51 protein-coding genes, 1 tRNA gene and 1 pseudogene (1 of these 53 cut by a window edge) are annotated in these 52,087 nt (G+C 61.6%); 20 read left to right on the top strand and 33 right to left on the bottom strand.

All coding sequences use genetic code 11. The features are described 5' to 3' along the window. Window positions 1-150: 150 nt before the first annotated feature. From AC25ND_RS13950 to AC25ND_RS13885, 14 genes are all read right to left on the bottom strand, one after another. Window positions 151-1,269, bottom strand: a complete 1,119-nt coding sequence (locus AC25ND_RS13950; protein ID WP_186597611.1) for a glycosyltransferase family 4 protein — start codon at window positions 1,267-1,269, stop codon at window positions 151-153. Window positions 1,270-1,281: 12 nt separating this feature from the next. Then, a complete protein-coding gene (locus tag AC25ND_RS13945; RefSeq protein WP_186597609.1) occupies window positions 1,282-2,025 on the bottom strand; it encodes a glycosyltransferase family 2 protein in 744 nt (247 codons plus the stop codon). Continuing rightward, window positions 2,026-2,961, bottom strand: a complete 936-nt coding sequence (locus AC25ND_RS13940; RefSeq protein WP_186597607.1) for a GDP-L-fucose synthase family protein — start codon at window positions 2,959-2,961, stop codon at window positions 2,026-2,028. It abuts the gene before it with no gap. 677 nt (window positions 2,962-3,638) lie between these two features. Next, the gene (locus AC25ND_RS13935) at window positions 3,639-6,080 is read right to left on the bottom strand and encodes a hypothetical protein (RefSeq protein WP_186597605.1); all 2,442 of its coding nucleotides are present in this window, start codon (window positions 6,078-6,080) and stop codon (window positions 3,639-3,641) included. 114 nt (window positions 6,081-6,194) lie between these two features. Further along, complete coding sequence (locus tag AC25ND_RS13930) at window positions 6,195-7,205, bottom strand: FkbM family methyltransferase (RefSeq protein WP_186597603.1); 1,011 nt, start codon at window positions 7,203-7,205, stop codon at window positions 6,195-6,197. Beyond that, window positions 7,198-8,541, bottom strand: a complete 1,344-nt coding sequence (locus tag AC25ND_RS13925; protein WP_186597600.1) for an ABC transporter ATP-binding protein — start codon at window positions 8,539-8,541, stop codon at window positions 7,198-7,200. Before AC25ND_RS13925 ends, AC25ND_RS13930 begins: the two co-directional genes overlap by 8 nt. Then, entirely contained in the window at window positions 8,531-9,361 is an 831-nt protein-coding gene (locus AC25ND_RS13920) for an ABC transporter permease (protein WP_186597598.1), read from the bottom strand. Before AC25ND_RS13920 ends, AC25ND_RS13925 begins: the two co-directional genes overlap by 11 nt. Beyond that, window positions 9,358-11,361 (bottom strand): glycosyltransferase, encoded by a 2,004-nt coding sequence (locus AC25ND_RS13915; protein ID WP_238348169.1) that lies wholly within the window; start codon window positions 11,359-11,361, stop codon window positions 9,358-9,360. Before AC25ND_RS13915 ends, AC25ND_RS13920 begins: the two co-directional genes overlap by 4 nt. Beyond that, window positions 11,361-12,362 (bottom strand): GDP-L-fucose synthase family protein, encoded by a 1,002-nt coding sequence (locus AC25ND_RS13910; protein ID WP_186597596.1) that lies wholly within the window; start codon window positions 12,360-12,362, stop codon window positions 11,361-11,363. The genes AC25ND_RS13915 and AC25ND_RS13910 overlap by 1 nt, the downstream gene beginning before the upstream one ends. A 425-nt stretch (window positions 12,363-12,787) precedes the next feature. Continuing rightward, window positions 12,788-13,177: a GtrA family protein gene (locus tag AC25ND_RS13905; RefSeq protein WP_186597594.1), complete on the bottom strand. Its 390-nt coding sequence runs from the start codon at window positions 13,175-13,177 to the stop codon at window positions 12,788-12,790. After that, window positions 13,178-14,119 carry an aldo/keto reductase gene (locus tag AC25ND_RS13900; protein ID WP_186597592.1) on the bottom strand — a complete coding sequence of 314 codons (942 nt, stop codon included), beginning with the start codon at window positions 14,117-14,119 and terminating at the stop codon, window positions 13,178-13,180. It lies immediately after the preceding gene. After that, window positions 14,116-14,859, bottom strand: coding sequence for a glycosyltransferase (locus AC25ND_RS13895; protein WP_186597590.1), 744 nt, complete (start codon window positions 14,857-14,859; stop codon window positions 14,116-14,118). The genes AC25ND_RS13900 and AC25ND_RS13895 overlap by 4 nt, the downstream gene beginning before the upstream one ends. Window positions 14,860-14,866: 7 nt before the next feature. Beyond that, window positions 14,867-16,012 carry an FAD-dependent oxidoreductase gene (locus AC25ND_RS13890; protein WP_186597588.1) on the bottom strand — a complete coding sequence of 382 codons (1,146 nt, stop codon included), beginning with the start codon at window positions 16,010-16,012 and terminating at the stop codon, window positions 14,867-14,869. Continuing rightward, window positions 16,012-17,025 carry a glycosyltransferase gene (locus AC25ND_RS13885; protein WP_186597586.1) on the bottom strand — a complete coding sequence of 338 codons (1,014 nt, stop codon included), beginning with the start codon at window positions 17,023-17,025 and terminating at the stop codon, window positions 16,012-16,014. The genes AC25ND_RS13890 and AC25ND_RS13885 overlap by 1 nt, the downstream gene beginning before the upstream one ends. A gap of 658 nt (window positions 17,026-17,683) precedes the next feature. Here AC25ND_RS13885 and gmd point away from each other — a divergent pair. Continuing rightward, on the top strand, window positions 17,684-18,769 hold the full coding sequence (gmd, locus tag AC25ND_RS13880) for a GDP-mannose 4,6-dehydratase (RefSeq protein WP_186597584.1): 1,086 nt from the start codon (window positions 17,684-17,686) through the stop codon (window positions 18,767-18,769). Between the two features lie 307 nt (window positions 18,770-19,076). Then, the gene (locus AC25ND_RS13875) at window positions 19,077-19,415 is read left to right on the top strand and encodes a ComEA family DNA-binding protein (RefSeq protein ID WP_186597582.1); all 339 of its coding nucleotides are present in this window, start codon (window positions 19,077-19,079) and stop codon (window positions 19,413-19,415) included. Between the two features lie 55 nt (window positions 19,416-19,470). Here the strand turns inward: AC25ND_RS13875 and AC25ND_RS13870 are convergent, their stop codons facing one another. Next, window positions 19,471-19,638: a DUF2897 family protein gene (locus AC25ND_RS13870; RefSeq protein WP_096048406.1), complete on the bottom strand. Its 168-nt coding sequence runs from the start codon at window positions 19,636-19,638 to the stop codon at window positions 19,471-19,473. A gap of 182 nt (window positions 19,639-19,820) precedes the next feature. Here AC25ND_RS13870 and pyrF point away from each other — a divergent pair, with 182 nt between their 5' ends. Continuing rightward, complete coding sequence (pyrF, locus tag AC25ND_RS13865; protein ID WP_028691781.1) at window positions 19,821-20,522, top strand: orotidine-5'-phosphate decarboxylase; 702 nt, start codon at window positions 19,821-19,823, stop codon at window positions 20,520-20,522. A gap of 57 nt (window positions 20,523-20,579) precedes the next feature. On the opposite strand, the gene AC25ND_RS13860 is transcribed toward pyrF, so the two are convergent. Beyond that, window positions 20,580-21,581, bottom strand: coding sequence for an NADP-dependent oxidoreductase (locus AC25ND_RS13860; protein ID WP_182322967.1), 1,002 nt, complete (start codon window positions 21,579-21,581; stop codon window positions 20,580-20,582). A 176-nt stretch (window positions 21,582-21,757) separates the two neighbouring features. On the opposite strand from AC25ND_RS13860, the gene AC25ND_RS13855 reads away from it, so the two are divergent. Then, complete coding sequence (locus AC25ND_RS13855; RefSeq protein WP_028691779.1) at window positions 21,758-22,519, top strand: SDR family oxidoreductase; 762 nt, start codon at window positions 21,758-21,760, stop codon at window positions 22,517-22,519. On the opposite strand, the gene AC25ND_RS13850 is transcribed toward AC25ND_RS13855, so the two are convergent. Continuing rightward, entirely contained in the window at window positions 22,470-23,651 is a 1,182-nt protein-coding gene (locus tag AC25ND_RS13850; protein WP_186597580.1) for an MFS transporter, read from the bottom strand. The genes AC25ND_RS13855 and AC25ND_RS13850 overlap by 50 nt on opposite strands. 123 nt (window positions 23,652-23,774) lie before the next feature. On the opposite strand from AC25ND_RS13850, the gene AC25ND_RS13845 reads away from it, so the two are divergent. The 3 genes and pseudogenes from AC25ND_RS13845 to AC25ND_RS13835 all read left to right on the top strand — a co-directional run bounded on the left by AC25ND_RS13845 (window position 23,775) and on the right by AC25ND_RS13835 (window position 27,227). Continuing rightward, complete coding sequence (locus AC25ND_RS13845; RefSeq protein ID WP_062361558.1) at window positions 23,775-25,172, top strand: aminotransferase-like domain-containing protein; 1,398 nt, start codon at window positions 23,775-23,777, stop codon at window positions 25,170-25,172. A gap of 21 nt (window positions 25,173-25,193) precedes the next feature. Next, window positions 25,194-26,369, top strand: a pseudogene (locus tag AC25ND_RS13840) (HAMP domain-containing protein); the annotation flags it as partial. Next, window positions 26,355-27,227, top strand: a complete 873-nt coding sequence (locus AC25ND_RS13835; protein WP_375547232.1) for a methyl-accepting chemotaxis protein — start codon at window positions 26,355-26,357, stop codon at window positions 27,225-27,227. The pseudogene AC25ND_RS13840 and the gene AC25ND_RS13835, both read left to right, overlap by 15 nt. A 97-nt stretch (window positions 27,228-27,324) precedes the next feature. Here the strand turns inward: AC25ND_RS13835 and AC25ND_RS13830 are convergent, their stop codons facing one another. Beyond that, window positions 27,325-28,515 (bottom strand): benzoate/H(+) symporter BenE family transporter, encoded by a 1,191-nt coding sequence (locus AC25ND_RS13830; protein WP_050704631.1) that lies wholly within the window; start codon window positions 28,513-28,515, stop codon window positions 27,325-27,327. 145 nt (window positions 28,516-28,660) lie between these two features. On the opposite strand from AC25ND_RS13830, the gene AC25ND_RS13825 reads away from it, so the two are divergent. Next, window positions 28,661-29,263, top strand: a complete 603-nt coding sequence (locus AC25ND_RS13825; protein WP_069017490.1) for a glutathione S-transferase family protein — start codon at window positions 28,661-28,663, stop codon at window positions 29,261-29,263. 30 nt (window positions 29,264-29,293) lie between these two features. Here the strand turns inward: AC25ND_RS13825 and AC25ND_RS13820 are convergent, their stop codons facing one another. From AC25ND_RS13820 to AC25ND_RS13800, 5 genes are all read right to left on the bottom strand, one after another. Beyond that, on the bottom strand, window positions 29,294-29,665 hold the full coding sequence (locus AC25ND_RS13820) for a glutaredoxin family protein (RefSeq protein WP_028691774.1): 372 nt from the start codon (window positions 29,663-29,665) through the stop codon (window positions 29,294-29,296). 58 nt (window positions 29,666-29,723) lie between these two features. Continuing rightward, window positions 29,724-30,269: a GTP cyclohydrolase I FolE gene (gene folE, locus AC25ND_RS13815; protein ID WP_028691773.1), complete on the bottom strand. Its 546-nt coding sequence runs from the start codon at window positions 30,267-30,269 to the stop codon at window positions 29,724-29,726. 69 nt (window positions 30,270-30,338) lie between these two features. After that, window positions 30,339-30,899, bottom strand: a complete 561-nt coding sequence (locus AC25ND_RS13810; protein WP_062361568.1) for a Smr/MutS family protein — start codon at window positions 30,897-30,899, stop codon at window positions 30,339-30,341. A 116-nt stretch (window positions 30,900-31,015) separates the two neighbouring features. Further along, entirely contained in the window at window positions 31,016-31,336 is a 321-nt protein-coding gene (locus AC25ND_RS13805; RefSeq protein WP_028691771.1) for a hypothetical protein, read from the bottom strand. 88 nt (window positions 31,337-31,424) lie between these two features. Next, complete coding sequence (locus tag AC25ND_RS13800; protein ID WP_062361569.1) at window positions 31,425-32,015, bottom strand: cysteine hydrolase family protein; 591 nt, start codon at window positions 32,013-32,015, stop codon at window positions 31,425-31,427. Window positions 32,016-32,194: 179 nt separating this feature from the next. On the opposite strand from AC25ND_RS13800, the gene prmB reads away from it, so the two are divergent. Then, a complete protein-coding gene (prmB, locus tag AC25ND_RS13795; RefSeq protein ID WP_028691769.1) occupies window positions 32,195-33,103 on the top strand; it encodes a 50S ribosomal protein L3 N(5)-glutamine methyltransferase in 909 nt (302 codons plus the stop codon). Between the two features lie 145 nt (window positions 33,104-33,248). Here the strand turns inward: prmB and AC25ND_RS13790 are convergent, their stop codons facing one another. Then, window positions 33,249-34,031, bottom strand: a complete 783-nt coding sequence (locus AC25ND_RS13790; protein ID WP_062361571.1) for a hypothetical protein — start codon at window positions 34,029-34,031, stop codon at window positions 33,249-33,251. 151 nt (window positions 34,032-34,182) lie between these two features. Continuing rightward, a complete protein-coding gene (locus AC25ND_RS13785; protein WP_062361573.1) occupies window positions 34,183-35,142 on the bottom strand; it encodes an alpha/beta hydrolase in 960 nt (319 codons plus the stop codon). A 152-nt stretch (window positions 35,143-35,294) separates the two neighbouring features. Between AC25ND_RS13785 and aroC the strand changes: the two genes are divergently transcribed. From aroC to AC25ND_RS13770, 3 genes are all read left to right on the top strand, one after another. After that, window positions 35,295-36,380: a chorismate synthase gene (aroC, locus tag AC25ND_RS13780; RefSeq protein ID WP_028691766.1), complete on the top strand. Its 1,086-nt coding sequence runs from the start codon at window positions 35,295-35,297 to the stop codon at window positions 36,378-36,380. Between the two features lie 128 nt (window positions 36,381-36,508). Next, entirely contained in the window at window positions 36,509-37,663 is a 1,155-nt protein-coding gene (locus AC25ND_RS13775; protein ID WP_186597575.1) for an MFS transporter, read from the top strand. After that, window positions 37,663-38,199, top strand: coding sequence for an oxidase (locus AC25ND_RS13770; protein ID WP_069017493.1), 537 nt, complete (start codon window positions 37,663-37,665; stop codon window positions 38,197-38,199). Before AC25ND_RS13775 ends, AC25ND_RS13770 begins: the two co-directional genes overlap by 1 nt. 80 nt (window positions 38,200-38,279) lie before the next feature. Here the strand turns inward: AC25ND_RS13770 and AC25ND_RS13765 are convergent, their stop codons facing one another. Then, the gene (locus AC25ND_RS13765) at window positions 38,280-38,552 is read right to left on the bottom strand and encodes a DUF3509 domain-containing protein (RefSeq protein ID WP_028691763.1); all 273 of its coding nucleotides are present in this window, start codon (window positions 38,550-38,552) and stop codon (window positions 38,280-38,282) included. 285 nt (window positions 38,553-38,837) lie between these two features. Here AC25ND_RS13765 and AC25ND_RS13760 point away from each other — a divergent pair, with 285 nt between their 5' ends. Together AC25ND_RS13760 and AC25ND_RS13755 are read left to right on the top strand one after the other, a co-directional pair. Then, complete coding sequence (locus AC25ND_RS13760) at window positions 38,838-39,359, top strand: ankyrin repeat domain-containing protein (RefSeq protein WP_088851854.1); 522 nt, start codon at window positions 38,838-38,840, stop codon at window positions 39,357-39,359. A 60-nt stretch (window positions 39,360-39,419) separates the two neighbouring features. Next, window positions 39,420-39,950 (top strand): hypothetical protein, encoded by a 531-nt coding sequence (locus AC25ND_RS13755; protein ID WP_062361581.1) that lies wholly within the window; start codon window positions 39,420-39,422, stop codon window positions 39,948-39,950. 169 nt (window positions 39,951-40,119) lie between these two features. Here the strand turns inward: AC25ND_RS13755 and AC25ND_RS13750 are convergent, their stop codons facing one another. After that, window positions 40,120-41,058 carry a ZIP family metal transporter gene (locus AC25ND_RS13750; protein ID WP_028691760.1) on the bottom strand — a complete coding sequence of 313 codons (939 nt, stop codon included), beginning with the start codon at window positions 41,056-41,058 and terminating at the stop codon, window positions 40,120-40,122. 126 nt (window positions 41,059-41,184) lie between these two features. Between AC25ND_RS13750 and AC25ND_RS13745 the strand changes: the two genes are divergently transcribed. The 4 genes from AC25ND_RS13745 to AC25ND_RS13730 all read left to right on the top strand — a co-directional run bounded on the left by AC25ND_RS13745 (window position 41,185) and on the right by AC25ND_RS13730 (window position 44,537). Then, window positions 41,185-41,376 carry a PLDc N-terminal domain-containing protein gene (locus AC25ND_RS13745; protein WP_186597666.1) on the top strand — a complete coding sequence of 64 codons (192 nt, stop codon included), beginning with the start codon at window positions 41,185-41,187 and terminating at the stop codon, window positions 41,374-41,376. A 186-nt stretch (window positions 41,377-41,562) separates the two neighbouring features. After that, complete coding sequence (locus tag AC25ND_RS13740) at window positions 41,563-43,638, top strand: LTA synthase family protein (protein WP_186597664.1); 2,076 nt, start codon at window positions 41,563-41,565, stop codon at window positions 43,636-43,638. Between the two features lie 144 nt (window positions 43,639-43,782). Continuing rightward, a complete protein-coding gene (locus AC25ND_RS13735; RefSeq protein WP_028691758.1) occupies window positions 43,783-44,019 on the top strand; it encodes a hypothetical protein in 237 nt (78 codons plus the stop codon). Between the two features lie 185 nt (window positions 44,020-44,204). Further along, the gene (locus AC25ND_RS13730; protein ID WP_028691757.1) at window positions 44,205-44,537 is read left to right on the top strand and encodes a ribonuclease E inhibitor RraB; all 333 of its coding nucleotides are present in this window, start codon (window positions 44,205-44,207) and stop codon (window positions 44,535-44,537) included. Window positions 44,538-44,551: 14 nt separating this feature from the next. Here the strand turns inward: AC25ND_RS13730 and AC25ND_RS13725 are convergent, their stop codons facing one another. After that, complete coding sequence (locus tag AC25ND_RS13725; protein WP_186597662.1) at window positions 44,552-45,355, bottom strand: c-type cytochrome; 804 nt, start codon at window positions 45,353-45,355, stop codon at window positions 44,552-44,554. 528 nt (window positions 45,356-45,883) lie between these two features. Here AC25ND_RS13725 and AC25ND_RS13720 point away from each other — a divergent pair. After that, on the top strand, window positions 45,884-46,609 hold the full coding sequence (locus tag AC25ND_RS13720) for an amidotransferase (protein WP_062361585.1): 726 nt from the start codon (window positions 45,884-45,886) through the stop codon (window positions 46,607-46,609). Between the two features lie 42 nt (window positions 46,610-46,651). On the opposite strand, the gene AC25ND_RS13715 is transcribed toward AC25ND_RS13720, so the two are convergent. The 3 genes from AC25ND_RS13715 to AC25ND_RS13705 all read right to left on the bottom strand — a co-directional run bounded on the left by AC25ND_RS13715 (window position 46,652) and on the right by AC25ND_RS13705 (window position 49,297). After that, on the bottom strand, window positions 46,652-47,623 hold the full coding sequence (locus AC25ND_RS13715; RefSeq protein ID WP_062361587.1) for a magnesium and cobalt transport protein CorA: 972 nt from the start codon (window positions 47,621-47,623) through the stop codon (window positions 46,652-46,654). 75 nt (window positions 47,624-47,698) lie between these two features. Next, window positions 47,699-48,418, bottom strand: a complete 720-nt coding sequence (locus AC25ND_RS13710) for a lysophospholipid acyltransferase family protein (protein WP_028691753.1) — start codon at window positions 48,416-48,418, stop codon at window positions 47,699-47,701. A gap of 189 nt (window positions 48,419-48,607) precedes the next feature. Then, window positions 48,608-49,297, bottom strand: a complete 690-nt coding sequence (locus tag AC25ND_RS13705) for a crotonase/enoyl-CoA hydratase family protein (RefSeq protein WP_062361592.1) — start codon at window positions 49,295-49,297, stop codon at window positions 48,608-48,610. 290 nt (window positions 49,298-49,587) lie between these two features. Between AC25ND_RS13705 and AC25ND_RS13700 the strand changes: the two genes are divergently transcribed. Next, window positions 49,588-49,677, top strand: a tRNA-Ser gene (locus tag AC25ND_RS13700). Window positions 49,678-49,788: 111 nt separating this feature from the next. On the opposite strand, the gene AC25ND_RS13695 is transcribed toward AC25ND_RS13700, so the two are convergent. Together AC25ND_RS13695 and AC25ND_RS13690 are read right to left on the bottom strand one after the other, a co-directional pair. After that, on the bottom strand, window positions 49,789-50,814 hold the full coding sequence (locus tag AC25ND_RS13695; RefSeq protein ID WP_062361594.1) for a hypothetical protein: 1,026 nt from the start codon (window positions 50,812-50,814) through the stop codon (window positions 49,789-49,791). Window positions 50,815-51,012: 198 nt separating this feature from the next. Then, a protein-coding gene (locus AC25ND_RS13690) for a TonB-dependent siderophore receptor (protein WP_186597660.1) crosses the window boundary here: on the bottom strand, window positions 51,013-52,087 show its 3' portion. Its footprint extends 1,073 nt past the window's final position; the window shows 1,075 of its 2,148 coding nt (coding positions 1,074-2,148); its start codon lies off the right edge, out of view; it ends in the stop codon at window positions 51,013-51,015.

Genomic DNA, 52,087 nt, shown 5'->3' with positions numbered 1-52,087 from the left:
GCAGACTATGAAGCGCTACTGCCGTGGAACTGCTCGCCGGAGATGCCACGATAACTGCGACTTCCTATTCTCGGTAGGTGGGGTTCATGGATCGCTTACTCTCACACAGTGTGCTAGAGGCGTTGAAATAACGCCTCATCAAATACGGTATTACTGTCTTTCAGTAAGTATTTCTTTATAAAGGTCGGTGTATGCTTTGACCATGAGTTCGCCGGAAAATAGTCTGAGATAGCGCTGGTGCGCGTTTCGCCCCATGTTTTCGGCCTCTTCCGGGTCATCCCATAGGTATTTCATAGCATGGCGCAATGCGATAGGGTCTTCCGGGGGGACGACAAGGCCTGTTTCATTGGCAATGTTTATATAAGTCGTTCCGGTGCCTATTTCGCAGGAAATCAAGGGTTTCCCGTACATGGCCCCCTCTACCAGCGTTATCCCAAACGCTTCCGAACGTAGATGGGAAGGAAACACAACGGCTGTCGCCAGCTGTGTTAAGGCTACTTTGTCCTCATCGTCCAGCCGTCCCAGAAAATACACATTGTTCAGGCCGAGCTCGTTCGCTTGGGCGAGCAATTCGTTTTTCTTTGGCCCATCCCCGACGATGACCAGGGGGTAATCGGTTCCTTTCAGGGCCTCGAGTAATACGTGAAGGCCTTTGTAATAGCGAAGCACACCTACGAAAAGGAAAAACCGCCCGCCAATTTTTTCGGCCCAGTGTGCTTTCACTTCCGGTGCCGGCACCGGGTAGCTAGGCTTGTCAACGCCGATGGGAATGATACGGATCTTGTCGCGAAAGGGCGGCAAGACCTCGCTGGATTCCAGGTAATTGGGTGAAGCAACGACGATGCGGTCTGCGCTGCGCAGAAACTTGTTCTGCAATGGGCGATACAGCTTCAGCAGTTGTTTCTGATTCACAATGTCCGAGTGGTATGAAACAATGCAGGGTTTGTCTGTGCGGCTGGCAAAGTGAATCACATCCATGAACGGCCATGGGAAGTGATAGTGGATCAGGTCTGCATCTTTCGAGAGGGCCTTAAACTTTGCATAGGCTTCCACCGAAAAACCAGTAGAGGCAATGTTGAACGTTTCCTTGACCCGGTGCACACGATATCCATTCATCTCGACGACGGCAGGGTGTGGGTTTCGAGAAAGTGCCAAAACTTCACAAGTTGTCCCAAAGTTCGACGAGTGCTGGCAAATTTGATGAATTACCTGCTCGATTCCGCCCACGGTATCTGGCTGCGCGGTCTTGAAAAAGTGCAAAATTCGCATAGTGGGTTCCGGCTACGGGAAGATGGATTTGAACCAGACGGAATAGGGCTGATACAGCCACCATTTCAAAGGCACGCTGCCGTGATATTTGCGTACTACCGCCATGGCCTCGGCATAGTGGCGCCTGCGCAAGGTCTTGGTCTTGGTTTCTTCATGCTCGCGGTTGGCTGCGACGTAGGCATCGATATGTTTGAGCGGGCCTGCCGACTTGAACAAGCGCCACCAGAGATCGTAGTCCATCGCCATATGCAGGGTGCCGTCCACACCTTCGATCGCCTCCCATGCCGACCTGCGTATCAATGTGGCGGGCTGTGAAATGATGCAGCGCAGCGAAAGGCGCCGCTCACTGAAGGGCTCTACCCATACAGCGTGTCGCTTGCCGGTCTTCTCGATGACATTCCAGCACTTTCCGTAGACCGCCGGTGCTTCACTGGCTGCGTCAAGCGCGTCGACCAGGTGCTGCAATCCGCCAGGCATGAACCAGTCGTCACTGTTCAGCCAGCACACATAAGGTGCCTGCCCTTGCAGAATACCTTCATTGATGGCTGCTGCTTGCCCTGCGTCCTTGTGACTGCGCCACCCTGCGAGCCGCGGCGCCCACTTCTGAATGACCTCCAGGGAGTTGTCGGTCGAACCACCGTCGAGTACGAACACTTCCACGGGAAGGTTCTGTTCGAAGATGGATTTCAATGCGTCATCAAGAAAGCGTCCCTGGTTGTAGGAAGGTACGGCAATGGTGACCAAAGGAGCGGGCATTTAGCGGTGATTCCTACGGCTGAGAAAGTCCTTGTAAGTCAGGGCTATGCCTTCTCGCAATTGCGTTTTAGCAGACCAACCGAGGCTTTTCAGGCGTTCGATGTTAAGGAGTTTGCGGGGCGTGCCGTCGGGTTGGTTACGGTCGTAGACGATTTTTCCGTCGTATCCAACAACTTCCATGACCAACTCTGCCAGCTCGCTGATCGGAAGGTCATCGCCCATGCCGACGTTGTACAGTCCACTGGAAACGTCGGAATTCATCAAGTGCAGGCAAGCATCGGCCATGTCCTCGACGAACAGAAATTCCCGACGGGGCTTACCTGAGCCCCAAACGATCAGTTCTGAGGCGCCCTTGGCCTTGGCCTCGTGGGCCTTGCAGATTAGCGCCGGCAGAACGTGGCAGTTCTCCAGGTCATAGTTGTCGTTTGGGCCATAGAGATTGGAGGGCATGACCGAGATGAAACGTGCCCCATACTGGCGGTGGTAGTTCTCGCACAGTTTTACGCCCATGATCTTGGCTAGGGCGTACGGCTCGTTCGTTTGTTCCAGCGGGCCGGTCAGCAGGTAGTCCTCATGGATGGGCTGCGGGCAATCGCGTGGGTAGATGCAGCTGGAGCCGAGAAACAGGAGGCGTTGTACGCCATGCTTCCAGGCGCTGTGAATCACGTTCGCCTCGATCATGAGGTTCTGGTAGATGAAGTCCGCCCTGAAGTTGCTGTTGGCCTTGATGCCTCCGACTTTGCCGGCTGCCAAAAAGACGATCTCAGGTTGCGCTGAAGCAAAAAAAGCATCCACCGCTGCTTGCTGGGTCAGGTCGAGCTCTGCATGGGTACGAGTGACGACATTGTCGTAACCGGCAGCTGTCAGCCGCCGCAGGAGCGCAGAGCCTGCCATGCCAGCATGGCCTGCGATGTAGATTTTAGCGCGTTTATCCACCTGGCATTCTCGTGGTAATTGTAAACGGGGTCGCCATGATTTTTACCAATTCTTCATGGTTCGCAGCGATAGGGATACTGACCATTACGGTGGTGGTCGATCCCACATGGCTGATTTTAGTTGTCCAACCCGCTTTCTGCTTTGCGGGCGGTCTCAGAACTACTTGTACGCCGGGTGGGCAGACGCAACCTGTTGGCGTTGCTTCCTTGCTGGTCGCGTATGCCATATGCGCTGGCAACGCGTGTGTCCACGATGGTGCAAATGTGTTTTCAGTGACAAATGACCAGCAGGGTCCGTAGTAGCTGTACCTGCGTGCAACACGGCGTGGTCCCGGTGCTCCAGATGCAGTCTGGCCACGATGCAGTGCACTGCGCCGTTGGCGGAGCAGTGGGGTGCGAGGAAAGTAGCGGTGGCAAGGTTTGACCATCGATGGCGGCAGTAGGTAAGCACTGTATTCCGTCGCGTTGCGTATGGGTGCAACTTTCCTGGCCCACTTCATTGTGTATGTAGGTTCACAACCCGTTTGCTGGAGTGGTGGAGGGTTCTTCGGCCCCTTCGCACTTCCCGGCGGCTTAATCACGAAATGACCATCTTGCATCAGTAAAACCTGTATCTCAACGCGAACAATCTAGCGTGTCGGCCGATTGTTCGCACGAAGCGCGAAGTGGGAATAATCGTTACAAGGAGGATGAGCAACTCACGCTGGAGAACCAGGCGTTACCATCCTGCACCATTTCAAACTGTACTGTATTACTACCCTGCGCTCTGAATTTTGCGCCTGGGCTGAAGTCATCGGGATTGAATACAAAGCGCCTTGTCTCTCCCGGCTTGACGGTGACGACGGGGGCGATGCGGTAGCCTGCGTCCCACAGTAGCATGGCATCGTCTGGCCCTTTGATGTGGACACCCAATGCAATCGGGAACGGGCCCTGACCGAAGGTAACGCTATAGGAGTTGTTATTGGTGAAGTCCAGGGCGATACGCTTCTGCTCATCGGGCACATTGCAATGCAGGGTAGCCTTGAAGTCTGCAATCGGCGTGATGGCAAAGTCACCACTACCCTTACGCAGCAAGGTCAAGTCCTGGAAGATTTCCGGATGCTGCTGGCGCTCGATGCGCAGCGGATAGACAGGGGAGGACGTTGCCAGCAGGACGCGAAGTTGCTCGCTATTGACCAATTCAGGGTAGCGGGTCTCTTCCTTGGCTGGCGGCTCGTGCAACGTGAGGCTGTCCAGGCTTTTGTAGTCCGGTGCATAGGTGATCGCCATGTTGCTCGGAGGCAGCAGTGCATACGCGAGTTGTTGAGTCGGTTCTTCTGTCAGGCTGATCTGTTGAACGAGCAACGCCTGCTTGAGCGCAGCATATTCCTCATCCTTGATAACGGTTCTGTCCACAACGAATGCTTTGAAACCAAGGGCGCGGATTTCGCTGAGCAGTTCGTCTACTGGGAGTTTCGAGATGCGCTGGTTCCAGTCATCTGCCGGGCTGTTTTTAGGGCCGCCATTGCTCCAGTGGAGGGTCTTGGAGAACAGGTACAGGCGAATGTGGGCAAAAGAGCCCCAACCATAGTACTTGTTGTCAGACAGGTATTGAGAATAGGGGTACTGATAGACCATCGAGCCGGGGGCAACCTTTGACTCAAGCTCTTGAACAAAAGCGGTCTCGGCGGCGACTCTTGGGCGAATGTCGGGATTACGTCCTGCCACGTTGGCGGGGATCTGGTCATAGAGGCCAAACGCCGTAACTGCTACCAGCATGCTGGCCACGAGCTTCGGATAGCCAGTGCGCGCCAGTGCTCGGCTCGCCAGCAAGGCACCTAGGAGCAGCAGAGCCAGCATCATGAAGATGGGGTAGCGGTCATACGCGCGGATGGTCGGGAACACCAAGGCCACCAAACTGCCGATACCACCGGAAATACTGCACAGGAATACAAAGAACGTAACGGCAAGCAGACTGTCGCTGAGGCTGAGGTTACTGTGGTCACCTTCGTCACGGTGCTCGGTGAACAGGGCGCGTTTCAATTGAGGAATGATCAGCGCTGCAAATGCGATCAGCAGCAGAAGCGAGCCAATGATACCCAGTGGCACCACGGTGAATGTAGGAAAGCGGCGGGCGCTATTGGTGGTTTCGAGTACCTTGCCGCCCATGGCCCCCCAATGCGCGATGTGGTGGTTGGGCGTAGGGGTCAACAGAAGCTTCAGGCTGCTGCTGTAGACTTCCGCTTCAAAGGGTTGCTTGTTCAGCGCAGGGTCCGGGATGTTGTTCGGATAGAACTCGTCATGGTGCGCTTTCTTGTACTGATACAACGGAGCCTGTATCGCAAGGGAGGTAAAGATCAGGGTGAATCCGTAGAGGATTACCGGCATGAGCAGTCGTGGCCGTCTCCAGCCCCCGACAGCAAGACGAATAACGCCCGCGCAACCGAACAGAAGCAAGGAGAAAAATGCGTAGTAGCCGTCGGCGAGGGCCACGAGCACGATGAAGACGAGTCCGAGAAGGAACGACTTGTTTTTCAACAGTGTCGCCAGGGCAGTACCCAAGGTCGGAGCCTTCAGTAGGCTGTCAAACTTGCCTTGCATGACCCAGACGATCGATACCATGACCAACGGTATCGTGAAATAGTTGGACAGGAACGAATAGATCACGAAGTTGAAGCGATACGTGCAGAAGGCGTAGAGCAAGGCCGCACATATTGCAGGCAGTCGCGCGATTGAAAGCAGGCGGCAGGCCAGGTAGGTGGTCAGGCCAATCAGCGGGAAGTTCAGTATGTAATAGGTTTGCTGCAAGGTGATGGCGCTGTCAAAGAAAGGGCTCATTGCCAGCATGATGATCGAATGCAAGGCGCTGGTCTGGGCAGCGGAGTGGTAATGCCAATGTGCGACCTCAGGGGCGCCAAGATAGGGGTTGGAGAGAATCCAGCCCGTTTCCTTGAGTACCTTGGTCAGGCTGAACTGCCAGATATCATCGAGGTGATCATAGATAAAAGGGGAGCTAAGGCCTGATTGGTGGAGGCCCATCGCTACATAGGCGATGACAAGGGAGCTGAAAGTAATGAACCCAAGCGTAGCAATTGTTTTTTGAAGAGGGTTTAGCGTCATGCCGGATTGCGCCTTACTCAATGTGTGCCGTTCGTGGGGGCTGCTGTGCCTATGCTGCTGATGGCGAACGTGGGCGTCGAAACTGGAAGATAGCTGTAGGCCAGCCACGCCGTTGTGCGACGCATATAGTGTGGGTCATACGATCTGCCAGCTTTCGTCAGGCTCCAACCAGAATGTCTCGTCAATTGCCGAGAAAACGGGGTGCTCATCGAATGCCTGTGCGGGGGGCATGGGCGTCAGCCGGCCGTTGGCGACATCGTTGCGTACGAAAAATGCGTTGAAGCAGCAGTTGCCAACCGCACACAGCGTGTAGCCGCGGAGCTGCAGCATTTTGACCCAGGCGGACAGACTGACAGAGCCCGACTGGGGCCATCTGCTGCTGAACTGCGTCCTGTCTCGTTGAACAACGCTGTAGCGCTCACGGAACCGCTTTTCGAACTCCACCACGATGACCCGAGGCCTGATGGCCTGGAGTCGCTCCATCACGGCATAGTCCCCGCCGTCGATATCGATGATGAACAGGTCTGGCTCAGGTTGCGGATTTGCGCCCAGTAGCAGCTCATTGATGTTGTCGGGGGTGACAGCCTGCTCAATGATCAGTGGCGAGTAATAATGAGACTCGCTTTCTTGGGTCCAGTGATAGTGGCGCGTCGACGAGGTCCGCGCAAAGAAGTAGCGCATGCGGGCACACTCGACGGTGTCCATTTCGACAATCGTGCCGTGCCAGCCATGGTTGACGATGAGGTTGGTCGAAAGGTTCTCCGGGATGCCGATGGCCGAGTCGCTGCAGTTGCTGCCAATTTCGATCACATAGCGATTGGTCCAACCGACATGATTGAACAGGCGCAACAGGATGCCGTCTTCGTCATTTTGGGAGAACGCACGAAATCCGCTGTCAACCAGATCCTGCTGGCTCAGTATGGCCGGTGTGTTCTGGCGCCAGGCATGCATCAACAGTTTCTGCTGGGTGGCGTCAGCGTTGGCAATGAAGTTGCGTTGCAGCAGGGGGCTTAAGCTGGTGACCTCTTTGGGCGACAGCTCTTTATCCAGCATGATTTTTTCAAAATGCAATTGCCGCTCAGTCAAGCCTTTGAGTTCTTCCAGGACACGTTCCAGCTGGCTGTTCATTGTATCTAGATCAGGCATGTTGTCTGGACTCCAATACGTCTACTGTTACCACTGGATGCATGTTGAAAATCCCGCCGTAGAAGTCCGCCACTGATGATTCGGTCACCTGGAGCTGTTCCACGTCATGCATCAGCAGGCTGTATTCCTCGAATTCGCTCCTGGCGAAGCCTTTGTTGGCCACACCTACTGAGAACGAGTACTGGCCAGCCTTCAGATTCATGTTGAGGTTGAATCGCACCAGTATCTGATCCCCTTGCAGGCGTGGGTTGTCAGGCATTTGCATGGCAAAGGTGCTGGTCTCGAATACCGAACGCCCCATTCGATCGCGAATAATCAAGCCAAACGCCGGGCGCTCGAAATCCTTGTTCAGTTTCACTACATAGCGAATGGTCAGCGAAGTTTCACTTTCAAGATGAGTGACGGGCCGGTTGGCCGTATCGAGCATCAGGAAGTCGACCAGTTCGGCATCGCCATTGGTGGTGATGGTCGTTGCCTTCGTCCATGCCTTGGGCTGCTCGATGGCTTCGAAGCGCTCGGCAGCAGTTGCAATGCTTTGGTCGATGGAAATTTCACTGCTGCTCATGTCGGTCTTCTTGGCCACCAGTCCCTGGTAGAGATCGATCACGTCTCGGGGGGCGCCGAAACTGATTGCGTTCCCATGACTGAGTAACAGAGCTTTGTTGCAAATGTGCTTGACGGTGCTGGCATCGTGGGACACGAACAGCAAGGTGCCACCACGCTCACGAAAACTTTCCAGACGTTGGAAGCATTTTTGCTGAAAGTAAGCGTCGCCCACGGCGAGTGCTTCATCGACGATCAGGATGTCTGGCTCGAACGCGGTGGAGACGGCGAAGGCCACGCGCATCTGCATGCCACTCGAATAGGTAGAGAGTGCCCGGTCGAAATGCTCGCCGATATCGGCAAAGGCTTCGATGTCGGGAATCCTTGCTTCCACTTCGCGACGGCTGAAACCCAGCAGTGCGCCGTTCATGTAGACATTTTCACGTCCGCTGAAATCAGGGTTGAACCCCGATCCCAGCTCCAACAGCGCGGCGACCCGGCCATTGACACTGACTTTTCCAGTCGTCGGGGTCAGGGTGCCGGTAATGATCTGCAAAAGTGTGCTTTTGCCGCTGCCATTGAGCCCGACAATGGCGCACGAGTCGCCTTTGCGGATATCAAGAAACACCTCGCGCAGCGCCCAGAACTCCCTGAAGTAGTCGCGCTCCGGCCGGCCGAACAAGCGCCTCAGGCGCGGGTAGATGAATTGCTTCAACTGGTCGCGAGGGTGCTCGAAAATTTCGAACCGCTTGGAAACGCCTTCCACGCGAATCGCGAATTCGCTAGAGGACATTTGCAAATCCTTTTCTGGTCTTCTGGAACCAACCGTAGCCTGCCCATGCGAGGCTGGCGGCAACGGCAGTGTAAATGCTCAGCCCCATGAAATCGGGGGGCTGGCCAGCTATCAGCACCGCTCGGGTCTGCTCGATGATGAACGTCAGCGGGTTGAGCATCAGCCAGGGTTGGATTTCCACGGGTAGCGCGGAAATAGGATAGAACACGGGCGAGCCGAATAGCAGCAACGTCATGAGCAGCCCGATGGGGTGGGCGACGTCTCGCAGGAATACGCCAAGAGAGGCGAGTATCCATGCCAACCCCAGGCACAGCACGATCAGAGGTGCGAGGACCAGCGGCAGGAACGCCACGGTCCAGGGAATGGCGCCATGGACCAATAGCTGCGCCAGCAACAGCACAGCTATGCTTACGAGCGCGTGAAAAAAGGCCGTCCCCATGGCAATGATCGGCAGGATCTCCAGAGGGAAGACCACTTTCTTGACGTAGCTGACGTTATGGAGAATCAACGTTGGCGCTCGAGTCAGCGTTTCGGCGAACAGGCTGTGAACGATCATTCCCGTGAAAAGCAGTATCGCGAACTCGCTTTTGCTGCCTGGTTCGCCAGTCCCCCAGCGAGCCTTGAAGACCACCGAGAACACCAGGGTGTAGATGACCAGCAGCAGGATTGGGTTGGCGAAAGACCACAGTATCCCCATGATCGAACCTTTGTAGCGACCGATCACGTCCCGTTTGGTCATTTGCTGTATCAGGTGTCTGTTCGACCAGACACTCCTGCACAGCGACAGCGGCGAGACGGGGGCAGGCGCGTGTGGATTCATGAGCTCAGTTTCCGCTGCAACACTTCCAAACGCGCTTTCAAGCCATGAGTCCGTATGGCTTGAATCTGGGCCTTGACCCAGGCTTTGTTGAGAAACTTCTTGTAAAGCGCTGGTTGGGACATCTGCTGGATGACTACAGGGGCCGGATTGTCAGGCAGGTAGAAGCCTGCCGACACCTTCAGTACGCCCGGGTTGTAATCCTTGATCAGCTCGGTTTCTGCGGCCTCGTCCCAGGTGCGTTCCGGGAAGCTGCGTCGCGTATCGAGGGTTACCGTGGCCGGAAGCAGGTGCTTGATCTTGCCGGAGATCATGGCAGCCAGTGGACGCCCGTCCAGATAGGGCAGGGCAATCACCAAGTCTCTGGGCAGGGCGCTGGTTCTGAAGATGAAACGCCCGTAACCTGGAGGCGCGGCGGCGTCGACATGACCAAAGTCCAGCAGCTCATGGACAGTGTGAACGGGAGAGTGCCCATCATCCATGATTGCTGCCGTAGCCGCGCACGCGAGTTCAGAGTCGCTTTGCAGTGCGCCGACCAGGGTTGTCAGATGGTTGGATAGCAGCTTCTCATTGGGGGCGACGAAGATGATCGCATCGGCATCCGCGGAATCGTCAATCAGTTCCTGGAAGATTTGCCCCAGACGACGCTTGGCCTTGATGTCAGGGTGGATGCCGTAGTTGTGGCCTTCCACTTCTTTCACCCGAATCGGCACAGGAGACGTGTCGAGAATGGCCGATATTTCGGGCTTGAAGCTGTCCGCTACACGCTTGTCGATGACCAGTTTAGGCGTGAAGTTGCCGTAGTCCTGCCTGCGCACGCTCTCGACATGAGCTTTGAGCGCCTGGGTGGAGTAATCGAGCATCAGCAGGTTGAGGCTTACGTGGGTCTGTTCGCCTGCGTCTCCCAGGTGATGGGCAACCAACTGCTGCTTACGTGCATTCAGGCCGCTGTAGAGCGTCTTCAAGCTACCGATGAGCGAATAATGCTCCCTGAACAGCGCCTGTGCTTTTTCTATCTTCGCCAGTGCTTCGTCAGGGTTTTCTTTGATCCAGCTAAGGTGTGCGGTGATGTCGCTGTAGATCTGCTCCATTGGCGACCGGCTGTCGATATAGAGCAGGGAATCACCAAAGAATCGCCGCGCGAACGGGTTTTCATCGCAGATGACCAAGGTGCCGGCTGCCACTGTTTCAAACAGGCGATTGGACATCATTTCAGAGTCGCGGTGAGCCTGTGAAGAGAGCACCAAGGCTGCACCCGCCTTGGCGATTTCGTTGATCATGGAGAAACCATCGAATGGAATCTCCCGTACATAGCTCTGGTAGTCCTCCCAGACCTTTACGCCCTGGAATACCGTTGGTCCGTAGATCTTCAGCAGGCCCGTCGGATCCAGCCGCTTGAGCACTTCCTGCTGGCGTGACTTGCGGCTACTGACAATGGCCTCCCAGTTGATGCCCGCATAGAAAAGTTTGCCATCACCCAGAGACGGGCCGTGGACAATTTCTGGTGTGGAATGGTACAGGTTGAAGTGTGCGGGCAGGTGCGTGGTGGAGGTCCGGACCATTCTGGCGACGTGATCGTCAGCCGCATCGGAGCTGCAGCTGAGGAAGTCGTCGTGAGTGGTCAGGTTGCGCGAACACCGCTGATAGCCCCACTCATGATAGAACTTGAGTGGGTTCCACAGTGCGACAAACGAGAACGCGTCATAGCGTTTTGGGGTGTCGTAGTGAAGGTGGATGACAAAGTCCACGTTGCTTTTGGATGCCTTGATGTCCGGCGCATCGATATAGCCTCCATCGGCATGAACCTCGATGCACTCGATGCCTATCGCCCGGGCCGCCAGCTTGAGACGGGCGATGCATTCGTCTTCGGCGGTCTTGATACCCGGCCAGAGTTTAACTACGCCGAAACGGCCAAGTAAGCCTTCAGGCAGAGGAAAAACATTACTCATTGCACAAACATCCAATTTTGCAGCGGGGAGGGGAATGGAATCGACGCAGTCCATCAGCGGTCGATGCGAGCACCTGGCGTGGGCGAGGCCAGCAATGTGAGGAAGTCCGCATAGGCACTTTTCAGGCCTGTTTTTTCGTCAATCTTCGGTTGCCATCCAAGTTCACGGACCTTGCTGCTGTCAAGCAGCTTGCGCATGGTCCCGTTCGGCTTTTGTGTGTCATAGACGATTTTGCCCCGGTAACCGACCACATCCGCGATCATGGCGGCCAGGTCGGCGATTGCGATATCGCGGTTGCATCCGATGTTGTAGAGATCGTAAGTAGTCGGTGCACGCATCACGCACTTCATGGCGTCGGCAAGATCATCGACGTGTAGCAATTCACGCCGTGGCGTGCCATCACCCCATACGACGAATTCATCTTTCTCGAGCAGTTTGGCTTCATGGGTACGGCGCAGAATACCTGCTACCACGTGGCTGTGCTGGGAGTGGTAGTTGTCACCAGGGCCGTACAGGTTCGGGGGGATGATCGAGACAAAATCGCAACCATACTGCTTACGGTAGGCGCGGCACATTTCGATGCCGGCGATCTTGCTCACGGCATAAGCGCGGATGCTTTCGTCCAACGGGCCGGTGAGCAGTGCATCTTCAGTAATCGGCTGCTGGGCGTTTTTGGGGTACGTGCAGTTGGTAGCGACAAATAACAGCTTCTGGGTGCCGAATTTATGCGCGCCCGAGATGACGTTCGTCTGGATCATCAGGTTGTCGTAGATGAACGATGCCGGCAGTGTCGAGTTGGCGTGGATGCCGCCCACCTTGGCGCCTACGTGGAAGATGTAGTCCGGGCGGTTTGCATCCATCCATGCGTACACGGCTGCTTGATCGGTGAGGTCAAGGTCATCCCGCGACGTCAGCAGAAGTTGGGCATTCTCGCGTTCGAAGTTACGAACCACCGCAGAGCCCAGCATGCCTTTGTGGCCGGTGATCCAGACCTTTTTCCCGGTGAAATCGTGGGTGGAGCCCTGTGCAGCTGCCGAGAGGTTTGTTGCAGACATTTGATCATCCTAATTTTTCAGAAAGCTTCGCAAATTTCCCTTCGCCCAATTCCTGCATCCCTACAGCGCGACTTCTATTGAGATCTGCACACGACCAACGTTCACGTGTCAATGTACCTGCGGTAGAACCTGCAAGGCCCCGCTTCCCGTGGCGGAGTGGATGTGGCTGGCCTGCCCGGGCGTTGTTCACGCAATGAGCATAGGCCGAAGGTGGATTCTATGAGTCGCCAAATACCAATGTGTAAAATTACTGTCTCAATCGCGGTTCGTCCACCCTGGGACTTCACATCATGTCCGATTCTTGCCGGCTTGAGGGTGTGTCTGGAGAATGCGGCAGGGGGGGGCGGTGATATCACGGTAATGCCATTTTCCGGCTGTCCCAGCGCCTTGACCAGGCTGCAGGATACGGTGCTTTTTACAAGGCGTCAGGGCTTTTCCGCGATCGGGCGTGCCGAGAAGACGAACCGTTTGTTGAGCAGGTAGAACACTACGGTGTAGCTTGCCATGGCCACCACTTGCGCAATTTCCGCTCGTATGCTCAGGCCGCGATGCAGGGCTATCAGAATGATCTGGTTAATAATGAAAGACAGGAGGAAGGCAACAATAAATCGCAGGATCATCCGCTGATGAAAAGTCGCATTGTTGAATACAAATACCTTGTTCAAGATGAAAGCAACAACCAGGGCAACCGCATAGCCGAATGCGTTCGCCCACTCTGCGGACACCTGCAGTTGCGTGAAAAGAATCCAGAACACACTGTAACCTACAGCGGTATTGATGACGCCGCTGATGCCATATTTCAGTAACTCAATCATCTAGTGATTTTCCAGTTGCGCGGATAATGCAGACAGGCATGCGCGGTGGGTCGGGGCGTCAAAGCGTTGGTTCAATGAGGCCCAATAGGTCATGGTGTGGGTGAGCTGCTCGGTGTTGCGTGGCCCAATGATTGCGCCACAGAGTGCTGGATTGGCGTATGTAAAGGCCAATGCCAGTTCGTTCATTGTGGCGGGGCGGGGATCAAGCCCATGATCGGCTTCAAGGAAGGCGCTGAGTGTGTTGATGAGCGCCGAGGGGTGAACGATATTTCTCAGTTCCGCGCTGCCGGTCTCGGTGGCGGGAGTGTTCTTGATGCCGCCGAGGTTTATCCCGTAGGCCAGGTACCGCGCATCAGGAAAAGCAGCGGTGTAGGTTGCGCGAGCGGCACGGGTGACGACATTTTCCTTGACTTGAATAAGCCAGTTTGCAGCCATGGCCGGGCAGCAGTCTCGATAAAGTTGCGGATGCTTGATGCCCGAGAGACCCAGCTCCAGCCCTTGATGTTGCAGGGCCAGCATGGCAGTCAACGTCTGCTCGATGGCCTTGACGTCTTGTGCGTCGCCGCCACGGTTGTCCCAATGTACCGACAGGCAATAGAGGGCGTTGCCAAGGCGTTCCCTGAGCTCAGATCCGGTTGCACTGATGTTGGCGGGGGACAGGTCGCAGTTGGGTGTACCTGTATTGTCGACAGCTCCGATCTTGGCGATGACCGACAGTTCGCTGTGGCCATTGACGTTGAGCCAGTGCTCGATCCAGCGTATCGCAAGTCCGAAATTCGAGGGGCATTTGTTGATGGGGTAGTTGGTGGCGGTGTCGATGAGCCGCCCACCTTGTTCGACAAATGCATCCAACAGGCGGTAGGCCTCCTGTTCCTCCAGGCCCCAGCCCCACAATGCCGTGCCGAGCACCAGGGTTTTGCGAGCACGATCAACTTTGGTCATGCGTTGGAGCCTCCCTTGGCAGTGCGCAGCCGCTCGCGAAGCGCAAGCATGGCTTTCAAGTATTCCAAGGAAAGCTTGACGACCTTGACTTTGGAGTTGGGGTCATCTGTCCAGGTTACCGGTAGATCGAGGACCCGATAATCCAAGTGTTCGCCTGTGACCAGAATTTCGGTTGCGAAGAACCACCCGTCGCTTTTCGCTCCGTCGGCCATCAACGCGGGCAGCAGTCCTCGCTTGAGGAACTTGAAGCCGCACATGCCATCGCTAAACGAAGTGCGGAAGACCCATTTGACGATACGGTTGAACCACGCACTAGTGAAGTTTCGCAGCGGCGTGCGGCCGATGACCTTGGCGCCTTTGGCTAGCCTTGAACCCGTGACGATGTCTGCGTGATCAGCCACCAGGGCGCTCAGTGCCGGGCGCAGGTGGACAAGATCGGTGGCAAGATCGAGATCCATATAGCCAACGATATCGGCAGTCGAGGCACCCCATGAGGATTTCAGCGCCAGGCCGACGCCGCGTTTCTCCAGCCGCAGGTACTTGACCCCGGGCAATTCGCTCACCAGGGCGCGGCCAATATCTGGGGTTCTGTCGGTGGAGCCATTGTCAGCCAAAACTAATGTGATCTGGCCAAGGTCCTGAAGTTCGTCGCGTAGAAAAGTGTATGCAATGCCCACTTGTTGAGCGAGTGTGGCTTCTTCATTCAGAACGGGAATGGTTATTTCGATGGTCTTGTTCATGGGCGGCTCATGGGGTGAATTCAAATTCGCTGAAGGGTTCTGAGTCTAGCTTTTCCAGAGCGTCATAAATGTTATCGATCTTCCCGCCAAGGATGGAATAGCAACCCGGTAGCGTCACATGCCTCTCGAAAAGAATAGGACGGCCGTCGTCACCTTCGCTTTTGGTAAGAACCGTTTTGACCTCGAAGAGCGAGTCCGCATGCTCGGCGTTCAAGATGCAAGGCAAGTAGCGACCGACGTCCCTCAGCATGCGATCCACTCGGCTTTTCTGTTCGTAGTTCCCTAGCTTGTCGTAGGGGTTGATGTCGGGCTGGTCTTCCCAGTGCAGGTGAGGCGTATAGCGAACATGCGAGAGGGTGTGAAGGCCGCGCGCAGGGAATGGCATCATTGAGAAGAAGGGGCCGTCCATGACGGTGATACCAAGGCCTGCGAGCGGCGCTGGCATGCGCATCAGGGGCATTTCGGTGATTTCCTGTTTCAGGCGAGCCTGAACGCCCGGGAAGTCGCCTTTGAAGTGATTCAGCCCGCTATAGGTGCAATTGAATACGTAGCGGCAGGCTATCTGATTTCGAGTGCCGTCCTTGGCTTCGGTCACGACGCTCAGAAGGTTGTCAGGGGCCCTGGATATTTCTAGCGCTTTGGTTTCGTAGCGGACCTGAGTGCCGCCTTGCTCGAGTTCGTCTGCAGCCCAGGTTGCAAGCTTGGTGCTGTCGAACGCATATTCGTCGACCAGAAATACCTTTTCGACAAGGCGAGGCTCGAAGAGTCCTTGCAGTTCAGCCGTGGCAGGTTCGATGCGTGCACCGATGTCTCGGCAGAACCGCTCGAATTGCCGTGCGGTTACCTTTGAATTGCGCCTCGCAATGGCATAGAGCTTGGTGAAGTCCTGCCTCACGGCGTCTGGCCAGTCTTTCACGAAGCGTGGCAGATTGATCCGGCTTCGGTAGGCCGTGGTAAAACTGCGGGGATAATGATAGCCATTATGGACCCGCGCCTGATTGTGGTAGGAGGCGCGGGCAAGCAGCGCAGCTTCTTGTTCAATCAACAGAACGTGTCGCAGGCCACGTTGCTTGGCCAGATAGATTGCAATGGCCGCGCCATAAAAACCTCCGCCAATGATCACGGCCGTCTGTTTTTCGTGGGTGGGCGACATCAGGATGCTTGTACCTTGCTCTGAGGGCGTTCGGTCGCGATCTCTTCGATATTCAGTTTTTCGAGGCGGGTCATGCGCGCGCTCGTGAATTCCTGGCCAACATGATAGAGCGGCCCTTCGTTGGTCAGGCTGGCCATGTTCAAGATGTATTCACCCAGTACCAGCAAGACCAGGGATATGAGGAAGAACATGCCGGACTGTTGCAGTGAGACACTGACCCATCCGGGTGCGACATGGGGGTTGAACAGGCCTACCGCGAGGACATAAATGCTGTAGAGGGCATTGGCCGTTGCCCCGAACAAAGACAAGTAGGTAACCAGCCGCATGGGGGCCCGGGTGGTGGACACCAGCAGGCGCATGCCGCGATCTATGCTGTCGCCCAGGCGCTTTTTGGGAGTGGACCGTGGAGTTGCGCTGTATGAAAGGTAGGCGCGAGCAAACCCTCCAGTAGCGGGAAGGTGACGGTAGGTGAGCGTGGGTTGCGGGTGCTGCAAGATGAAGTTGATGATGCGCTTGCTGAGTATCCGGTACTGCGGCGCTTCTTTTGCCAGGTTGACGCCATTGAGCCTGTTGTAGATCCCTTGAAAGACGGCATTCGCACTTCGGTACGCGAGGCTGAGGGCAGGTTTGATCTTGTTGCTGGCGAAGACTACATCGGCGCCATTGACAGCCTGGTCGAGCATGGTGGGGATGAAGTTGATGTCATCCACTAGCGGGTCGATAACGGCAACGAAGTCCCCGAGAGCGTTCTCCAGTCCTACCCATGATGCCGTGTCGGTATTCACTTCCTTGGTCAGCGCATATACCTGCAGGTTTGCCAGCCCCTGTTCGCCTGTCAGTGTCTTGAGCGTACTGATGCTGTCGTCGTCCGAGGCGTTGTCGACGATGATCAGCTCATAATCACTGACCAGCCCCGAAATGACATTCGCGGCTTCGGAAAGCGTACTCCCGATGCTTTCTGACTGGTTTCGGACCACGAATACAACGGACAAGAAACAGGGGAAAAAATCCATTTATGCATGCTCTTTGAAGATTTTAAAGGCGGTGATGATGCGCGTTGAAGCGCTGCCGAAAACAATGGCGTGCCGAAAATTCACGGGTTTGACTAGGCGAAAGACCTGCCTGCGCCGGTCAAGTACAGGCTTCGAGGCCGACTGGACCAAAAAAGTCGCTTGAGGCCCATCGGCAGTCCCGGCGAAAGCAGCGCTACGATGTCTGCTGGCGGTCGGCGCAAAAGGAAAAGCTATCACAAGCCTGTCTGGTGCGGATAGTTGTATCGGTCCTGTGGCGTACTTTGCTGACAGGCAGGACATCGGCCAGTTGCGTGAAATATCTCTTGGTCGTTGCCACGTTCCAGAGCACTGCGATGTCAAAAGAGTGGCCTTTTACCGGGGCTGAGTCATGTGAGGAGCGGCGGCTTCACTAGGAAAATTCAACGAGATGACGAGTGCGCGGGCATGGATGTTCGCGAGGGCGCTTTGGATGGTAGAGTGACAGGCTGATTTTAAGCCAACCATGAGACGGAGCAGCCAGTTCCTCTCGTGTTTTCTCTTGAAGATGTGAAAATGGCCGTCTGGGTTCGGCTAGGCGCTTGGATTTCACGTTCAGCGGTGCTGACCGCCACTGCGCGGCCCCATTGCTTTTCGCCTTGGTTGATTGAAGGGAGTTATGATGAAAAAAGTTGCATTGATCACCGGTGTGACCGGTCAGGATGGATCCTATCTGGCAGAGCTGCTGCTGGACAAAGGCTATGAGGTCCACGGTATCAAGCGCCGGGCGTCGTCCTTCAACACTGATCGGATCGACCACCTGTATCAGGACCCACATGAGTCTGACCGTCGACTGGTTCTGCACTACGGCGACATGACAGATTCAACGGGTCTCATCCGCGTGATCCAGCAAGTCCAGCCAGACGAAATCTACAACCTCGCGGCGCAGTCTCACGTGGCAGTATCGTTCGAGGAGCCGGAATACACGGCCAACTCCGATGCGCTGGGTGCACTGCGTATTCTCGAGGCCATCCGTATTCTGGGGCTGGAAAAGAAAACCCGCTTCTACCAAGCCTCGACCTCCGAACTGTATGGCCTGGTGCAGGAAGTTCCGCAGAAGGAAACGACCCCGTTCTACCCTCGTTCGCCTTACGCCGTAGCCAAGATGTATGCCTACTGGATCACCGTCAACTACCGTGAGGCGTACGGTATCTATGCGTGCAACGGTATCCTTTTCAATCACGAAAGCCCAGTTCGTGGTGAAACGTTCGTCACTCGCAAGATCACCCGTGCGATCGCGCGTATCAAGTTGGGTCTGCAAGACTGCCTGTACCTGGGTAACTTGGATGCACTGCGTGACTGGGGTCATGCAAAAGACTACGTCGAAATGCAGTGGCTTATGCTCCAGCAGGAAAACCCCGAAGATTTCGTCATTGCCACCGGTGTTCAATACAGCGTTCGTGACTTCGTCAATGCGGCAGCCAAGGAAGCCGATATCACTGTTACCTGGAAAGGTGAGGGTGTGGACGAGAAGGGCTATGACGAAAACGGTAAATGCATTGTCGCCGTTGACCCGCGCTACTTCCGTCCTACCGAAGTGGAAACGCTGCTTGGCGATCCGACAAAGGCCAAGCAGAAGCTCGGCTGGGTCCCTAAAATCACTTTCCATGAACTGGTGAGTGAAATGATGCGGGAAGACCTGAAATCTGCCCAGCGCGATGAACTCGTCAAGAAGCACGGTTATGCGGCTTATGACTACCACGAGTGATCCTTGCTGGTGGGCTACCCAGGCCTGGTAACCGGGCCTGAATCCGCCTTGTAACTCCGGGTGGCTCATGCGCACTCATGCGCAGTGAGCCACTTCTTGCAAAATCTTCCCTCCGTCACCCTGTGAGTCACAGTCTGCCACCACTGCCGAATGCCTGACTGTTCAGGGGGAGCCTGCAGCGCGGGATGCTTGGCTGCGCTGATAGATCTTGCAAACTTTCTCCATTCGCCGACTCCTCCAGACGCGCTAGGTTGTAAGGGCAGTCACGGAAACGCTGCGTCCCTATCCAGCCACAGGAGTGTGCATCATGCGTAACATTGTTCTTTCCTACCTGCTGCTTCCGTTCATCGCAGGATTGTCCTTTGCCACCACTGCTGCCCCGGTCACGTTATCCAGCACCCCATCCCCAGTGGTCGCTACTGCCGAGTCAGGAGCCGATTCGCGGCCGTTGACTCTTAACCTCAACACCGCCGACGCTGCGGCCTTGCAAAAGGCGCTCAAAGGCATCGGTAAGGCCAAGGCCGATGCCATCGTGATGTATCGTGATGAGCATGGACCCTTTACGTCGGTGGATGAGTTGCTGGAGATCAAGGGCATCGGCAAGGCACTACTGGACCGTAACCGCGACAAACTGACTATCGAGTAAACGTGCGAGGCAGCCGGCCAGCCGCAAGGCGGTCGGCTGTGAGGGGAGGGACAACTCAGCGCTCTTGCGCATCCTTGGCATCCGCCTCGGCATTGCGCTCATGCACTTTCTTCAACTGCTCCTCCGTCAACGGCAACTTCTTCGCCGTATCCCGCAGCATCATCAACCCGCCGACAATCGACCCGAGAGCAACCAGCAGTATCAACCAGGCATACCAAGGCATCGAGATTCTCCTGAAAGCCTACAGGGCACCGCTTACATGGCATTCGAGCCATTGCCGCAGCCGTTGGTTCAATTATAGGAGCCGCCCGCGGCCGGGCCAAATCTCATGACCCGCGGCCCCCAAACCCCACGCCACTTCGTTTACAATGCGCGCCGTTTACGACTTGCCAAGAGACCCTGCCCATGTCCGCCTGCCAGACGCCCCTGATCGTCGCCCTGGATTTCCCCACCCGTGACGCCGCACTGAAGCTGGCCGACCAGCTCGACCCTGCCCTGTGCCGGGTCAAGGTGGGCAAGGAACTGTTCACCAGCAGCGCCTCAGGGATAGTCGAAACCCTGTGCAGCAAGGGCTTCGAAGTATTCCTCGACCTGAAATTCCACGACATCCCCAACACCACCGCCATGGCGGTCAAGGCCGCGGCTGAGATGGGTGTATGGATGGTCAACGTGCACTGCTCCGGTGGCCTGCGCATGATGTCGGCCTGCCGCGAGGAGCTGGACAAGCGCAGCGGCCCGCAGCCGCTGCTGATCGGCGTGACCGTGCTGACCAGCATGGAGCGCGAGGACCTGGCCGGCATTGGCCTGGATGTCGATCCGCAGGAGCAGGTGCTGCGCCTGGCGGCGCTCGCGCAAAAAGCCGGCATGGACGGCCTGGTGTGCTCGGCACTGGAAGCGCCGGCACTGAAGGCGGCGCATCCGTCGCTGCAATTGGTGACCCCGGGGATTCGCCCGGCGGGCAGTGCCCAGGATGACCAGCGCCGGATTCTGACCCCGCGTCAGGCACTGGACGCCGGCTCCGATTACCTGGTGATCGGGCGTCCGATCAGCCAGGCGGCGGATCCTGCCAAGGCGTTGGCTGCCGTTGTGGCTGAAATCCGCGGTTGAATCAGGGATCGTGGGAGCGGGCTTGCCCCGCTCCCACAAGGCGCCTGGCTGCTGATATCAGACCTTCAACACCAGCTTGCCGAAATTCTCCCCGCTAAACAGCTTGAGCAGCGTCTCGGGGAAGGTCTCCAGGCCCTCCACCACATCTTCCTTGCTCTTCACCTTGCCGCTGGCCAGCCAGCCGGCCATTTCCTGCGCGGCCTTGCCGTACTCCTTGACGTAGTCCATCACCACGAAGCCTTCCATGCGCGCACGGTTGACCAGCAGCGACAAGTAGTTGGCCGGGCCCTTGACCGCTTCCTTGTTGTTGTACTGGCTGATGGCGCCGCAGATCACCACCCGGGCCTTGAAGTTCAGGCGCGACAGCACGGCATCGAGGATGTCGCCGCCGACGTTGTCGAAGTACACATCCACGCCATTGGGGCATTCGCGCTTGAGACCGGCCAGCACGTCCTCGGCCTTGTAGTCGATGACGCCGTCGAAGCCCAGTTCGTCCAGCAGGTACTGGCACTTCTGCGCGCCCCCGGCGATGCCCACCACGCGGCAGCCCTTGAGCTTGGCGATCTGCCCGGCAATGCTGCCGACCGCGCCGGCGGCACCGGAGATCACCACGGTCTCGCCGGCCTTGGGCTGGCCGACATCGAGCAGGGCGAAGTAGGCGGTCATGCCGGTCATGCCCAGGGCGGACAGGTAGCGGGGCAGGGGCGCCAGGCGCGGGTCGATCTTGTGCAGGCCCTGGGGTTCGCCGGTGAAGTAATCCTGCACGCCAAGGGCGCCGCTGACATGGTCGCCGGGCTTGTAGTCCGGATGCTTGGAGCTGACCACCTCGCCGACGCCGAGGGCGCGCATGACCTGGCCCAGGCCCACGGGCGGGATGTACGACTTGCCTTCGTTCATCCAGCCACGCATGGCCGGGTCCAGCGACAGGTAGAGGTTCTTCACCAGCACCTGGCCTTCGCCCGGCTCGCTGGCGGGCCCCTGCTCATAGGTGAAATCGTCACGGCGCACGGCGCCGACCGGGCGCTTGGTCAGCAGGAAACAGCGGTTGGTGTGGGGCATGGCGAGTTCTCCTGAACGAGTGTGAGGGGCTGATGATCGGCGGGTTGAATGGGCCGCGTCACGCAAGATCACCGCGAACGATAGTAGTCCAACCGTGCCCTTGATGATGCTGCCCAGCCCGGCGGTGCCCTGACTAGACTCAGCCACGACTTCCCATCCTTTTGCAGGAGCCAGTGATGAGCATGACTTTCTCCGGCCAGGTTGCCCTGGTCACCGGTGGCGCGGCGGGCATCGGCCGGGCGACGGCCCAGGCATTCGCCGCCGAGGGGCTCAAGGTGGTGGTGGCCGACCGTGACGCGACCGGCGGTGAAGCCACCGTGGCGCTGATTCGCCAGGCTGGCGGCGAGGCGCTGTTCGTCGCCTGCGATGTCACCCGTGACGACGATGTGCGTCAGTTGCATGAGCAGGTCATCACGGTTTATGGCCGGCTCGACTATGCCTTCAACAACGCCGGTATCGAGATCGAGAAGGGGCGCCTGGCGGAGGGCAGCGAGGCGGAGTTCGATGCGATCATGGGGGTCAACGTCAAGGGTGTGTGGCTGTGCATGAAGTATCAGCTACCGCTGTTGCTGGCACAGGGCGGTGGGGCCATCGTCAACACCGCCTCGGTGGCCGGGCTGTCGGCGGCGCCGAAGATGAGCATCTACGCGGCGTCCAAGCATGCGGTGATCGGCCTGACCAAATCGGCGGCCATCGAGTATGCGAAGAAGGGCATCCGGGTCAACGCGGTGTGCCCGGCGGTGATCGACACCGATATGTTCCGCCGCGCCTACGAGGCCGATCCGCGCAAGGCCGAGTTTGCCGCGGCGATGCACCCGGTCGGGCGCATCGGCAAGGTCGAGGAGATCGCCAGCGCGGTGCTGTACCTGTGCAGCGATGGCGCGGCGTTCACGACCGGGCACAGTCTGACTGTCGATGGCGGCGCGTTGGCGATTTGACTGAGGTTGTCCACAGGGTCAGTGCCACGGCTGCGCAGCCGAGCAGCAACACGCCGCCGAAGGCGATCAGCGCCAGTCGCGAGCCGAGCCGGTCGCTGAGCAATCCGGTAAAAATCACCGGCAGGCTGAATCCCAGGTAGGCGAGCAGGAAGAACCCGGCACTGGCCCGGGTCTTCTCGCTCCCGGCCCGCTCATTCACCGCCGCCAAGCCACCCAGGTAAATGAAGCCATAGCAGGCGCTGCTCGCGGCCACGGCGCCCAGCAGCACACCCAGCAGATTGCCGCTGTCGGCCCCCCAGGCCAGCAGCGCGTAGCTGCACGGCAGGATCAGCAGCCCCAGCAAGGTCGCCTGGGCACTGGCCAGGCGCCGGGCCAGCGGCTGGAACAACAAGCCGCAGCTGATCACGCAGAAGGTCGAGAACCCCGACCAGGCACTAAGCCCGTGCTGGCGCAGGATCCCCGGCAGCAGGGCGATCACCAACCCGACACAGGCCCAGGCCAGCAGGATCGCCAAACCATAGGCCAGGCTGCCGGCGGGGTAGCAGGGCAGGCGCAGCATGGCGCTGCACTGCGCCGGACGAGGGTCGGGAAGACGCCAGACCAGCAGCAAGGCGAGGGCGGCCAATGCCAGTTGCAGGTGGAAACTGCCGGGGGTGAGAGTCGGGCCGCGCAGCAGGAACAGGCTGGTCAGTGCCGCGCCCAGGCCGAAACCGAGCGACGTGCTGGCAGTGACCCAGGTGGCGGCGCGGCTATCGGCGTCCGGCGCCATCAGTTCGCTCATGTAGGCGGTGGCGGTGGCCGAGGCAAGGCCTGTGCCCAGCCCCAGGAACAGGCGCGCCAGGCCCAGCATCTGCAGGCTCGGTGCCAGCAGCATGAGCAGCGTGGCGACCATCGACAGGGCTAGCGCGACCAGGATCAGCGGGCGTCGGCCCACCCGGTCGGCCAGGCCGCCGAGGGCCAACAGCACCGGCAGCACGCCGAGCACATAGCCGGAGAAGGCCACGGCGGTCGCCGCCGCGCCTTGCCCGGACAGGTCGGCGTAGGTGATGTAAAGCGGGGCCTGCAGGTTCACCGCGAGGGTGATCAGGCACAGGGCGAAGGCCAGCAGGACTGGGGCATGGCGAGTGGACATCGGTACGGATCCGCAAGGCAGTGACAGTGGTTGGCAGCATCGGCCTTGGCAGTGGTGCTCGCCAAGGCACACTCGCGGAGCATTTATGCTTAACTGTTTGCCTGAAAACATCGAACACTTGCCATGCATTTTCATCTTGATCGTGATCTTCCCATCCCCTTGGTCCAGCAACTGACCGAGCACCTGCAGGCCTGGATCGAACAGCAGCGCCTGCGCCCCGGTGCGCGCTTGCCGTCGATCCGCGCGCTGGCCAAGGCCCAGGCGGTAAGCGCCTCCTGCGTAATCGAGGCCTACGACCGCCTGGCGGCCAACGGCTGGCTGCAGGCGCGGCATGGCGCGGGCTTCTTTGTCGCCGAGCGCAAACCGGGCCTGCGGCCCGACCCTGGGGAGTCCTGGGGTGAGGCGATCGACGGCAGTTGGCGGCAGTTTCGCGAAGGCCATGAGCAATTGCTCAAGCTCGGCTGCGGCTGGCTGCCGGTGGCCTGGCGCGCCGAAGCCGAGCTGGCCCAGGCCATCCGCCAGGTCAGCCGCGGCGCGCCCGAGGCGCTGTTCGACTACTGCCCGCCCCAGGGCCTGGCCAGCCTGCGTCTGCAACTGCACAAGGGGCTGGCGCGGCTGGATATCGCCGCCGAGCCGGAGCGGATCGTCACCACCCAGGGCGCCAGCCATGCCCTGGACCTGCTGGTGCGAACCTTGCTGAATCCGGGCGATACAGTGCTGGTGGAGCGCCCCGGCTATTACAACCTTTACAACTTGCTGCGCCTGCACGGTGTGCACATGCTCGAGGTGCCGCGCACCGCCACTGGCCCGGACCTGGTGGTGCTCGAGCAGTTGCTGGCCGAGCACCAGCCCCGGTGCCTGTTCATCAACAGCCTGTACCAGAACCCGACTGGCACCTGCCTGACGCCCAAGGTGGCCTACCGCTTGCTGGAACTGGCCCGTGAGCATGACCTGCGGATCGTCGAGGACGATCTGTATGCGGACTTCCAGGACGGCCCGGCCACGCGCCTGGCGACCCTCGACAGCGAGCAGCGGGTGATCTACATCGGCAGTTTCTCCAAGACCCTCAGCAGTTCGTTGCGGGTCGGCTATCTTGTGGCCGACCCGCCGTTGATCGCGCGCCTGGCCGAACTGAAGATGGTGGCTGGCATTGGCACCTCGCGCTTCGCCGAACAGGTGGTCGGGCAGATGCTGGCCAATGGCGGCTACCGCAAGAGCGTGCAGCGTCTGCGATTGCGCTTGGGTCAGCACCGGGCCAGGACCTTGGGGCAGCTGGAGGCCTGCGGCTGGAAGGTGTTTTGCGAGCCGGTAGGCGGCATGTTCGTATGGGCCCGGGTGCCTGGGCGCGACTTTGCCGAGCTGGAGCGATTGGCGCTGGAGCATGCGGTGCTGCTCACCCCGGGCAGCGCCTTCGATCCGCAGGGGCGGGCCAGTGACTGGCTGCGGATCAATGTCGCCTATGGACAGGATTCCCGGGCCCAGGCGTTCTTCCGGCATGCGGGGCGACCTCCGGCAGTCTGAAAGCGACACGCTCATAGCTAAATGACACCATTCGCGCGCCCGCCCCTTGTGACGAGGTCGGCGCCATTGTCACTCTTGCCGTTGGCAGAGGGCCAAAAGGCGAGGAGGGCGGTGATGACGGCGACCAAGCACGGTGTATTGGCCAACCTGGGCATGGCGCGCAAGTTGGGCCTGGGTTTCGCCCTGGTGTTGCTGCTCACCCTGGTGGTGGCCGCCATCGGTGTGTACGCCCTGGGCAACGTCGGCCAGCGCTTCGAGGAGCTGCGGCAGATGGCCCAGTTCAACACTGACCTGTTAAAGCTGCGCCAGCACGAACAGGCCTTCGCCCTGCGCTCGGACGTCAAGGAGGCCGATGCCCTGCGTACTGGCCTGCAGGGGCTGGTGGAGCGGGCCCGCGCGGTGCCGGCGCTGTCTTGGGCCGAGGCCGACCTTAACGCCTACGGGCAGGCCTTCGATCAGTTCGTCCAGGCCGTGCAGGCCAAGGAGCTGGCGCTGGACATGGCCAGCTGGTCGGTGTCGAGCGTGGCCAACAACCTCGATGTGCTACAGGCCGGATTGGCCGACGATGGCACCTATACCCTCAAGCAGTCCCAGGGGCAGCAGGGCGGTGAGTTCCTCGAGCAGGCCGGGCAGGTGGCGCAGGTGTCGCGGCTGATGCTGCAGGCCATGGACGAGGCCCGGGTACGCCTGGAGCAGAGCCGCAAGGGCGGCGAGGCCGTTGCCGAGGGGCGCATCGCCCAAACGGTGGAGGCGGCCGGCCTGGTGGAGCAGCTCAAGTCGGCGGTCACCGACGCCGGCTACCAGAGCGTGCTGGGCGAAGTGGCCGGGCATATCGCGAGTTTTTCCGAAAAACTCAACGAGTACACCGACCTGCTGGGCCAGGAGCGGGGGATCAAGGATCAGTTGCAGGCCCGGGCCGAGCAGGTCACCACGCGAGTCGACCAGGCCTACGTCGCCCAGGAGCAGGCCATGCAGGCGGAGCTTGCGCGCAACACCGTGGCCATCGCCGCGGCCACGGCCCTGGCTCTGCTGGTAGGCGTGCTGGCGGCCTGGTTGATCACCCGCGCCGTGGTCGCGCCGCTCAAGCGGGTGATCAGCCGTGCCCGGCGCATTGCCGCAGGCGAGTTGGGTATCGAGGCCGAGCCGCCGCGTGCCGACGAGGTCGGTCAGCTGCTGCAGGCCATGCAGCAGATGGCCGAGGGACTGTCGGGCATCGTTAGTGGCCTGCAGCAGGGTATCGACCAGCTGGCCGGCAGCGCCCAGGCCTTGTCGGCGGTGACCGAGCAGACCAACCGCGAAGTGGGCAGCCAGAAGGACGAGACCGAGCAGGTGGCCACTGCCATGCAGCAGATGACCGCGACGGTTCACGATGTGGCGCGCAACGCCGAGCAGGCAGCCCAGGCGGCCCAGGATGCTGACGACAAGGTCGAGTCGGGGCAGCAGGTGGTACGCCAGAGCATGCAGCGCATCGAGCAGCTGGCGGTGGCGGCCGAAACCGCCAGCAGTGGTATCGACAGTCTCAGCGCCGAGATCCATACCATCGGTGATGTGCTGGAGGTGATCAAGAGCGTGGCAGAACAGACCAACCTGCTGGCGCTCAACGCGGCGATCGAGGCGGCCCGCGCCGGCGAGCAGGGCCGTGGCTTCGCCGTGGTGGCCGATGAAGTGCGCGCGCTGGCCCGGCGTACCCAGCAGTCCACCGAGGAGATCGAACGGCTGGTCGCCAGCCTGCGCGGCAACGCCCAGCAGTCGGTGACGCAGATCCGTGGCAGCACCGAGCTGGTGCGCCTGGCGGTGGCCGACACGCTGCAGACCGAGAGCGCCCTGGGCAGCATCGCCGCGGCGGTGTCGTTGATCCAGCAGATGAATCAGCAGATTGCTGCGGCGGCCGAGCAGCAGAGTTCGGTGGCGGAGGAAATCAGCCGCAGCGTCACCCAGATCCGTGGCAGCGCCGACCAGGCGGCGCTGGCGATGCAGGACAATGCCCGCTCAAGCGTCGAGCTGGCGCAGCTGGGCAGTGACCTGAAGGGGATGGTGGGGCACTTTCGCCTGTGATTGGCTGTGGCGGCCCTATCGCGGGGCAAGCCCGCTCCCACGCATGCCCGCTCACGGGGTCTGGGCGTGGGAGCGGGCTTGCCCCGCGATAGGGTTGTCAGCCCCTGCGCGGACTGAGGATCAGCAAGGTCAACACCCCCGCCACGATCCCCCAGAACGCCGAGCCGATCGAGAACAGAGTGAACCCCGACGCCGTGACCATGAAGGTGATCAGCGCCGCCTCGCGCTCGCGCGCCTCGCCCATGGCCACGCTCAGGCCGTTCATGATCGAGCCGAACAGCGCCAGGGCGGCGATCGACAGCACCAGTTCCTTGGGCAGGGCGCCGAACAGCGCCGCCAGGGTCGCGCCGAAGGTGCCGGCGATGCCGTAGAAGATCCCGCACCACACCGCCGCCGTGTAGCGCTTGGCCGGGTCTTCATGGGCATGCGGCCCGGTGCAGATCGCCGCGCTGATCGCCGCCAGGTTGATGCCGTGGGAGCCGAACGGCGCCAGCAGCAGCGAGGCGAACCCGGTGGCCGAGATCAGCGGCGAGGCCGGCACCTGGTAGCCGTCGGCGCGCAGCACGGCGACGCCGGGCATGTTCTGTGAGGTCATGGCCACCACGAACAGTGGGATGCCGATACTGATGGTCGCCGCCAGCGAGAAGCTCGGCGTGGTCCACACCGGAGTGGCGATTTCCAGCTGGAAGCCGCTGAAGTCCAGCAGCCCCAGGGCACCGGACAGCGCCGTGCCGACCAGCAGCGCGGCCAGCACGCAGTAGCGCGGTGACAGGCGCTTGACCAGCAGGTAGCTGAAGAACATGCCCAGCACCAGCACCGTGCGATGCTGGGCGGCGACGAAGATTTCGCTGCCGATCTTGAACAGGATGCCGGCCAGCAGGGCCGAGGCGAGCGAGGCGGGGATGCGCCGCACCAAGCGCTCGAAACTGCCAGTCAGGCCGCATATCAGCACCAGCACGGCGCAGGTGATATAGGCGCCGATGGCCTCGCCGTAGGTGACGCCGCCGAGGCTGGTGATCAGCAGCGCCGCGCCGGGTGTCGACCAGGCCACGGTGACCGGGGTACGGTAGCGCAGCGACAGGCCGATGCTGCACACCGCCATGCCGATCGACAGGGCCCAGATCCACGACGAGATCTGCGCGCTGGTCAGGCCGGCGGCCTGGCCGGCCTGGAACATCAGCACGAGCGAGCTGGTATAGCCGGTGAGCATGGCGATGAAGCCGGCGACGACCGCCGATGGGGAGCTGTCCGCCAGCGGCCGCAGGCGCGCGGAGGTGGCATCGGTCATGGGGAATTCCTTGTACAGGTGTAAGCAGTTTTTTCAGGCTACCGTGCAATGGCGTGATCCTTGCCATACAGCAGGCATTGCATTTAGCCGTACAGTCGCCAACTATGGGGTATTACTGCGCAACTGCGTAAAAAGGGGAGGGGCGATGTACAAGGTGTATGGGGATTACCAGTCGGGCAACTGCTACAAGGTCAAGCTGATGCTGAGCCTGCTCGACCGTCCGTATGAGTGGCACCCGGTGGATATTCTCAAGGGCGAGACCGAAACCCCCGCGTTCCTGGCCATGAACCCCAACGGCAAGGTGCCGGTGCTCAAGCTCGAGGACGGCACGTGCTTGTGGGAGTCCAACGCGATTCTCAACTACCTGGCCGATGGCAGCGAGTTCCTGCCCAGCGAGCCACGCTTGCGTACCCAGGTCCTGCAGTGGCAGTTCTTCGAGCAGTACAGCCACGAGCCGTACATTGCCGTGGCGCGCTTCATCCAGTTCTACCTGGGCTTGCCCGACGAGCGCCTGGAGGAGTACAGGGGGCTGCACAAGGGCGGCTACAAGGCGCTCAAGGTGATGAACAAACAGCTGGAAATGACGCCTTACCTGGTCGGCGAACAGTACTCCATCGCCGATGTAGCGTTGTACGCCTATACTCATGTGGCGCATCAGGGGGGCTTTGACCTGGCGGGTTACCCGGCCGTGCAGGCCTGGCTGGCGCGGGTGGCCAGCCATCCACGGCATGTGCCGATGGTGGATTGACCGGCCTCATTGCACCCTGTGTAGGAGCGGTCAGGCCGCCGCGAAGCGTTTGTCCAGATAGGCAATGATGTCCTTGGACTCATACATCCAGGTCACCTTGCCGTCCTCCTCGATCCGCAGGCACGGTACCTTCACCCGGCCGCCGCCTTCGAGCAGCGCCTGGCGGTGCTGCGGGTCGTTCTTGGCATCGCGCAGTGCCACCGGTACGTTCAGGCGGTGCAGGGTGCGACGGGTCTTCACGCAGAACGGGCAGGCGTGGAACTGGTACAGCGCCAGGTCCTTGGCCTGCTGCTCGACCTGGGCCTGGGCCGCGGCATCGCGCTGTTTTTTCGCCGGGCGACTGATCCAGTCGCCGAACACGATTAGCTGGCCGAGGCCGACTCGCAGGGCTTTGACGATCATGGGCAACTCCTGAAATGAAAAAGCCGACCCCATGGGGTCGGCTCGGAACACAGGCCGATCACTTGATCAGGCTGAGGAACTCGCTACGGGTGGAGGCGTTCTCGCGGAACTCGCCGAGCATCACCGAGGTGAGCATGGTCGAGTTCTGCTTTTCGACACCGCGCATCATCATGCACATGTGCTTGGCCTCGATGACCACCGCCACGCCCGCGGCGCCGGTCACCTGCTGCACGGCCTCGGCGATCTGGCGGCTGAGGTTTTCCTGGATCTGCAGGCGACGAGCGTACATGTCGACGATCCGCGCCACCTTGGACAGGCCCAGCACCTTGCCCTTGGGCAGGTAGGCCACGTGGGCCTTGCCGATGAACGGCAGCATGTGGTGTTCGCACATCGAGTACAGCTCGATATCCCGGACCAGCACCATTTCGCTGTTGTCGGAGGTGAACAACGCGCCGTTGGTCACTTCTTCCAGGGTTTGCTCATAACCGCGGCAAAGGTATTTCATGGCCTTTGCGGCCCGCTTGGGCGTGTCGAGCAGGCCCTCGCGGGAGACGTCCTCGCCGATCTGGCTGAGGATCGCGGTGTAGTTTTGTTCCAGGGACATGGATCTACCTGTGGAAAATTTCGCAAAGGCGAAGGGTACGGCGGCGACGGCGGCGCTGCAAGCGCGATGTCACTCGTCGCGGCCTTCGAGCATGGTTCGCTTGAGCATCACGTACACCGCGCCGGTACCGCCGTGGCGGGCCTGGCATGAGGCGAAGCCGAGCACCTGCGGGTGCTGGCGCAGCCAGGTGTTGACGTGGCTCTTGATCATCGGGCGCTTGCCGTCCAGGCGCGCGGCCTTGCCGTGGGTGACGCGCACGCAGCGCACTTCGAGCTTGGTCGCCTCGGCGATGAAGTCCCAAAGTGTCTCGCGGGCCTTCTCGACGCTCATGCCATGCAAGTCGAGGCTGCCCTCGAAGGCGATCTGGCCGAGCTTGAGCTTGCGGATCTGGGTTTCCTGGACGCCGTCACGGCGCCACATCAGTTCATCCTCGGCGCCAACGTCGATGACGAACTGGTCGGACAGGCCATCAATCACCAGCGGCTGGTCGCTGCGGACGGTCGCCGCCTGGCGCAGACCGGCCAGCTGCTTGCGGTCGGCCTTGGGTTTGCCGACTTCGGCGCGGTCGTGCTTGATCGGCTTGACGCCCTGCACTTGGCTGCGGAAGAGGGAAAAGTCGTCGTCTTGCATGGTGCCTCCACGTGGGCGGCGTAGTTTACGCGACTGTGCGTCGGAGTGAAGCCTTGAGCTGTGCGCTGTTATGTGCAGGAGCACAAGGCTGCGCCTACAGGGGAGGTGTGAGTGTGTCAGTCGTGCTTCTTCATCAGGTGCGGCGACAGGTTCAACTCGCGGCCACGGCGCAGGCGGATGCGGCTGCGTCGCCAGACACGAACGCCGATCCACAGCAGCAGCAACCCGACCACGACGAGAATCGCCGACAGTGGGCGGTTGGCATTGAGCTCGGCCAGCGCGGCGTAATTGCCCAGCAGGCCGGCGAAGCCGGCCATGGCGAGCAGTATGCCCAGGGTGGCCAGCAGCACGGATAGGGCGGCGGCAACCCGCGCGCCCCAGTTGCTCGGCTCGCGCTGGCGCAGGCGCTTGGCATCGAAACTGCCTTTGAGCTTCATTCGAATTCCTCAGGATCTGGTAGAGCTGATCCGGATTTCGACCTGCGGGTCACCTTGGGGTTCCGCCCGTCCGCCGGGCGGTCGTGGTTCAGACCAGGCTGGCGGTGGGGGCGACGCAGGCGAAATTGTCGGCCATCACGGCCATTTCGCACTGGTGGATCAGCGCGGCGGGGATCACGGTGTCCTTCAGGGCCAGGTCGCGGGTCGCCGAGGCGTCTTCCACCAGGGTGCAGCGATAACCATAGTCCTTGGCGCGGCGCACGGTGGTGCTGACGCTGGAGTGGCTCATGAAACCGCAGACGATCAGGTCGAGGTGGCCGAGCTCCTGCAGCGTTTCGTGCAGCTTGGTGTTCTTGAAGGCGTTGGGCATGCGCTTTTCGATGACGATCTCACCGGCGCGCGGCTCCAGGCCCGGGATGAACTCGCCCGCCGGGCCCTGGGGGTCGAAGCGACCGCCGACGGTGCCGAGGTGGCGCACGTGGATGATCGGGCGGCCGGCCTTGCGGGCGGCATCGAGCAACCTGGCAATGTTCGCCACGGCCTCGTCCATGCCCGACAGCGCCAGCGGACCGCTCAGGTATTCCTTCTGCGCGTCGATGACGATCAGGCTGGCTTGGCCCAGCTTGGCCGGCGGGTAGTCGCGGCCAGTGAGGCGGAACATCGTGGTTGGAACGGACATCAAGGGCTCCTTGGGTAGGGCTTTTGTGCTCCTATTCTCCCTTGCCTTGACGCCAATGTGAATGGTTGACAGCGCAGGCAGCGTGGTTGCTGGCTTGTGGCTATCGGTTTGGCCATCGGAGGAAACAAATGTGTGGTGTGGGCTGTTAGACTTTTGTCCTGTCTGAAAAGGAGTACCTCGTGATCACATCCCGCCTGCGCACCCTGCGCGACCATATCCGCTGGGCGGTCAGCCGCTTCCATGAACATGAGCTGTTCTTCGGCCACGGTGCCGACAACGCCTGGGACGAAGCCCGCCTGCTGGTGCTCGGCGCGGTGCACCTGCCCTGGGAGGTGGCCGACAGCTACCTGGACTGCGCGCTGGAGGATGACGAAACGGTACGCCTGCAGCACCTGCTCAAGCGCCGTATCGAAGAGCGCGTGCCCACCGCCTACTTGCTGGGCGAGGCCTGGTTCTGCGGCATGTCGTTCATCGTCGACGAGCGGGTGCTGGTACCGCGCTCGCCCATCGGTGAATTGATCGAGAAGCGCTTTGAGCCGTGGCTGGCTGCGGAGCCGGCGCGCATCCTCGACCTGTGCACCGGCTCGGGCTGTATCGGCATCGTCGCCGCCGAGGTGTTCCAGGACGCCGAGGTGGTGCTGGCCGACCTGTCCTTCGATGCGCTGGAAGTGGCTAACCAGAACATCGAGCGCCATGGCCTCGATGAGCGGGTGTACACCGTGCAGGGCGATGGTTTCGCCGGCCTGCCGGGGCAACGCTTCGATCTGATCCTGTCCAATCCGCCGTATGTCGATGCCGAGGATTTCGGCGACATGCCGGCCGAGTATCACCACGAGCCCGAGCTGGGACTGGCCTGCGGCAACGATGGCCTGGACCTGGTGCGGCGCATGCTGGCCGAGGCGGCCGACCACTTGACCGACAAGGGCCTGATGATCGTCGAGGTGGGCAACAGCCAGGTGCACGTCGAGTCGCTCTATCCCGAGGTGGACTTCGCCTGGCTGGAGTTCGAGCGCGGTGGGCACGGGGTGTTCATGCTGACGGCCGAGCAGTGCCGGCAACATCAGGAGCTGTTCAAGGCGCGGGTCTGACGGATTCACACCGCCCCTGGAGCGGCCTTGTGTCGCGAAAGGGGCAGCGTAGCAGCCCCAGGATTCAGTGTTGATGCAAAGATTGCTGGGGCCGCTTTGCGGCCCTTTCGCGACGCAAGGCCGCTCAGGGATCGCGTGGGGCGGGTCAGCGGGTGGCGATCCAGATCAGCAACCCGGCCTGGAATACCGCGAACGCCACCAGGCAGGTGATGGTGAAGCGCAGGCCGCTGTCCTCGCGGCGGTACTTGGCCACGCGCTCGTCACGTTCGCGTAACTGGGCTTCCTTCTCCATCAGGTTCTGCTCGGCTTGCTGCAGCATGCCGGCGGCCTCGAGATTGTCCACGCGCTGGACCTTCTCGGTGTTCCAGCCGCCCTTGAGCTGGCCCACTGGCGTTTCCACCAAGCGCCCCTTGAGCAGTTGGCCGTCGGTGTACTCCACCGCCAGGCCGACACTGCTCAGCACGCGGTCGCGGCGCAGGCGGGTGTCTTCGTTCAGAGCGTCCTTGTTCGGCAAGCTCATACCCTCGACCTGATAGTGCGAGCAACGCTGCTGCAGCCACTGCACCGCCTGCGCCAGCAGGTAGCGGCCAAGGCCACGGTTCAGCGGCTCCAGCTGCAGGCCGGCCGGGTCGCCGATGCGCACTGTGCGCGTTTCATGGTCGACGCGGATGTCCAGCTGGTTCTGCTCCTTGCGCACCTTCTGCCCCGGCAGGCGGATTTCCATGCGCAGCAGGCTGTGGGCCTTGTCGTGGCGCTCGGCGTAGCCGAACTGGACAAATCGCAGGGGGCGGGCGCCGCTGTTGCGGTCGGTCGGCAGCGGCGCCAGGCGCAGCAACTGGAAGTGCTCGGCGGCAAGCTCCGCCCAGGGCAGCGGGGCGCTTTCCGGGGCTTGTTCTTCGGTCGCCTCGGCGGCGGGGGCATCGGTCATCAGGGAATCCTCAGGTGCACGGCGGCCGGGTGCCAGTACCTGCAAGGACATCGCAGATGTGGGCTTGCCCGCGATTCGGGCGCGCATGCCCCCGGATCACTGCCTTCTTAGCCGCGTTATCGGCAGGCCAAGCCAATACCTGAGGGTGCTTTCAGGCCTGCGGCAGCCCGTGGATGAACAGGACGATGCGCTCTCCCAGCTCTCGGGCCAGCGGTAATTCAGGATTGCGGTAGCTGTCCCGCTGCTGGTCCATCTCCCGAGGGCTGATGCGCAGCATGTGGTTCATGCCGTCGATCAGCGCCAGTTGGGCGTCGGGCTTGGCGGCCTTGAGGCGCTCGGCGTCGGCCACCTCCACCTGGATGTCGTTGCGGCCCTGGACGATCAGCGCGGGCACCTTGAGCCGGGCGAACGCCGCCGCCGGGTCCTGATGCAGCAGGGTGATCAGGTACGGCTGCACGCTGGGGCGGAACACCTGACGCAGCGGAGCGGGCACGTCGAGGCTGGTCTGCCCGGCCTGCAACCGGTCGATCAGCGCCACGCCCCCGGCCAGTTGCGCCGGGGGCAGGCGCAGGGCCAGTTGTTCGCGCAGCACATCAGCCACCGGCCGGCCGCTGCCGGCCAAGGTGATCACCGCGCTGGCGCCGGCCTGCTCGGCGGCCAGGCTGGCGATCAGCGCGCCTTCGCTGTGGCCGACCAGGATCAGTGGGCCGAAGCGCGGGTCCTGGCGCAACGCGCGCCCCCAGGCCACCACATCGGCGACATAGCGTTCGACGCTGAGGTCGCGCTCGTCGGGCGTGGCCGGCTGGCTAGCGGCCACGCCACGCTTGTCGAAGCGCACGCTGGCGATGTGCTCGCCGGCCAGAAACAGGGCCAGGCGCTTGAGGTTGTCGATGCGTCCGGAGGCGGGGTTGTTGCCATCGCGGTCGGTAGGGCCGGAGCCGGCGATGATCAGCACCACCGGCGGTGGGGTGGCTTGTTGCGGCAGCAGCAGGCTGCCATGCAGCACGCCCTGGCCGGTGTCCAAGTCGATGGGGCGTTGCAGCACGGTGGGGGCTGCCTGGGCGAGGCTGGCGCAGAACAGCAGGAGCAGGGCGGCGAGGCGCGACTTCATGGATGGGGGACTACATGGGAAGTTGATGTTTCGACCTTGGGCCAAGCTGAAGGTTCGCGGGGCTCGTCGCCGGGCAAGCACGACCCCCAAATCCCCGCTGTTTTCCGTATACTGCCGGTTTCGACCACTTCAGGCAGATTCGCGGAGCGTCCATGTCCGGCAATACCTACGGCAAGCTGTTCACTGTCACCACCGCTGGCGAGAGCCATGGTCCGGCGTTGGTCGCCATTGTCGACGGCTGCCCGCCAGGCCTGGAAATCTCGCTCGCCGACCTGCAGCACGACCTCGACCGGCGCAAGCCCGGCACCAGCCGGCACACCACCCAGCGTCAGGAGCCGGACGAAGTGGAGATCCTCTCCGGCGTATTCGAAGGCCGCACCACCGGTTGCTCGATCGGGCTTCTGATTCGCAACACCGACCAGAAGTCCAAGGACTATTCGGCGATCAAGGACCTCTTCCGCCCGGCCCACGCCGACTACACCTACCACCACAAGTACGGTATCCGCGACTACCGCGGCGGTGGCCGCAGCTCGGCGCGCGAAACCGCGATGCGTGTGGCGGCTGGCGCCATCGCCAAGAAGTACCTGGCCACCCAGGGCATCCGCGTGCGCGGCTACATGAGCCAGCTCGGCCCGATCGAGATCCCGTTCAAGACCTGGGACTCGGTCGAGCAGAACGCTTTCTTCAGCCCCGACCCGGACAAGGTGCCGGAGCTCGAGGCCTACATGGACCAGCTGCGCCGTGACCAGGACTCGGTGGGAGCGAAGATCACCGTGGTCGCCGAAGGCGTGATGCCGGGCCTGGGCGAGCCGATCTTCGACCGCCTCGACGCGGAGCTTGCCCATGCGCTGATGAGCATCAACGCGGTCAAGGGCGTGGAAATCGGCGCCGGCTTTGCCAGCGTCGCCCAGCGTGGCACCGAGCACCGTGACGAACTGACCCCGGAGGGCTTCCTCAGCAACAATGCCGGCGGCATCCTCGGCGGTATCTCTTCGGGCCAGCCGATCGTCGCCCACCTGGCGCTCAAGCCGACCTCGAGCATCACCACCCCGGGCCGCTCGATCGACGTCGACGGCAACCCGGTCGAGGTGATTACCAAGGGCCGTCACGACCCGTGCGTGGGCATCCGCGCCACGCCGATCGCCGAGGCGATGATGGCCATCGCCTTGATGGACCACCTGCTGCGCCACCGGGCGCAGAATGCCGATGTTCGGGTAGATACGCCGGTCTTGCGTTGATCGACTCATCCTGGGGCCGCGTGGCGGCCCATCGCGATACAAGGCCGCACCCACAGGATTCATGCGGATCCTGTGGGTGCGGCCTTGTGTCGCGAAAGGGGTGCGCAGCGCCCCCACAGGGTTGAAGCATGCCCCCGATCCCCTACTGGCGCCTCTCCAGCTTCTACCTCTTCTACTTCGCCCTGCTCGGTTCCACTGCGCCGTTCCTGGCCCTTTATTTCGACCACCTGGGTTTCTCCCCTCCACGCATCGGCGAGCTGGTGGCCATCCCCATGTTGATGCGCTGCATCGCTCCCAACCTGTGGGGCTGGCTGGGCGACCGCAGCGGCCAGCGCCTGCTGATCGTGCGCCTGGGCGCGCTGGCGACACTGGCGACCTTTTCGCTGATCTTCTTCGCCAAGAGCTATGCCTGGCTGGCGATGGTCATGGCCCTGCACGCGTTCTTCTGGCATGCGGTGCTGCCGCAGTTCGAGGTGATCACCCTGGCCCACTTGCATGGCCAGACCGCGCGTTACAGCCAGGTGCGGTTATGGGGCTCGATCGGCTTCATCCTTGCGGTTGTCGGGCTTGGGCGCCTGTTCGAATGGCTGAGTCTGGACATCTACCCGGTGGCGATGGTGGCGATCATGGCCGGGATTGTCGCCGCCAGCCTCTGGGTGCCCAACGCGCAACCCGTGGAGCAGACCGAGCGGCGCGGGGCAGGGGGCTTCCTCGCGCAGGTGCGGGCACCCGGCGTGCTGGCCTTCTATGTGTGCGTGGCCCTCATGCAGCTCAGCCACGGGCCGTACTACACCTTCCTCACCCTGCACCTGGAGCACCTGGGCTACAGCCGTGGTGCCATCGGTCTGCTGTGGGCGCTCGGAGTGGTGGCCGAGGTACTGGTGTTCATGGCCATGAGCCGGATCTTTGCCCGTTTTTCCGTGCGCAAGGTGCTTCTGGCCAGCTTTGTGCTGGCCGCCTTGCGCTGGTTGCTGCTGGGCAACCTGGCGGATATCCCGGCAGTGCTGGTGTTCGCCCAGGTGTTGCACGCGGCCACGTTCGGCTGCTTCCACGCCGCGGCCATCGCCTTCGTCCAGGCCAGTTTCGGCGCCCGCCAGCAGGGCCAGGGCCAGGCGTTGTACGCGGCGCTCTCGGGCACCGGCGGCGCGTTGGGCGCCCTGTACTCGGGCTACAGCTGGAAATTGCTGGGCCCGCACTTCACCTTTGGTATGGCCAGCGTCGCGGCGCTCGCGGCAGCCGTTATCATTGCCTTCCGACTCAAAGACAGCAGGAACCACCCCTGATGAGCATCCTCAGCGTATTCGACCCGTCCAGCCCGGAACTGCCGCACAAGGTGCTGACCCACCACGACGACATCGCCGCGACCCTGGCCGAGCAGGGCGTGCGCTTCGGCCGCTGGCAGTCTGGCGCGCGACTGCGCCCGGGCAGCAGCCAGGATGAGGTGGTCGCCGCGTGCCGTGGGCCGCTCGACCAGTTGATGACTGCCCATGGCAGCCGGGTGTTCGGCGTGCTCAGCCGCGATGGCGTCGACCCGAGCCAGGCTGACCTGCGCGACGAGCATGTGCATGACGGCGAGGAAGTGTTCGCGCTGATCAGCGGGCGCGTCCAGGTCAGCCTGCGCCTGGGGGATGCGGTGTACGCCGTGCTGTGCGAGAAGGATGATGTGCTGGTGGTGCCGGCCGGCATGCGCCGCTGGCTGGACCTGGGCGACACGCCGTTCTGCCTGGCCCTGCGTCTGTTCGCCAGTGACTCGGCGGTGCCGCCGCGGTTCACCGGCGATGCCACTGCCAGGCAATTTGCCGGACTCGACGAATTCTAAAGGAATTGGCTCGCGGGGCCGCCTGTGCTCACGCTGTCCTTGGGTGAGCGCAGGCGTGCCCCGCGAAGAGGGTTGCGCGATCAGCGGTAGGTCGGCAGGGCGAAGCGCTGCTGGCTCTGCAGCATCGAGATTACCGGCAGCTCGCTTGGCTGCCCGGCCAGGTCGCGGCGGATGGCGCTGATCGCCCAGGACAATTGCTCGGCACTGTGCAGTTGCGCGTAGGTCAGCACGCGGCGGGTCACCACGCCGTCGCTGGCGCGCAGGGTCAGCAGGACACCACCGTCCGGACGCGGCTGAGTGGTGACCTGGTAGGCGGCGAAAACCGAGGCGAATTTTTCCTGGATGAGGTCCATATCAACTCCTGACTGTTGTACTGGCAGACTTGAGTTGATGATTGCAGTGACCGTGCCAGCCTTTTATTTGGATAAAGTGCTTTTAAATCAATGACTTAAATTTGTTTGCTCAAGATTGTGCATTGCAATCTGCACGCCCGTGCATTTTGCACAGTGCATTTTGCACGGTCATGGTCTGGCCATGGTCATAGCCTGGCTCTGTGCCGCCGATAGAATCTGAACCTTGGACCGCTCGCCGTTGCCTGATGGACACTTGGCCCATTGCCAGATGCCAGGAGGTTCCCGATGTCCGATCACCAGCCCGCCACCATGACCGCCGAAGAAACCGCGGCCTTCGCCGAGGAGGTCTTCGAGCGCGCCCGCCGCGGCGACGCGACGATGCTCGGCCGCTTGCTTGACGGTGGCCTGCCCGCCGACCTGCGCAACCACAAGGGCGACACCTTGTTGATGCTGGCCAGCTACCATGGCCACCACGACGCCGTGCGGGTGCTGCTGGCCCATGGCGCCGATCCGTTGATTGCCAATGACAACGGCCAGTTGCCGATTGCCGGCGCTGCCTTCAAGGGCGATCTGGCCATGATCCGCCTGCTGCTCGAGCACGGCGTGCCGGTGGATGCCGCCGCCGCGGACGGCCGCACCGCGCTGATGCTGGCGGCGATGTTCAACCGCCTGGAGATCATCGACTACCTGCTGGCCCAGGGGGCTGATCCGGCACGGCGTGACGCGGCCGGCGCCACCGCGCTGACGGCTGCGCGCACCATGGGCGCGGTGGATGCCGCCGCACGCCTGGAGGCGAAGGCCGGCTAACCCTTCGGGGGCGTTTGCGGCTATCCTTGGCGCCTTTCACGCCAACCCGCAGGGCCCCCCATGAAAGACCAGTTGCTCGAACTCATCCGCCTCATCGGCGCCGGCTGCATGCGCGATGAGGACATCGAGCGCATCGCCGCCGAGGCCGCCCAGGCCTACGCCGACCCCGCCGCCTTCCTCGCCGCCAATCCGGACATCAACTACGACGACACCTTCCCGTTCCCGCTGGGCGAATGGGTGGTGGTCGGCAGCCTGCCCGACACCGTGCTGTTCCAGGCCGACAGCTACCAGGACCTGTTCCAGCAGATCAGCGACTCGTTCGACAAGAGCGTGCCGTTCACCCTCAAGCCCAAGCAGCTGGCGCGCACCGAGGCGCTGACCGCGCTCAACCGCATCCAGGTGCAGATGGGCGCGTTGAACAAGGAAGCCGGGGGCTACGTGCTGCTGAATTTCAGCCAGTTGCTCGATGACGAGCTGCAAATGGTGATGGTGGGGCAGAACGACCTGGCCCGTGTGCTGGAGTTGGGTGAGGCAGTCGGCATCAAGGTGGAGCCGGCGCTGGAGGCGCTGAAGGTGGCGGTGCACGTCTAAGCAACGAATTTTGCACCTTCCCCTGTAGGAGCGGCCTTGTGTCGCGAAAGGGGTGCGAAGCGCCCCGAGGATTCGTGTATCAAGCTGATATCGCCGGGGCTGCTTCGCAGCCCTTTCGCGACACAAGGCCGCTCCTACAGGGATTGCGGACGGCCGGAGGATGTGTGCCTCAACCTAACGCGGTATCAAGAAACATCATCACCGCGAATCCGCCCATCAGCCCCAGCGTCGCTGCGGTCTGGTGCCCGTTGCGGTGGGTCTCCGGAATCACCTCGTGGGACACCACGAAGATCATCGCCCCCGCCGCCAGGCCCATGCTGATCGGGTAGGCCAAGGCGAAGCCAGTGGAAATGCCCAGGCCGATCACCGCGCCCAGCGGCTCCATCAGGCCCGAGCCGATCGCCACCATCATCGCCTTGAAGTTCGAAAGCCCCGTGGCGCGCAGGGCCAGGGCCACGGCCAGGCCTTCGGGAATGTCCTGGATAGCGATGGCGCTGGTCAGCGGCAGGCCGATGTTCATGTCGCCGTTGGCGAAGCTCACACCGATGGCCATGCCCTCGGGCAGGTTGTGCAGGGTGATGGCCAGTACGAACAGCCACACCCGGTTGACCCGCTCGGCCTGCGGGCCACAAGGGCCGGTGCTTTCATGCTCGTGCGGGGTAAAGCGGTCAAGGCCCAGCATCAGCAGCACCCCGAGGCCCATGCCCAGGACCACGGTGAAGGCCGCCGCCGGGCCGTTGCCGGTGATTTCGCGGGCGGCGTCCAGGCCCGGCAGGATCAGCGAGAACGAACTGGCGGCGAGCATCATGCCGGCGGCAAAGCCCAGCATCACATCCTGGGTGCGGGCGTTGACGTCGCGCAGGATCACCGCCAGCACAGCGCCCAGGGCGGTGGCGCCGAAGCCCGACAACCCGCCGAGCAGGGCCAGGTGCAGGTTGTCGGCGTGGTCGCCGTTGACCGCGTTCCACAGGCTCGCCAGCAACAGCGCGGCGACGGCCAGCAGGCTCAGGGCCAGGCCGGCGCTGAGCCATGGCGTTTCCCGGGCCTGTTGTCGCCAGGCGCTGAGCATTGAGTCGGGAGCGACACTTTGGGTGTGGGCGGGGGGCATGTGAACCTCGGAGCAGTGAATGACAGCAGTTTATCCACTGACCTGTGCGCCGGGCCAAGGATTCCCTTCTATCGAGGCCATAGCCCGCTATGCTCTTGAACACATTTACCGTGCGGGAGCGGCGCCATGGGGTCCACCTTCAACAGCCTGGTCGGCTTGATCATCCTGACCCTGGATATCTGGGCCATTCTCAATGTGCTCAAGAGCGGCGCCGAGGTCGGCATCAAGGTGCTGTGGATCCTGCTGATCCTGCTGCTGCCGGTGCTGGGGCTGATCATCTGGGCGATTGCCGGGCCACGGGGCAATGTGCGGATCTGAAGCCGCTCATCCCAACTGTGTAACTTTGTAAGGGCCGGCTGCTCTCGACAAAATTTTCACACTCGATTTTTGAAAATCCGCGCCGCACAATGCGGCCTTGGTCCCACCTCGCGTTCGAGGGGCCGACCACCAGGCTGTCGGCGATCTCGCCTTCCCGCAAACCGCAATCCTAGGACCTCTCCATTCATGGCTAACACGGACGCCTTGAAGCAACAGAGCGTGCGAGGCTCGTTCTCGCCGACCCTGAAATCCCACCTGGCCTACACAGTGCTCAGTGGCCTGGTGATCATGCTGATGCTCAGCCTGGTGCGCCTGGCGCTGCTGGCCTACAACAGCGACATGATCGGCGACACGCCTTACTCCACCGTCGCCGAAGGCTTCTTCAATGGCCTGCGCTTCGACCTGCGGGTGGTGGTGTACATTAGCATCCCGTTGCTGCTGGCGCTGCTCAGCCCCTGGCTGATGGCGCGCCGCGGGCTGTTCCGCTTCTGGCTGACCATCGCCTCGAGCGTGGTGATGTTCCTCGGCCTGATGGAGATGGACTTCTACCGCGAGTTCCACCAGCGCCTGAATGGCCTGGTGTTCCAGTACATCAAGGAAGACCCCAAGACCGTCATGAGCATGCTCTGGTACGGCTTCCCGGTGGTCCGTTACCTACTGGCCTGGCTGGTCGGCACCTGGCTGCTGAGCTTGCTGTTCAAGGGCATTGATCGCCTGACCCGTGGCGAGCAAAGCGTCCAGCCCGCCGGCAGCCGCAAGGTCGCGCCATGGTATGGCCGCCTGGCGGTGTTCATGGTCGTGCTGTTGGTGGCCGTGGTCGCCGCACGTGGCACCCTGCGCCAGGGCCCGCCAATGCGTTGGGGCGATGCCTTCACCACCGACTCGAACTTCGTCAACCAGCTGGGCCTGAACGGTACGCTGACCCTGATCGACGCCGCCAAGAGCCGCTTCGGCGAGGACCGCGCCAACATCTGGAAGCCGGTACTCGACCAGCCGCTGGCCACCCAGACCGTGCGCGAGCAACTGCTGACTGCCAACGACACCCTGGTCGATGCCGACGAAGCACCGATCCGTCGTGACTTCCTGCCGCCGCAGAAGAACACCCTGGCGGTCAAGAACGTCGTGGTCATCCTCATGGAAAGCTTCGCCGGCCACTCGGTGGGAGCCCTGGGCAGCCCGAACAACATCACCCCGTACTTCGACAAGCTGGCCAAGGAGGGGTTGCTGTTCGACCGCTTCTTCTCCAACGGCACCCATACCCACCAGGGCATGTTCGCCACCATGGCCTGCTTCCCCAACCTGCCGGGCTTCGAATACCTGATGCAGACCCCCGAAGGCGGCCACAAGCTGTCCGGCCTGCCGGCGTTGCTCAGTGCCCGTGACTATGACGATGTCTACGTCTACAACGGCGACTTTGCCTGGGACAACCAGTCCGGGTTCTTCGGCAACCAGGGCATGACCACCTTCATCGGCCGCAACGACTTCGTCAATCCGGTGTTCTCCGACCCGACCTGGGGCGTGTCCGACCAGGACATGTTCGACCGTGGTAACGAGGAGCTGGCCAAACATGACGGCAAGAAGCCGATCTACGCGCTGCTGCAGACCCTCTCCAACCACACGCCGTACGCCTTGCCCAAGGACCTGCCGGTGGAGAAGGTCACCGGGCAAGGGCGCCTGGACGAGCACCTGACCGCCATGCGCTATTCCGACTGGGCGCTGGGCCAGTTCTTCGAGAAGGCCCGCAAGGAGCCGTATTTCAAGGACACACTGTTCGTCATCGTCGGCGACCACGGCTTCGGCAACCACCAGCAGGTCACCGAGCTGGACCTGGGCCGCTTCAACGTGCCGTTGCTGCTGATCGCCCCGGGTATCCAGGAGAAGTTCGGCGCGGTCAACCACACCGTGGGCACCCAGGTCGACATCGTGCCGACCATCATGGGCCGCCTGGGTGGCCAGGCCCGTCACCAGTGCTGGGGCCGCGACCTGCTCAACCTGCCTGAGGGCGACCAGGGCGTGGGCATGATCAAGCCGTCGGGCAGCGAGCAGATCGTTGGCCTGGTGCAGGGCGACCGCATCCTCATCGAGTCCAAGGACATGACCCCGCGGATGTACCGTTATCAGTTGGGGCGCGAGTTCAAGGCCGAACTCATCGAAAGCCCGGACCAGCCGGAAATGCTGAAGAAACTCGAGGCCTATATCCAGACCGCGACCAAGAGCCTGCTGGACAACACCGCCGGTGTCGTCCACGGCACGCCGAAGTAAGGTCGCCGCCTGCCTCATGAAGCCCGCCCTGAACCGGCGGGCTTTTTTCATGCGGTTTCATCTACGTGGCTGAACATTCATTCCGGCGCGATGGTCAAGTGAGTACGCCGTTCCATTCACCGTTGCGCCAGCGAGGGTCGATCGATGAAAGCATGGGAAGTCAGCTTTGCCGACCAGAAGGGCGAGCCGCAGACGCTGCTGCTCAATGCCGAGCAATGCCCCAGCGAGGAGGATGCCGCCCGCGCGATCCGCTCGCGGCTGTTTCCGCTCATGGACGAACTGGACCTCAACGACTTCCAGGACCGCAGCTTTTCCCCCACGGCACGTTGGCTCAAGGAGCAGAGCGGCGTGACCATCACCACCATTCGCGAAGCGCCCTGAACCGGGTGTCTCTGGCGTAGCGCCCACGCAGGCGCTACGCTCAAGTCAGGCGCCGGCCTTCTCTGCGGGCCGCCGCCGTTTTCATCGCGTCTTGCAATCCGCTCGTATTGTCAGGCATTCCTTGTGTGCCAGGCAGGTGCGTTGTGCACGGAAAGTCTATCCATTGCTTTGCAGGAGGACGTTTCATGAGCAGCCAGAACGACGACATCAGCAGCAGTGTCCTGCGCCAGATGAAAGCTGGCGGTTTCGATTTCACCCGCATCCACCCCATCGAGTTCTATGCCGTGTTCCCCAGCGAGGCCGGTGCCCGCAGGGCGGCGGGGCAATTTCGTGGCGAATCGCTCAACGCCCAGGTGAGCGAGCGCGACGACGGTGCCTGGCACCTGGAACTGAGCAAGGTGATGTACGCCACCCATGGCGGCATCGGCGCCTTCGAGCAGGCCTTCGAACGGGTCGTGTCACCCTATGGCGGCGAAGTCGAGGGCTGGGGCGTCAAGCAGGAAAGGCCGATCGCCTAGGCCCTGCGAGGCCATTAGTGCGCTTTGCGCCCCGCCATATGCTTCAGGTACGCCAGCACGGCATCGAGCGCCGGCTCATCCAGCACCTGGCTGGAAAACCCGGGCATCTTCGCCTGTGGCCAGCGCCGCAGGCTCTGCGGGTCGCGAATGTACTGGCGCAGGAAGGCCGGCTGGAAATACTCGGTGGGGTTGTGCGGCAGGTTCAGGTCCGGGCCCAGGTGCGCGTCGCCGGCGCCATTGAGGCGATGGCAGGCCAGGCAGTTCTGCTGAAACAGGGCAAAACCCTGGCGCACCGGGTCGTTCTCGGCCAGGGCCGGGTCGGGCAGCAGGGCGGGGAAGCGTGTCTCGACCCGGGGCAGGCGGCGGATGCTGGCGATCTGATACGGCCATTGTTCCGGGCGAATACCACTGGCCTGCGGTTGGGTCCATACCAGGTAGAACGGCCCTGCGCCTGGCTTGCCTTTGCTCAGCGCGGGCCAAGGGTGGCTGGGGGCCTCGATGGCCAGCCAGGCTTGCGCGGGGCCTGCCTGCAACAGCGGCCCGGCGGGCATCTCGGCGGCGAAGCCATCGAGGGCCACGGCCTGCAGGTGATCGCTCGGGATCACGCCCGGCAGCAGCACAGCCAGAGGCACGGCGCGGTAATGCAAGGTGCGCTTGTAGGCCACGTCCTGTTCGATGGTGATATCCCGCGCCTGCGGATGGGCAAGTAGCTGTTCACTGCTCCAGTGCCGGCTATCCCCACCCAGTTCCAGCGTCAGCTGTGCCGCTGGCGATGTCGGGGCGAGCAGCAGGCAGAGCAGGGCAAGACACAGGCGCATGGGCGATCTCCAACCATCAAGGTCGGCAGAGTACCTGCGCGCAATCGGAAAATGCCACTGCCGCGTTCAGCCGAAGAGCCGGGTGAGGTTCGGCAGGATCAGCAGCAGCGTCGTGGCGAAGAGTATGAGGCCGGCTTGGCGTACCTTGGATTGTCTGAACATGGCGGACCGCCTTCTTGTTGTTATTCCTGAATAACCCTTGGCTTCCTTGTCTAGCGTCGGGTCGATCGCAGCGGCGTGATGGCACGCCGTTCCTGCTTGCCGCGTATATCTGGATATACAACCAACAGTAGGGCCCGCGTCATCCCTGATTCAGAACCCTTTGTTCTAAGATTTATCATGTCGATTCCTCATGGCTTTAAGGCCACTGGCCACCCCGCTGGCACGCTCAGGCTAGACGAGTGCGCGGCAGGGGTTACGAAGGGTTACAGGGCCTACCGTTCGTCCGGATATCCTACTTGCTTGTACGGCCCTTTCGCGTCAGTCTCTACAGCAAATCCCACCCACATGTCGTTCAGGACTACCCCTATGTCGTTACGCATCTGCATCCTTGAAACCGATGTCCTGCGACCGGAGTTGATCGCGCAGTACCAGGGCTACGGCAGGATGTTCGAGCAGCTGTTTTCGCGTCAGCCGATCGCGGCCGAATTCGATGTGTACAACGTGATGAATGGCGACTACCCCCCGGACGGCGAACGCTTCGATGCCTACCTGGTGACCGGCAGCAAGGCCGACTCGTTCGGCGACGATCCCTGGATCCAGACGCTCAAGGCCTACCTGCTCAAGCTCTACGAACGTGGCGAGAAACTGCTGGGCGTGTGTTTCGGCCACCAGTTGCTGGCGCTGACCCTCGGCGGCAAGGCCGAGCGCGCCGACAAAGGTTGGGGGGTGGGCGTGCACCGTTACAGCCTGGCGGCCCATGCGCCGTGGATGGACCCGCAGGTGTCCGAGCTGACCCTGCTGATCAGCCACCAGGACCAGGTCACCGAGCTGCCCGAAGGGGCCACGGTCATCGCCTCGAGCGACTTCTGCCCGAACGCCGCCTACCACATCCGTGACCAGGTGCTGTGCTTCCAGGGACACCCGGAGTTCGTCCACGACTACTCCCGGGCATTGCTCGACGCGCGGCAGGCGTCGCTGGGCAATGAAGTCTATGAGAAGGCGGTGGCCAGCCTGGCCACCGAACACCAGGGGGATCTGGTGGGCGAATGGATGCTGCGTTTCGTCCAGCAGCCCGGCCGCCGCGCGATCTGAGAGGCGCATCGACCTCAATCGCGGGTTCCCCCGCGATTGGCGTTACAGCCAGCCCGAACGCTTGAAGCTGTAGTACAACCCCGAACAGCCCAGGGCGATCACCCCCAGCACGCCGAAGTAACCATAGCGCCAGGCCAGCTCCGGCATGTTCTCGAAGTTCATCCCGTAGATCCCGGCGACCGCCGTGGGAAACGCCAGGATCGCCGCCCAGGCGGCGAACTTGCGCTGGGTGATGCTTTGCCGTGACGACTCCAGCAGCATGCCGATCTCGATGGTCTGGCTGGCGATGTCGCGGATCCCGGCCAGGTCCTCCATCTGCCGCGTGACATGGATCTGCACGTCGCGAAAGTACGGGCGCATGTTCTTGTCGATGAACGGAAAGCTCAGGCGCTGCAGTTCTTCGCTGATCTCCACCATCGGCGCCACGTAGCGGCGCAGGCGCAGGATGTCGCGGCGCAGGCTGTGCAGGCGCTGGATGTCTTCTTCCTTGAGCGAATTGCCGAGTACGCTCTGTTCCAGCTCCTCGATCTCGCCGTGGATGGCCTCGCTCACCGGTTGGTAGTTCTCGGTGACGAAATCCAGCAGTGCGTAGAGCACGAAGTCCTCGCCGTGTTCGAGCAGCAGCGGGCGCGCTTCGCAGCGCTGGCGCACCAGGGCATAGGACTTCGAGTGACCGTTGCGGCAGGTGATGATGTAGCCGTTGCCGGCGAAGATATGGGTCTCGATGAACTCGAGCTTTCCTTCGTGGCGTACCGGCGAGTAGGTAACGATGAACAGCGCGTCGCCGAAGGTCTCGAGTTTTGGCCGGCTATGTTTCTCCAGGGCGTCTTCGATGGCCAGCTCATGCAGGCCGAACTGGCGCTGCAGGTTGGCCAGTTCCTCTGCATTGGGCTCTTCCAGGCCGATCCAGACGAAGTGTCCGGGCTTGCGCGCCCATTCGGCGCCCTCGTCAAGGCTGATGTTGGTGACCTTCCTGCCGGCGCTGTACACCGCCGATGCGACGACTCGACCCATGGTTGTCCGCTTATCCGATTGAACACGCTACACAGCTTGGGCTGTGTAGCGGTGCGGGGCAAGTCCGCACGCAGGTCAGGGCGTGGTGACTTCGCTTTCCATATGGTCGATGCAGTGTTGCATCTGGCTGCGGCATTGCTCGATCAGTGCGGGCAAGTCCTGCTGGGTCAGGCCCGCGGTGGCGATCGGTGCCAGCGAGCGGATGATCACGGTGCGCTGGCGCCAGCTGTTCAGGCCCAGGCGCTGGGTGTAGCGGCTGACGCACACCGGCACGATCGGCACACCGGCCTCGATGGCCATGTGGAAAGCGCCCTTCTTGAACGCCAGCAATTGCTCGCCGGGGTTGCGCGTGCCTTCCGGAAAGATCCAGATCGAGGTGTCGTCGCGCAGGGTCCGGGTGGTGGTCTGCATGGCCTTGCGCGCCTGGTAGGCGTTCTTGCGGTCGACCAGCACATTGCCCCCCAACCAGAACAGCTGGCCGAACAGCGGAATCCAGCCCAGGCTCTTCTTGCCGATGGCCACGGTGCGGCGCGGCACGACCTGGCCGAGGATGAACAGGTCATAGTTGGACTGGTGGTTGGCGATGATCACGCAGCCGGGGGGCTGGTCCCACAACGGACCGACCTCGGCCTTGACCTTGATGCGCATGAGCCAGGCGGCCGGCACGCTGTACAGGCGGGCGAACAGGCGGCTGTTGTCGGGATTGAACGGGCGCAGCAGGCCGATCACCAGACCGACGACACCCACGAGCAGGAAGTGCAGCGCCAACAGGAGCATGCGAAGCATAAAAAGCATGGTACGACTCACACCGGACAGTCGCGGCGCAGTGTACGGGTGTGCACTGTCAGGGGCAAACGTTGCTATGGCGTATGGGGCTTTGGCCTCGTGGGAGCGGGCTTGCCCCGCGATGCGATCGCCAGGCGGATACCATCGCGGGGCAAGCCCGCTCCCACAAAGCGTATCTAGAAAAGCCTGTGGACGGGATCAGCCCAGGTGGTTCTGGTCCGCCAGGATCGCCTCGTCCAGCGCTTCCAGCAGTGCCTTGCGCACTTTCAGCTTGGTGTTCTTGTGCGCCAGCATGTTCAGCTTCTTCAGTTCGCGGGCCGCGGCCAGGGCGGTTTCCTGCAACTGCTCGGCGGGCACCACCTTGTCGAGGAAGCCGGCTTCACGGGCGCCCTGTGGGTCGAAGATCTCGGCGTTGTTCACTGAACGCTGGAACGCCGCGCGGCCCAGACGGTCGCGGGCCAGTTCGATACCGGCATGGTGCATGGTCATGCCGATCTGCACTTCGTTCAGGCAGATCTTGTAGGGGCCTTCGACCCCGATGCGGTAGTCACCCGACAGCAGCAGGAAAGCGCCCTTGGCCACGGCATTGCCGGGGCAGGCGACGATCACCGGGAACGGGTGCGACAGCAGGCGGCGGGCCAGGGTGGAGCCGGCGGTGACCAGGCCGACGGCCTCCTTGGGGCCGGCGGTCATCACCTTGAGGTCGTAGCCGCCGGAGAGAATGCCCGGCTGGCCGGTGATGATCACCACCGCGCGCTCCTCGACGGCGCGGTCGAGCGCGGCGTTGAAGGCTTTGATGACGTCCGGGGAGATGGCGTTGACCTTGCCGTTGTTCAGGGTCAGGGTGGCGATGCCGTCTTCGGCATGGTAGGTAATCAGCTCGCTCATGGCAGAGTCCTTTGGATGGCGTGGCGATGACGTTACCCAGCGACACCGGTCAGGTAAAGCGCCAAGACTGACTGGTCAGTCAGCGCTGTGTCCTTGCGCCCTGTAGCCTCGGGGCAGCGGCGCAAGGTGCGGGAAAAGCGCTGGGCACAATGGCAGCATTGCCCTGATTGGCCCGGTTTTTTGGTCGGTTGGCTTAAGCGCATGAAAATTCTGAAAAAAATGCTTGCCAAAGGAAAAGGCTTCTACTAAATTAGCGCGCCTCGACAGGCTGAATAGCTTGAAGAGAAAACGGTGAAGTGTCCGAGTGGTCGAAGGAGCACGCCTGGAAAGTGTGTATACGAGAAATCGTATCAAGGGTTCAAATCCCTTCTTCACCGCCACATTCTGCGAAAAGCCCCCGAATCGAAAGGTTCGGGGGCTTTTTGTTTATTACGGCATGGTTTGTGGCTGCGCAGGCCTGGGCAGGCTTGCGCAGCAGTCAGTGGTCGGATTTAGCCGTGGGGCCGGCGCTCGGCAAATGCCCGAAATTCCCGGTCGCTTGCCCAGAGCTTGTCTATCTCGGCCTTTCGCTTTGTCGAAGGCGTGGCTTTCAGTGCTTCAAGCGCTTTGCCCCAAAATACGTAGCGGGTCGCATTCAGGTAGGCGCAATCGTTCGGGTTGCGGCCTAGCAGGTAATAGCGGCCAGCCTTGCGCAGTTCTCGGCTCAGGCCAATCAGTCTGAATCTGTTGCCCAGCCTGTGCTTGAGGCTCGGGGGTGGTATGTGGCTGGGCACTCCCCGCGATACCTCGACCAGTGCGCGGCTGAACTGCTCATCGAAACGCTGGAAGAACAGCCCCACCATGGCGTGGTAATAGGACTTCTGTGAATAGTAGTGATGCACGCAGTCGCGGGCCTCGACCACCTGCTTGTCGCCCAGCATGAAGGAAACGGCGATCTGCTCCATGGTGTGCAGTTGCGTATGCAAGTGTGCCCATTGATCGATCAGGGCGATCGCTTCGTCCAGCAGTCCGGTGTGACGGCGAGTCATTCCGCAGATACCGCTGTTGTAGAGACGCAGCGAAGGGCTGGGGGAACGCTTGCCCGCCGCCAGTTCCGCGACCAGCCCGGTGTAGTCGTCGCGCTGCGACGCGTGCTGCCAGCAGAACTCGTACTGGTCCATGAGGAAGTGCTCATCGCTGACGCGGTCGAAGAGCAGTGCCGGATCTTTCACGAAGATGGTGTCGGTATCGACGAAGATGGTCTTTTCGGCGAGCTCCATGCCCCGACGAATCGCCATGGCCTTGCGTCGGTGAACGTAACCGGCCGGTCCCATCCAGTCCGCCAATGTCGCCTCGTCCAGAAATTGCGTATGAACCGGCCAGCCTGCAAAGGCCTCGGGATGGTCGGTGAACACGCTAATGCTGAAACTCTCGCGATCGGCTTGGTGGCGCAGGGCGGAGAGGATGCTGAACTTTGCTTCGTGCAGGTAAGCGGTTTTCTTTCCGTATAGAAGGTACAACAGATGATTCGACTGCATAAAAACTGAATTCCAATATCCCTATCCGGCTCTGCGCCTACCGGGTGGCATAATGCCATATGCGTGTTGAAGCCTCCAAACGGCTTTCAACTGGTGTGGTGACGATTGTGTTGCAGGGGGTAGCGGCAAGGTGAGGAGGCCTGCGCGCCGTTCGACCGCGAACGGGGGATTATGTTTGCCGCTAGCCCGCCGCAGCGCTCAAAAACTGACACTGGCCGACAGCCGGGCGGTTCGCGGTGCCCCCTGGAACAGGTAGTTGTCGCCCAGGTAGTCACCCACATCACGCCAATAGCGCTTGTCGAAGACGTTGTCCACGGTCAGGCGCAGTACGGTGTCGTAGCCGCCGATAGTTGTGCGGTAGCGGCTGCCGATGTCGAACACGGTGTAGCCGCCGACTTCGACACCACCGGTGTGGTCGGCATACTTGCTGGCGCTGTAGCGGGCGCCGCCGAGCAGGGCCAGGCCGGGGACGGGCAGGGCGTAGTCGGCCTGCAGTGCCGCGCGCAGGCGCGGGACGTTGATCGCCTGGTGGCCTTCGTAGGCGTCGGTGTCGCTGTTCTGCACGCGGGCGCGGATTGCCGCCGCACTGGCCTGGATCTGCAGGTTGGAGGTCACCCAGCCACTGGCGCCGAGTTCGAGGCCGGTGTTCTTCTGCTGGCCCGACTGCACGTAGGTCGGTGCAGGGGTGTCGTCGGGGCGGGCATATTGGTAGGCCTGGCGGATCTGGAACAGTGCCGCGCTGAAGCTCATGCCCTGCCAGTCGCGCTTGATGCCGACTTCGAGCTGGCGCGACAGGGTGGGGGCGAGGATCTCGGCGGCGTTGCTGGCGAACCAGGGCGCAGTGCCGCCTGCGGAAAGGCCCTTCGAATAGCTGGCATAGAGCGTGGTATCGGGCTGCGGCTTGTAGATCAGTGCCGCATTGGGCAGCAACTGGTACTGCTGGGTATGCCGCCCGGCGACGCCGTTCTCGTTCCAGGTCTTCTCGTCCAGCCGGACCTCGCGGGCCCCGACCACTGTCTGCCAGTGCTCGTTGAAGGTGATGCGGTCGCTGAAGAACAGGCCGTACTGGCGGCTGTCGAGGCGGCGCTCGCTGTGGCCAAGCGGTTTGTCGGAAGGATCCAGCGCGGGGATGCCGGTGTAGATGTTGCCTGGGCGTAGTGGATCGAGCAGCTCGTTGAAGCTGGGACGCTGGTCGAGCGTACGGCGCTGGGCGCTGCTGCCCAGGGTCAGTTCGTGGCCCACGCCGAGGGCGTTGAAACGCCCGTCGAGCATG

Source organism: Pseudomonas sp. P110(2024) (genome assembly GCF_057480795.1).
The sequence above is the reverse complement of the archived record's forward strand: the minus strand, read 5'-3'. Positions and strand labels throughout refer to the sequence as shown.

Excerpts from the sequence above, each read along its gene's own strand:
- AC25ND_RS13950 (WP_186597611.1), bottom strand. The coding sequence starts at position 1,269 with ATGCGAATTTTGCACTTTTTCAAGACCGCGCAGCCAGATACCGTGGGC.
- AC25ND_RS13945 (WP_186597609.1), bottom strand. The coding sequence starts at position 2,025 with ATGCCCGCTCCTTTGGTCACCATTGCCGTACCTTCCTACAACCAGGGA.
- AC25ND_RS13930 (WP_186597603.1), bottom strand. The coding sequence starts at position 7,205 with ATGCCTGATCTAGATACAATGAACAGCCAGCTGGAACGTGTCCTGGAA.
- AC25ND_RS13925 (WP_186597600.1), bottom strand. The coding sequence starts at position 8,541 with ATGTCCTCTAGCGAATTCGCGATTCGCGTGGAAGGCGTTTCCAAGCGG.
- AC25ND_RS13920 (WP_186597598.1), bottom strand. The coding sequence starts at position 9,361 with ATGAATCCACACGCGCCTGCCCCCGTCTCGCCGCTGTCGCTGTGCAGG.
- AC25ND_RS13915 (WP_238348169.1), bottom strand. The coding sequence starts at position 11,361 with ATGGACTGCGTCGATTCCATTCCCCTCCCCGCTGCAAAATTGGATGTT.
- AC25ND_RS13910 (WP_186597596.1), bottom strand. The coding sequence starts at position 12,362 with ATGTCTGCAACAAACCTCTCGGCAGCTGCACAGGGCTCCACCCACGAT.
- AC25ND_RS13905 (WP_186597594.1), bottom strand. The coding sequence starts at position 13,177 with ATGATTGAGTTACTGAAATATGGCATCAGCGGCGTCATCAATACCGCT.
- AC25ND_RS13900 (WP_186597592.1), bottom strand. The coding sequence starts at position 14,119 with ATGACCAAAGTTGATCGTGCTCGCAAAACCCTGGTGCTCGGCACGGCA.
- AC25ND_RS13895 (WP_186597590.1), bottom strand. The coding sequence starts at position 14,859 with ATGAACAAGACCATCGAAATAACCATTCCCGTTCTGAATGAAGAAGCC.
- AC25ND_RS13890 (WP_186597588.1), bottom strand. The coding sequence starts at position 16,012 with ATGTCGCCCACCCACGAAAAACAGACGGCCGTGATCATTGGCGGAGGT.
- AC25ND_RS13885 (WP_186597586.1), bottom strand. The coding sequence starts at position 17,025 with ATGGATTTTTTCCCCTGTTTCTTGTCCGTTGTATTCGTGGTCCGAAAC.
- gmd (WP_186597584.1), top strand. The coding sequence starts at position 17,684 with ATGAAAAAAGTTGCATTGATCACCGGTGTGACCGGTCAGGATGGATCC.
- AC25ND_RS13875 (WP_186597582.1), top strand. The coding sequence starts at position 19,077 with ATGCGTAACATTGTTCTTTCCTACCTGCTGCTTCCGTTCATCGCAGGA.
- AC25ND_RS13870 (WP_096048406.1), bottom strand. The coding sequence starts at position 19,638 with ATGCCTTGGTATGCCTGGTTGATACTGCTGGTTGCTCTCGGGTCGATT.
- pyrF (WP_028691781.1), top strand. The coding sequence starts at position 19,821 with ATGTCCGCCTGCCAGACGCCCCTGATCGTCGCCCTGGATTTCCCCACC.
- AC25ND_RS13860 (WP_182322967.1), bottom strand. The coding sequence starts at position 21,581 with ATGCCCCACACCAACCGCTGTTTCCTGCTGACCAAGCGCCCGGTCGGC.
- AC25ND_RS13855 (WP_028691779.1), top strand. The coding sequence starts at position 21,758 with ATGAGCATGACTTTCTCCGGCCAGGTTGCCCTGGTCACCGGTGGCGCG.
- AC25ND_RS13850 (WP_186597580.1), bottom strand. The coding sequence starts at position 23,651 with ATGTCCACTCGCCATGCCCCAGTCCTGCTGGCCTTCGCCCTGTGCCTG.
- AC25ND_RS13845 (WP_062361558.1), top strand. The coding sequence starts at position 23,775 with ATGCATTTTCATCTTGATCGTGATCTTCCCATCCCCTTGGTCCAGCAA.
- AC25ND_RS13835 (WP_375547232.1), top strand. The coding sequence starts at position 26,355 with ATGCAGCAGATGGCCGAGGGACTGTCGGGCATCGTTAGTGGCCTGCAG.
- AC25ND_RS13830 (WP_050704631.1), bottom strand. The coding sequence starts at position 28,515 with ATGACCGATGCCACCTCCGCGCGCCTGCGGCCGCTGGCGGACAGCTCC.
- AC25ND_RS13825 (WP_069017490.1), top strand. The coding sequence starts at position 28,661 with ATGTACAAGGTGTATGGGGATTACCAGTCGGGCAACTGCTACAAGGTC.
- AC25ND_RS13820 (WP_028691774.1), bottom strand. The coding sequence starts at position 29,665 with ATGATCGTCAAAGCCCTGCGAGTCGGCCTCGGCCAGCTAATCGTGTTC.
- folE (WP_028691773.1), bottom strand. The coding sequence starts at position 30,269 with ATGTCCCTGGAACAAAACTACACCGCGATCCTCAGCCAGATCGGCGAG.
- AC25ND_RS13810 (WP_062361568.1), bottom strand. The coding sequence starts at position 30,899 with ATGCAAGACGACGACTTTTCCCTCTTCCGCAGCCAAGTGCAGGGCGTC.
- AC25ND_RS13805 (WP_028691771.1), bottom strand. The coding sequence starts at position 31,336 with ATGAAGCTCAAAGGCAGTTTCGATGCCAAGCGCCTGCGCCAGCGCGAG.
- AC25ND_RS13800 (WP_062361569.1), bottom strand. The coding sequence starts at position 32,015 with ATGTCCGTTCCAACCACGATGTTCCGCCTCACTGGCCGCGACTACCCG.
- AC25ND_RS13790 (WP_062361571.1), bottom strand. The coding sequence starts at position 34,031 with ATGACCGATGCCCCCGCCGCCGAGGCGACCGAAGAACAAGCCCCGGAA.
- AC25ND_RS13785 (WP_062361573.1), bottom strand. The coding sequence starts at position 35,142 with ATGAAGTCGCGCCTCGCCGCCCTGCTCCTGCTGTTCTGCGCCAGCCTC.
- aroC (WP_028691766.1), top strand. The coding sequence starts at position 35,295 with ATGTCCGGCAATACCTACGGCAAGCTGTTCACTGTCACCACCGCTGGC.
- AC25ND_RS13775 (WP_186597575.1), top strand. The coding sequence starts at position 36,509 with ATGCCCCCGATCCCCTACTGGCGCCTCTCCAGCTTCTACCTCTTCTAC.
- AC25ND_RS13770 (WP_069017493.1), top strand. The coding sequence starts at position 37,663 with ATGAGCATCCTCAGCGTATTCGACCCGTCCAGCCCGGAACTGCCGCAC.
- AC25ND_RS13765 (WP_028691763.1), bottom strand. The coding sequence starts at position 38,552 with ATGGACCTCATCCAGGAAAAATTCGCCTCGGTTTTCGCCGCCTACCAG.
- AC25ND_RS13760 (WP_088851854.1), top strand. The coding sequence starts at position 38,838 with ATGTCCGATCACCAGCCCGCCACCATGACCGCCGAAGAAACCGCGGCC.
- AC25ND_RS13755 (WP_062361581.1), top strand. The coding sequence starts at position 39,420 with ATGAAAGACCAGTTGCTCGAACTCATCCGCCTCATCGGCGCCGGCTGC.
- AC25ND_RS13750 (WP_028691760.1), bottom strand. The coding sequence starts at position 41,058 with ATGCCCCCCGCCCACACCCAAAGTGTCGCTCCCGACTCAATGCTCAGC.
- AC25ND_RS13745 (WP_186597666.1), top strand. The coding sequence starts at position 41,185 with ATGGGGTCCACCTTCAACAGCCTGGTCGGCTTGATCATCCTGACCCTG.
- AC25ND_RS13740 (WP_186597664.1), top strand. The coding sequence starts at position 41,563 with ATGGCTAACACGGACGCCTTGAAGCAACAGAGCGTGCGAGGCTCGTTC.
- AC25ND_RS13735 (WP_028691758.1), top strand. The coding sequence starts at position 43,783 with ATGAAAGCATGGGAAGTCAGCTTTGCCGACCAGAAGGGCGAGCCGCAG.
- AC25ND_RS13730 (WP_028691757.1), top strand. The coding sequence starts at position 44,205 with ATGAGCAGCCAGAACGACGACATCAGCAGCAGTGTCCTGCGCCAGATG.
- AC25ND_RS13725 (WP_186597662.1), bottom strand. The coding sequence starts at position 45,355 with ATGCGCCTGTGTCTTGCCCTGCTCTGCCTGCTGCTCGCCCCGACATCG.
- AC25ND_RS13720 (WP_062361585.1), top strand. The coding sequence starts at position 45,884 with ATGTCGTTACGCATCTGCATCCTTGAAACCGATGTCCTGCGACCGGAG.
- AC25ND_RS13715 (WP_062361587.1), bottom strand. The coding sequence starts at position 47,623 with ATGGGTCGAGTCGTCGCATCGGCGGTGTACAGCGCCGGCAGGAAGGTC.
- AC25ND_RS13710 (WP_028691753.1), bottom strand. The coding sequence starts at position 48,418 with ATGCTTTTTATGCTTCGCATGCTCCTGTTGGCGCTGCACTTCCTGCTC.
- AC25ND_RS13705 (WP_062361592.1), bottom strand. The coding sequence starts at position 49,297 with ATGAGCGAGCTGATTACCTACCATGCCGAAGACGGCATCGCCACCCTG.
- AC25ND_RS13695 (WP_062361594.1), bottom strand. The coding sequence starts at position 50,814 with ATGCAGTCGAATCATCTGTTGTACCTTCTATACGGAAAGAAAACCGCT.